Annotated in this window: 47 protein-coding genes (2 of these 47 cut by a window edge); 19 read left to right on the top strand and 28 right to left on the bottom strand. The window is 62.3% G+C overall.

Features of this window, described 5'->3' with window-relative positions:
* A protein-coding gene (locus tag J6525_RS05875; RefSeq protein WP_225642755.1) for an FAD-dependent oxidoreductase crosses the window boundary here: on the bottom strand, positions 1-985 show its 5' portion. It extends 452 nt beyond the left edge of the window; only the first 985 of its 1437 coding nucleotides appear in the window; the start codon lies at positions 983-985; the stop codon falls past the left edge of the window.
* A 385-nt stretch (positions 986-1370) separates the two neighbouring features.
* On the opposite strand from J6525_RS05875, the gene J6525_RS05870 reads away from it, so the two are divergent.
* The 3 genes from J6525_RS05870 (at position 1371) to J6525_RS05860 (ending at position 4456) form a co-directional block, all read left to right on the top strand.
* Positions 1371-2195 (top strand): class I SAM-dependent methyltransferase, encoded by an 825-nt coding sequence (locus J6525_RS05870; protein ID WP_225642753.1) that lies wholly within the window; start codon positions 1371-1373, stop codon positions 2193-2195.
* 27 nt (positions 2196-2222) lie between these two features.
* The gene (locus J6525_RS05865) at positions 2223-3563 is read left to right on the top strand and encodes an LLM class flavin-dependent oxidoreductase (protein WP_225642751.1); all 1341 of its coding nucleotides are present in this window, start codon (positions 2223-2225) and stop codon (positions 3561-3563) included.
* A 71-nt stretch (positions 3564-3634) separates the two neighbouring features.
* The gene (locus tag J6525_RS05860; RefSeq protein WP_225642749.1) at positions 3635-4456 is read left to right on the top strand and encodes a MetQ/NlpA family ABC transporter substrate-binding protein; all 822 of its coding nucleotides are present in this window, start codon (positions 3635-3637) and stop codon (positions 4454-4456) included.
* Here the strand turns inward: J6525_RS05860 and J6525_RS05855 are convergent.
* Both J6525_RS05855 and J6525_RS05850 read right to left on the bottom strand, forming a co-directional pair.
* On the bottom strand, positions 4453-5211 hold the full coding sequence (locus J6525_RS05855; RefSeq protein ID WP_225642746.1) for an SDR family NAD(P)-dependent oxidoreductase: 759 nt from the start codon (positions 5209-5211) through the stop codon (positions 4453-4455). The two genes, J6525_RS05860 and J6525_RS05855, sit on opposite strands and share 4 nt — an antisense overlap.
* An 81-nt stretch (positions 5212-5292) precedes the next feature.
* Positions 5293-6558: an ROK family protein gene (locus J6525_RS05850; RefSeq protein WP_225158723.1), complete on the bottom strand. Its 1266-nt coding sequence runs from the start codon at positions 6556-6558 to the stop codon at positions 5293-5295.
* Between the two features lie 241 nt (positions 6559-6799).
* Between J6525_RS05850 and J6525_RS05845 the strand changes: the two genes are divergently transcribed.
* From J6525_RS05845 to J6525_RS05815, 7 genes are all read left to right on the top strand, one after another.
* A complete protein-coding gene (locus J6525_RS05845; RefSeq protein ID WP_225158724.1) occupies positions 6800-7765 on the top strand; it encodes a sugar-binding protein in 966 nt (321 codons plus the stop codon).
* A gap of 64 nt (positions 7766-7829) precedes the next feature.
* Positions 7830-9356, top strand: a complete 1527-nt coding sequence (locus J6525_RS05840; protein ID WP_225642744.1) for a sugar ABC transporter ATP-binding protein — start codon at positions 7830-7832, stop codon at positions 9354-9356.
* Positions 9353-10414, top strand: a complete 1062-nt coding sequence (locus J6525_RS05835) for an ABC transporter permease (protein WP_225642743.1) — start codon at positions 9353-9355, stop codon at positions 10412-10414. The genes J6525_RS05840 and J6525_RS05835 overlap by 4 nt, the downstream gene beginning before the upstream one ends.
* A gap of 312 nt (positions 10415-10726) precedes the next feature.
* The gene (locus J6525_RS05830; RefSeq protein WP_225642741.1) at positions 10727-12079 is read left to right on the top strand and encodes a carbohydrate porin; all 1353 of its coding nucleotides are present in this window, start codon (positions 10727-10729) and stop codon (positions 12077-12079) included.
* 35 nt (positions 12080-12114) lie between these two features.
* Positions 12115-12879: an ATP-binding cassette domain-containing protein gene (locus J6525_RS05825; protein ID WP_225642739.1), complete on the top strand. Its 765-nt coding sequence runs from the start codon at positions 12115-12117 to the stop codon at positions 12877-12879.
* A complete protein-coding gene (locus J6525_RS05820) occupies positions 12879-13961 on the top strand; it encodes an ABC transporter permease (protein ID WP_225642737.1) in 1083 nt (360 codons plus the stop codon). Before J6525_RS05825 ends, J6525_RS05820 begins: the two co-directional genes overlap by 1 nt.
* Before the next feature lie 96 nt (positions 13962-14057).
* On the top strand, positions 14058-14990 hold the full coding sequence (locus tag J6525_RS05815) for a sugar-binding protein (protein WP_225642735.1): 933 nt from the start codon (positions 14058-14060) through the stop codon (positions 14988-14990).
* A gap of 127 nt (positions 14991-15117) precedes the next feature.
* Here the strand turns inward: J6525_RS05815 and arcC are convergent, their stop codons facing one another.
* From arcC to J6525_RS05775, 8 genes are read right to left on the bottom strand one after another with little or no spacing between them, the layout of a single operon-like run.
* Positions 15118-16077, bottom strand: coding sequence for a carbamate kinase (gene arcC, locus J6525_RS05810; protein ID WP_225642734.1), 960 nt, complete (start codon positions 16075-16077; stop codon positions 15118-15120).
* Positions 16061-17602, bottom strand: a complete 1542-nt coding sequence (gene fdrA / locus J6525_RS05805) for an acyl-CoA synthetase FdrA (protein ID WP_225642733.1) — start codon at positions 17600-17602, stop codon at positions 16061-16063. The genes arcC and fdrA overlap by 17 nt, the downstream gene beginning before the upstream one ends.
* Positions 17599-18849 carry a YlbE family protein gene (locus tag J6525_RS05800; protein WP_225642731.1) on the bottom strand — a complete coding sequence of 417 codons (1251 nt, stop codon included), beginning with the start codon at positions 18847-18849 and terminating at the stop codon, positions 17599-17601. The genes fdrA and J6525_RS05800 overlap by 4 nt, the downstream gene beginning before the upstream one ends.
* Positions 18850-18859: 10 nt before the next feature.
* Positions 18860-19048 carry a hypothetical protein gene (locus J6525_RS05795; protein ID WP_225642729.1) on the bottom strand — a complete coding sequence of 63 codons (189 nt, stop codon included), beginning with the start codon at positions 19046-19048 and terminating at the stop codon, positions 18860-18862.
* Between the two features lie 57 nt (positions 19049-19105).
* Positions 19106-20155, bottom strand: coding sequence for an oxamate carbamoyltransferase subunit AllH family protein (locus J6525_RS05790; protein WP_225642727.1), 1050 nt, complete (start codon positions 20153-20155; stop codon positions 19106-19108).
* A gap of 31 nt (positions 20156-20186) precedes the next feature.
* A complete protein-coding gene (locus J6525_RS05785) occupies positions 20187-22721 on the bottom strand; it encodes a branched-chain amino acid ABC transporter ATP-binding protein/permease (protein WP_225642725.1) in 2535 nt (844 codons plus the stop codon).
* Positions 22718-23593, bottom strand: coding sequence for a branched-chain amino acid ABC transporter permease (locus tag J6525_RS05780; protein ID WP_028338426.1), 876 nt, complete (start codon positions 23591-23593; stop codon positions 22718-22720). The genes J6525_RS05785 and J6525_RS05780 overlap by 4 nt, the downstream gene beginning before the upstream one ends.
* 40 nt (positions 23594-23633) lie before the next feature.
* A complete protein-coding gene (locus J6525_RS05775; RefSeq protein WP_225642931.1) occupies positions 23634-24758 on the bottom strand; it encodes an ABC transporter substrate-binding protein in 1125 nt (374 codons plus the stop codon).
* Between the two features lie 232 nt (positions 24759-24990).
* Between J6525_RS05775 and J6525_RS05770 the strand changes: the two genes are divergently transcribed.
* The 3 genes from J6525_RS05770 to J6525_RS05760 all read left to right on the top strand — a co-directional run bounded on the left by J6525_RS05770 (position 24991) and on the right by J6525_RS05760 (position 28152).
* The gene (locus J6525_RS05770; protein ID WP_225642723.1) at positions 24991-25989 is read left to right on the top strand and encodes a polysaccharide deacetylase family protein; all 999 of its coding nucleotides are present in this window, start codon (positions 24991-24993) and stop codon (positions 25987-25989) included.
* Positions 25990-25998: 9 nt separating this feature from the next.
* Positions 25999-27249 (top strand): amidohydrolase family protein, encoded by a 1251-nt coding sequence (locus J6525_RS05765; protein WP_376708441.1) that lies wholly within the window; start codon positions 25999-26001, stop codon positions 27247-27249.
* 126 nt (positions 27250-27375) lie between these two features.
* Entirely contained in the window at positions 27376-28152 is a 777-nt protein-coding gene (locus J6525_RS05760) for a TetR/AcrR family transcriptional regulator (protein ID WP_225642721.1), read from the top strand.
* Positions 28153-28204: 52 nt separating this feature from the next.
* Here J6525_RS05760 and J6525_RS05755 read toward each other — a convergent pair whose 3' ends face one another.
* Positions 28205-29797, bottom strand: a complete 1593-nt coding sequence (locus J6525_RS05755) for a gamma-glutamyltransferase family protein (protein WP_225642719.1) — start codon at positions 29795-29797, stop codon at positions 28205-28207.
* Between the two features lie 238 nt (positions 29798-30035).
* Here J6525_RS05755 and J6525_RS05750 point away from each other — a divergent pair, with 238 nt between their 5' ends.
* The gene (locus tag J6525_RS05750; protein WP_225642716.1) at positions 30036-31601 is read left to right on the top strand and encodes a winged helix-turn-helix domain-containing tetratricopeptide repeat protein; all 1566 of its coding nucleotides are present in this window, start codon (positions 30036-30038) and stop codon (positions 31599-31601) included.
* A gap of 230 nt (positions 31602-31831) precedes the next feature.
* Here the strand turns inward: J6525_RS05750 and J6525_RS05745 are convergent, their stop codons facing one another.
* From J6525_RS05745 to wecB, 5 genes are all read right to left on the bottom strand, one after another.
* Entirely contained in the window at positions 31832-32275 is a 444-nt protein-coding gene (locus tag J6525_RS05745; RefSeq protein ID WP_225642715.1) for a hypothetical protein, read from the bottom strand.
* Positions 32276-32359: 84 nt separating this feature from the next.
* Positions 32360-33340, bottom strand: coding sequence for a WecB/TagA/CpsF family glycosyltransferase (locus J6525_RS05740; protein WP_225642713.1), 981 nt, complete (start codon positions 33338-33340; stop codon positions 32360-32362).
* 4 nt (positions 33341-33344) lie between these two features.
* On the bottom strand, positions 33345-34334 hold the full coding sequence (locus tag J6525_RS05735; protein ID WP_225642711.1) for a glycosyltransferase family A protein: 990 nt from the start codon (positions 34332-34334) through the stop codon (positions 33345-33347).
* 4 nt (positions 34335-34338) lie between these two features.
* Positions 34339-36546, bottom strand: a complete 2208-nt coding sequence (locus tag J6525_RS05730; RefSeq protein ID WP_225642709.1) for a GumC family protein — start codon at positions 36544-36546, stop codon at positions 34339-34341.
* A 12-nt stretch (positions 36547-36558) separates the two neighbouring features.
* Positions 36559-37776: a non-hydrolyzing UDP-N-acetylglucosamine 2-epimerase gene (gene wecB / locus J6525_RS05725; protein ID WP_225642707.1), complete on the bottom strand. Its 1218-nt coding sequence runs from the start codon at positions 37774-37776 to the stop codon at positions 36559-36561.
* 592 nt (positions 37777-38368) lie between these two features.
* Here wecB and J6525_RS47225 point away from each other — a divergent pair.
* On the top strand, positions 38369-39502 hold the full coding sequence (locus J6525_RS47225; protein ID WP_225642705.1) for a glycosyltransferase family protein: 1134 nt from the start codon (positions 38369-38371) through the stop codon (positions 39500-39502).
* 140 nt (positions 39503-39642) lie between these two features.
* Positions 39643-41157: a potassium channel family protein gene (locus J6525_RS05715; protein ID WP_225642703.1), complete on the top strand. Its 1515-nt coding sequence runs from the start codon at positions 39643-39645 to the stop codon at positions 41155-41157.
* Positions 41158-41174: 17 nt separating this feature from the next.
* Here J6525_RS05715 and J6525_RS05710 read toward each other — a convergent pair whose 3' ends face one another.
* Genes J6525_RS05710 through J6525_RS05685 form a run of 6 tightly spaced genes read right to left on the bottom strand, consistent with a single transcriptional unit; the run spans position 41175 to position 47073 of the window.
* Positions 41175-41663 (bottom strand): hypothetical protein, encoded by a 489-nt coding sequence (locus tag J6525_RS05710; protein WP_225642701.1) that lies wholly within the window; start codon positions 41661-41663, stop codon positions 41175-41177.
* A 15-nt stretch (positions 41664-41678) separates the two neighbouring features.
* The gene (locus tag J6525_RS05705; RefSeq protein WP_225642699.1) at positions 41679-43250 is read right to left on the bottom strand and encodes a lipopolysaccharide biosynthesis protein; all 1572 of its coding nucleotides are present in this window, start codon (positions 43248-43250) and stop codon (positions 41679-41681) included.
* Positions 43213-44286 carry a hypothetical protein gene (locus J6525_RS05700; protein ID WP_225642697.1) on the bottom strand — a complete coding sequence of 358 codons (1074 nt, stop codon included), beginning with the start codon at positions 44284-44286 and terminating at the stop codon, positions 43213-43215. The genes J6525_RS05705 and J6525_RS05700 overlap by 38 nt, the downstream gene beginning before the upstream one ends.
* A gap of 47 nt (positions 44287-44333) precedes the next feature.
* Positions 44334-44987 (bottom strand): PIG-L deacetylase family protein, encoded by a 654-nt coding sequence (locus J6525_RS05695; protein ID WP_225642695.1) that lies wholly within the window; start codon positions 44985-44987, stop codon positions 44334-44336.
* Positions 44988-44992: 5 nt separating this feature from the next.
* Positions 44993-45787 (bottom strand): glucose-1-phosphate cytidylyltransferase, encoded by a 795-nt coding sequence (locus J6525_RS05690; protein WP_028338408.1) that lies wholly within the window; start codon positions 45785-45787, stop codon positions 44993-44995.
* A complete protein-coding gene (locus tag J6525_RS05685) occupies positions 45784-47073 on the bottom strand; it encodes a class I SAM-dependent methyltransferase (protein WP_225642693.1) in 1290 nt (429 codons plus the stop codon). Before J6525_RS05685 ends, J6525_RS05690 begins: the two co-directional genes overlap by 4 nt.
* A gap of 208 nt (positions 47074-47281) precedes the next feature.
* On the opposite strand from J6525_RS05685, the gene rfbC reads away from it, so the two are divergent.
* Entirely contained in the window at positions 47282-47812 is a 531-nt protein-coding gene (rfbC, locus tag J6525_RS05680) for a dTDP-4-dehydrorhamnose 3,5-epimerase (RefSeq protein WP_225642691.1), read from the top strand.
* Between the two features lie 4 nt (positions 47813-47816).
* Here the strand turns inward: rfbC and J6525_RS05675 are convergent, their stop codons facing one another.
* The 5 genes from J6525_RS05675 to J6525_RS05655 all read right to left on the bottom strand — a co-directional run bounded on the left by J6525_RS05675 (position 47817) and on the right by J6525_RS05655 (position 54959).
* Positions 47817-49136, bottom strand: coding sequence for a DUF4910 domain-containing protein (locus tag J6525_RS05675; RefSeq protein WP_225642689.1), 1320 nt, complete (start codon positions 49134-49136; stop codon positions 47817-47819).
* 18 nt (positions 49137-49154) lie between these two features.
* The gene (locus tag J6525_RS05670; protein WP_225642687.1) at positions 49155-50225 is read right to left on the bottom strand and encodes an NAD-dependent epimerase/dehydratase family protein; all 1071 of its coding nucleotides are present in this window, start codon (positions 50223-50225) and stop codon (positions 49155-49157) included.
* Between the two features lie 120 nt (positions 50226-50345).
* Positions 50346-51329: a GNAT family N-acetyltransferase gene (locus J6525_RS05665; RefSeq protein ID WP_225158756.1), complete on the bottom strand. Its 984-nt coding sequence runs from the start codon at positions 51327-51329 to the stop codon at positions 50346-50348.
* 247 nt (positions 51330-51576) lie between these two features.
* Positions 51577-53538 (bottom strand): pectate lyase family protein, encoded by a 1962-nt coding sequence (locus J6525_RS05660; RefSeq protein WP_225642685.1) that lies wholly within the window; start codon positions 53536-53538, stop codon positions 51577-51579.
* A 44-nt stretch (positions 53539-53582) separates the two neighbouring features.
* Positions 53583-54959, bottom strand: coding sequence for an O-antigen ligase family protein (locus J6525_RS05655; protein ID WP_225642683.1), 1377 nt, complete (start codon positions 54957-54959; stop codon positions 53583-53585).
* A gap of 549 nt (positions 54960-55508) precedes the next feature.
* Here J6525_RS05655 and J6525_RS05650 point away from each other — a divergent pair.
* Complete coding sequence (locus tag J6525_RS05650; protein WP_057017391.1) at positions 55509-56708, top strand: polysaccharide biosynthesis/export family protein; 1200 nt, start codon at positions 55509-55511, stop codon at positions 56706-56708.
* Positions 56705-57671: the 5' portion of an acyltransferase family protein gene (locus J6525_RS05645; RefSeq protein ID WP_225642681.1), read on the top strand. 311 nt of this gene lie beyond the right edge of the window; only the first 967 of its 1278 coding nucleotides appear in the window; its start codon is at positions 56705-56707; its stop codon lies beyond the right edge, outside the window. Before J6525_RS05650 ends, J6525_RS05645 begins: the two co-directional genes overlap by 4 nt.

Genomic DNA, 57671 nt, shown 5'->3' with positions numbered 1-57671 from the left:
CCTGCGGAGTGATGGCGACCGGCCGCACCCCCTTCAATTGCGCCGAGGTCCAAGGTGCGCCCAGGTGCAGATGAAAATTGGGGAAGGCTACCGCGCGCGAAATCGCATCCGGCGGCGGGGTCGACCCAGCCTGCCTGAACCGGATCGCCTGATGCCAGCGCACCCCGTCGGGCAGGCTGCCATAATTGTCATAGGCTCCCGGATAGCCGCGGATCCGAATGACCGGCAACGCGGCCAAGGTTTCCCGGCGCGCAAAAAGATGAACATCGCGCGCTCCGGCCTCAAGGGCTGCGGCCGCCGCATCGAAGGCCGACGCAGCACTCCCGACCACCGCAACGGAGAGACCACGCAGCATCCTGAAATCGATCTTCTCCGATGTATGCGCACGGAATCGTTTCGGCAGGACCCGCAGCGCGTCGGGGACATAAGCGCCCCCGCTACCCGCAAAGCCGGTTGCGAGCACCAGCTTGCGCGTGGTCTCGATGGTCGTGACCCCGCTCCGCTCCAGATGTAACCGCAAATGATCGGCTGCGGGCTCGATGCGGAGCAGCCGCGTACCGTAACGAATGCCGGCGCCGGTCACGTGGCGATACCAGTCGAGATAGGCCGCCCAGTCGAGCCGCGGAATCCGATCGAGCGCGTCGAAGGCCGCCGCGCCATGGCGCGTTTCATACCATGCTTGGAAACCGAGACCGGGCAGACCGAGCTCCGGACCTGGAAGCGTCTTCGGGGTGCGAAGCTTGTGCATTCGCGCGCTCGTCAGCCACACGCCGGCCTTGCTGGCGTCGGCGGCGGCATCGATCACCGAGACCTTGCCGATCCCGGCGCGCCGAAACGCAAACGCGAAGGCCGCGCCGGACTGACCACCGCCGACCACGACGACGTTGTGATCGATTCCGTCGCGATCAGGCACCCAGTTCTGCGGGTCGGCCCCGATCAGCCGGAGGGCCTCGCGGGCGACGCTGTCGGGATCGGATTGCGGCATGAATGACCACCTCGCTTTGACGTTGCAAATCGTAAAAGCGATCGACATTCAGTCAATGAAACGAAACCAGCTTTGTTTTTGATAGCAGGCAATGTTCGCGTCGTGGACAACGCGGGCATTGAAATATTTACGATGATCGCCGCCTGACCGATCTCATGTGCATTGCGACGTGCGGGATCGGCGCGAGCGATCGGGAAAACTTCCCAAATCATACGTCGCCGGTATCGGCGCGATCGCAGTCATCTCCGGTGAACGACGAACTCGTCACGTTCATGCTCGCTTGCCGTGCAACAACGCAAATTCATTTCACCGCCGCCGACATAGAGTCTGACGCAGCGCACGCGCCTGACGTCGACGCGCGGCGAGCAACGATGGATCTCTCGAAATGCCGCGAACTGCCGGCAACATCAGCCTTGAACACGATACCCCGGAGCTCGCCCGCTCCTATGATGAAGCGGGACTCGTTCAATTTCGCCACGGCAAGTTCCTGATCGGGCCGCTCGCCATCAAGACCGGCGAGCACGTGCTCGACATCGGGACGGGAACCGGCCGGCTTGCGGAATTCGTCGCCGGACTGGTCGGTCCGGACGGCCGCGTGATCGGTATCGACCCACTTGCCGGCCGCATCGAAATTGCGCGCCTTCGGCAGGGGGATAACCTCCAGTTCGCCACCGGGCGCGCCGAAGAACTGTCGCGCTTCGACGACGCGCAGTTCGACGCGGTCTATCTCAACAGCGTCTTCCATTGGATCTCCGACAAGGATCGCGCGCTGCGGGAGATCCGGCGCGTGCTCAAGCCCGGCGGCCGCCTCGGTTTGAATGCGCAGGATCCGTCCAGGCCGCACCAGTCGCGCCTGCTGCTTCGTCGCGCCATCATCGAGGCGGGTCTTGCCGGCGATCGCCAGGACTCGAACCCGGTGCTCGGATCGACCGACGAGGAGCTCAAATCGCTGTTCGCGGCACACGGCTTCGCCGGCTACCGCAGCGGGCTGCGCGCGCTGATCGATATCCACGACGATGCCGCATCGCTGCTGCAGTGGTCGGAAGCGAGCGCATTCGGAAATTTCCTCGAAGCGTTCACCTCTCACGAGCGCGAACTGGTGCGCCGCACCTTCGCGCGCCTTGTCGAAGAAAAGCGCACGCCCGAAGGTTTGAAGCTGGAGCGCTACCTGCGCTTCGCATTTGCGCACAAGGCGCCGTCCCACCAATAGCGATCAGCAGAATTTACGAGATTCGAGATGAGCAAACGACAGCTTTCCCTTAACCTCTTTATTTATCCCGGCGGCCATCACGAGGCGGCGTGGCGCTACAAGGGGTCTGCGGCGGATCGCATCCTTGACGTCAGCTATTACCAGGAGCTGGCGCAGCGTGCCGAGGCGCAGAAATTCGACGCGATCTTCTTCGCCGACGGCCCCGCGCTCGCCGACAATGTTCGCTACGCACAACGCTTCCGGTTCGAGCCGATCACCTGGCTGGCCGCGATCGCCGTCGCCACGAAACGGATCGGCCTGATCGCGACCGCGTCGACGACCTATACCGAGCCTTACAATCTGGCCCGCCTGTTCGCGTCACTCGATCACCTCAGCGGCGGCCGGGCCGGCTGGAACATCGTCACGACCAGCACGGCACAGGCGGCGCAGAACTTTGGCTTGCCCGAGCATCCACCTCACCACGAACGCTACGAGCGGGCGCGGGAATATATCGATGTCATCACGCGGCTGTGGGACAGTTGGGAAGACGACGCCGTGGTGAACGACCCCGCATCCGGCATTTTCGCCGATACGGGAAAGATCCATCCGATCGATCACGTCGGAAAGCACTTCCGGGTGCGCGGTCCGCTCAACATCTCGCGGACACCGCAGGGACGGCCGGTCTATGTCCAGGCGGGTTCGTCTGATGACGGACGCGCCTTTGCCGCGCGCTATGCCGAAGCGATCTTCACCGCGCATCAGACGCTGGCGAGCGCCCAGGAGTTTTATGCGGACATCAAGCGGCAGGCACGCGCGTTCGACCGCAGCCCCGATCAGGTCAGGATCCTGCCGGGCATCAGTCCGTTCATCGCCAGCACGCAGGCCGAAGCCGACCTGTTGCAGGACGAGTTCAACGAGCTGATCCAGCCGGAATACTCGTTGACCCAACTTCGCCAGATGATCGGGCTCGACCTCTCCGGCTTCGACCTCGACGGTCCCTTTCCGCGCCACCTGATCGACACCGGCAGCGCCCGCGGGGTCGCCAGCCGTTTCAAGCTCGTGGTCGACATCGTCGATCGCGAGCAGCCGACCATCCGCCAGCTCGTGCAGCGTCTCGCCGGGGCGCGCGGCCACTGGGTGATCGCGGGCCCGCCGGAGAAGATCGCCGACAACATCCAGACCTGGTTCGAGAATGGCGCGGCCGACGGCTTCAACGTGATGCCGCCCTGGCTACCCGGCGGGTTCGATATCTTCGCCGAGCAGGTCGTGCCGATCCTGCGCAAGCGCGGTCTGTTCCGCGACGAGTACAGCGGCACGACGCTGCGCGACCATTACGGACTGAGCCGGCCGCAAAGCCTATTTTCCGGATCGATCAAGGCGATCGCCTGACGTGATCGAAACCGCCGACCCCGCGTCGGCCGGATCGCTATTTGCCCACAGCCTAAGGATTTGAGAATTCAATGACCACTGCGCGCGTCCTGCTCGTTTCGACCCTGCTCATTCTCGGTGCTCTGACCGGCGCCGCCCTGCACGCGGAGACATCAGCCAAATCCGATCTGAAAGTCGGCTTCGTGCCGGGCCCCTACATCGACGAATTCAAGGTTGGCGTCGCGCCGGAACTCGAGAAGAAGGGCTACCGTATCCGCTATGTCGAGTTTTCGACCGGGCTGGAAGCCAATAATGCAGTGTTCAAGGGCGAGATCGACGCCAACGTCATGCAGCACACGATCTTCCTGAACTCGTACAACGAGCGGCAGCAAACCGACCTCGTCGGCATCGTCCACGTCCCGACGCCCCCGATGGGGCTTTACTCGAAGAAGCATCCGGTCGGCTCGCCGATCAAGCCCGGTTCGACCGTGGCCGTTCCCAACGATCCCGTCAATCTGCAGCGTGCGCTCTGGATCCTGCGCGATCTCGGCCTCGTCGAGATTCGCGACTCCAAGCCGGTCGATGTCAGCGAACTCGACGTGATCAAGAACCCCGGCGGCATCAAGATCGTGCCGCTGGAAGCGGCACAGGCGCCGCGCGCGCTCGACGACGTTGATTTCGCCGCCATCCAGGGCAACTTCGCGATCTACAGCGGCTTGAAGCTGACCAATGCATTCGCCCTGGAGAAGATGACGACGCCCTATATCAATGTGGTCGCGGTGAAGCAGGCCAATGCGAGCTCGCCGTGGGCGCAGGACATCGTCGCCGGCTACAAATCACAGACGTTCAAGACCGCGATCCTGTCCGACCGCTTCTATGACGGGTTTACCTTGCCGGATTACTTGAAGCGCTAGACCCAGCCACCATCCACGATATGGCTCTGGTTGGTGCAGGCACCGCTGTCATCGGCGGCAAAGAACAGCACGACGCGGGCGATATCATCAGGCACGAGTTTGCGCTTGAGGCATTGGCGCTGCATCAGCTCGGCCACGCCTTCAGACGTCAACCACAAATCCTGCTGCCGCTGGGTCATGATCCATCCGGGCAGGATGGAATTGACCCGTATGTTGTGCGGCCCGAGATCGCGGGCCAGCGCCCGGGTGAGGCCCTGAACGGCTGATTTGGCCGTTGTGTAGCAGGGCATGTTGCCCTGGCCGATCACCCAGCTCACCGAGCCGATGTTGACGATCGAGCCGCCCCCTGCCTGCTTCATGTCCGGCGCGACCGCCTGGGCGCTGAAGAACTGGTGCTTCAGGTTGACGGCGATCCGCTCGTCCCAGAATTCCGGTGTGACGTCCTCGATCGCGTGACGGTCGTCGCGGGCTGCGTTGTTGACCAGGATGGTGACCGGCCCGAGCGCCTCGCGGATGCCGGCGACTGCGCGCCGCAGCGCGCCGATGTCGCGCAGATCTGCATGTTCGAAGCGCACGCGGGCTTGTGCCCCGAGATCGGACAGCAGCTGCTCCGACGACGTCAGATCGATATCGATGAATCCGACCCGTGCGCCCTGGCCGATGAACCGGCGGACGATCGCCTCGCCGATGCCGGAACCGCCGCCGGTGACCAGTACGGTCCGGTCCTTGAGACTTGGATAGATGGCGCCCTGCATTGGCATCCTCTCGATATTGGCGCCTGAAGGGCGTCGGTTGCGTTGCTGCGGCTCAGGCAAAAGGGCCACAGATTCCGAGGTTCACTCGGTTGTCTCCATGAGGCTGCGGTCCACGACCCGCAGCGTCCGCCGCACCATGCCGTCGACGATGGTCGCCGACTCGCTTGGACGCACATATATTGCCGTGGACTTGAGCAGCCACGGCAGCACCGCCTGGTCGAGCCTCTCCTCATAGGCACTGCGCATCATGTCGAATGCCTGCAGGCCGGGACCTGCGAGGATGACATGATGCGGGCGCAGCACCGATATCGTCGTGGCGACCGCTTCGGCAAGCGCGTGACCCGCCTGCTGGAACAAGTGCTCGAGACGGGAATCGCCGCTCCGCGCCCGATCGCGCAACAGAGCCATCTGCGCCTCGGACGGTTGCTGCGACGCCGCCGGCGGCAGGTCGAGAAAGGTGCGGGCATCGCGGTAAAGCGCATAGTCGGCAAGATGGGCCTCGATGCAGCCGCGCTGACCGCAGCGGCATTGCGGGCCGTTCAGCGCCAATTTGACATGACCGATCTCACTGCCCGCGCCGGCACCCCAGCGCGCTTCACCGTCGACAATGATGCCCATGCCGACGCCGTGGCCCACCATGATCGTGGCCGTGAGGCCCTGCGCCAGTGCCGGTTCGGCGGCAGCGAGGGACAGCGCGACCGCGACCGCGTCGTTCGCCATCACGACTTCGACAGCGAACGCCTGGTGGATCGGCTGGGCAAGATCGACGTCGGTGATCGACAGCGCCGGGCTCCACAGATGCCGGCCGGTATCGCCGTCGACGATGCCCTGCAGCGCTATTCCGATTCCGAGCAAGCGATGTCGCGGCGTGGCGGTCGCCTCAAGCATGGCGTCGATCTGTGCGATCACGAGCTCGCATAGTGCGCTTGCATCGAGCGCGCGCGTCGCGAGTTCAAGTCGCGATTGCGCCAGGGCGGAGCCGCTGAAATCGGCGATCAGTGTCTCGACCAGATTCATGCGCAGCGAGACCGCGATGATGCGGCCAAATTCGGGATTCAGGGTCAGCAGGACTGCCGGCCGGCCGCGGCGACGGCCACCATCCGCGTCCTCTTCGTCGGCGTCGTCGGGCCACAGCGTCGCCGCATCTGTCTCGGCTTCGCACAGCAGGTCCTCCGCCATCAGCTTCGACGTGATGGCCGAAATGGCGGGGAAGCTCAGGCCCGTGCTGCGTGCGAGCTCGACCCGCGGCAACGGCCCCTGGCGTCGCAGTACCTCGACGAGACGGCCGGGGTTCGATCCGCGGGCCAGGCTCGAAGCACGTCTCAACGGCTCGGGCTGTTCGTTCATATTGCGCTTTTTAATTCGCTTGATGAAATTATTCAACGGAGGCTACTCGTTTGTCGGTCAAAAAGCGCGGATATCGACTGAAAAACATCACTCCCATACTATTATTGGCTGAAGGTGTGATCATGAACATCCTTGACTGGACATTTTGTCGCGCTAATTTATTAGTTACGTGAATAAAATAAGGCGTGAAAAGCGCCGGGCGTGAAATCCCCTCACCGGGGGTGTCGACAGGGAGGTGCATATGAATGTCTCAACCAGAAAATTGATCGTGCCGCTCATGGCGGGCGCTGCCGCGCTCGCCATGGCGACGGGGGTAGCACAGGCACAGCAGAAAAAGACCATCGCGCTGGTGACCAATGTCGCGGCCGACTTCTGGACCATCGCGGGCCGTGGGCTTGAGAAGGCGCAGAAGGAGCACCCGGACTACAATATCGAATTGATCGTCACCAATGAAGGGACGGCGGCCGGCCAGCGGCGCGAACTGGACGATCTGCTGGTGCGCGGCGTCGCCGGTATCTCGATCTCGGTCGACGATGCACCGCATGCAACCGAAGAACTCAACAAGGTTGCGGCCAAGACCGTGCTGATCACCACGGACAGCGACGCGCCGCAGAGCAATCGCCTCGCCTATATCGGCACCGACAACGTCGCGGCGGGGCGACAGGCCGGCGAGGAGATCAAGAAGGCGCTGCCGAACGGCGGCAAGATCGCACTGTTCGTCGGAACGATGGACGCCGACAACGCCCGCGAGCGAGTGCAGGGCATCAAGGAAGCGATCGCCGGCACCAAGGTCGAACTGGTCGACGTGTTCACCGACCAGGTGGACTTCGCCAAGGCCAAGGCGAACATGGAGAACGTGCTCGTCAAATATCCCGACATCGCGCTGCTGTCCGGCCTGTGGAGCTACGAAACGCCGCTGATCTATGACGCGGTGAAGGCCGCGGGCAAGGCCGGCAAGGTGAAGATCGTCGGCTTCGACGAGGATCAGCGGACGCTGCGCGGCATTTCCGACGGCACGATCGAATCCACGGTCGTGCAGCAGCCCTACGAGTTCGGCTATCTCTCCGCCACCAACATCATCAAGACGCTGAACGGTGACAAGTCCTGGATTCCGAAGGACAGCAAGCTGATCGTGCCGACCAAGGTGATCAGCAAGACCAACGTCGCGGAGTTCGCCGCACATCTGAAGGAACTGCTCAAGAAGTAACTTCAGTCGGCTTCAACGCCCGGCCGCCACAGGCCGCCGGGCGTTGTGCAGGAGGACATGCCGAATGGCGGAAACGCTGCTGGAACTCAGCGGAATCAGCAAGACCTATCCCGGCGTCAGGGCGCTCGACGACGTCAATTTGCGCGTCAATCGCGGCGAGGTGCTGGGCCTGATCGGCGAGAACGGCGCCGGCAAATCGACGCTGATGCGCGTGCTGGCCGGCGTGATCGCGCCGAGCACCGGCGCGATCCGCATCGGCGGCACCGAGCACGCCCGGATGACGGTGACCGAGGCGACGCGATGTGGCATCGCCTTCGTGCACCAGGAACTGAACCTGTTCGAGAATCTCGACGTCGCGGCCAATGTCTTCATCGGACGCGAGAAGCTGGCCGGCGGCCCGCTGAAGCTGGTGGACAATGCGCAGATGCACGCCCGCGTGATGCCCCTGCTGGAACGGCTGGGCGCCGATTTCACGCCGGGCACGCTGGTCGAGAATTTGTCGATCGCGGAGCGCCAGATGGTGGAGATAGCCAAGGCGCTCTCGATCGACGCCCGCGTCATCATCATGGACGAACCGACCTCCAGCCTGACGATTTCGGAGACGGAGCGGCTGCTCGAGGCGATCGCCGACCTGAAGACGCACGGCATCTCGGTGATCTACATCTCTCACCGGCTCGGCGAGATCATGAGCTGCGCCGATCGCGTCGTGGTGCTGCGCGACGGGCGCACGGTGGGGGAATTGGCGCGCGACGAACTCAGCCACGCCGCCATGATTAGGCTGATGATCGGCCGCGACCTGAAGGCGCTATATACACCGCCGTCCTGCACGCCGCAGCCGGGCGGCTGCGATATCGCCGGCGTCGTGACCACTGCCTTTCCCGACCGACAGATCAATCTGTCGGTGCGGCGCGGCGAGATCCTCGGCCTCGCCGGGCTCGTCGGCGCCGGCCGCACCTCGCTTGCCCGCGCGGTGTTCGGCGTTGACCCGCTGCTGGGCGGCGAGATCCGGATCGACAACGCCCCGGTCGGCGTCGCCTCGCCGCGTGACGCGATCAGGCAAGGGATCTACCTGGTGCCGGAGGATCGCAAGAAATCCGGCCTGGTGCTGGAACTGCCGATCCGGGAGAACGTGACGCTCGCGAGCCTGCTGGATCATGCGCGGATGTGGCTGGTCAACGGCGCGGCCGAGCGCAGAATCGCCAAAGACCAGGCCAGGCGGCTGTCCGTCAAGGCGCCGAGCATCGACATCGAAGCCGTGACGCTCTCCGGCGGCAACCAGCAGAAGGTGGTGCTGGGCAAGTGGCTCTCCATGCAGCCGCGCGTGATGTTCTTCGACGAGCCGACCCGCGGCATCGATGTCGGCGCCAAGAGCGAGATCTACGCGCTGATGCGCAGCCTCGCCGACCAGGGCGTCGCGATCGTGATGATCTCCTCGGACATGGAGGAAGTGATCGGCGTCTCCGACCGGGTGGCGGTAATGCATGAAGGCAGTGTCAGCGGCGTGATCGAGCGCGACCAGTTCAGCGAATACAACGTGTTGAGGCTGGCGGTCGGCCAACCGCTCGAGACCATGGAGGCCGCCGCGCCATGATGAAGAAGGAACTCGGCCTGTTCTTGCTGCTGGCGGTGATCTCCGCCATCACGGGCGCGATCAATCCGGCCTTCCTATCGTTCGTGAATCTGCTGAACATGGCCAATCTGATCGGCCTGTTCGGCGTGTTCGCGCTGGGTGAAGGCCTCGTCATCATCACCGGCGGAATCGATCTTTCGCTCGGCTCGATGTTCGCGCTGCTTGGCGTCATCTTCATCGACCTGCTGACGACCTATCAGGTGCCCTGGCCGTTCGCGCTGGTGCTGGTCCTGATGGGCGGGCTTGCGCTGGGCGGCATCCAGGGCTTCCTGATTACACGGCTGAAAATGCAGCCCTTCATCGTAACGCTGTGCGGCCTGCTGATCTATCGCGGCGCCGCGCGCTATTACACCAGCGATTCGACACGCGGCTTCGGCTACGGTGACGAGGCGAGCACGCTGAGCAACATCGCCTCCGGCAATATTGCGGGCATCCCGAACACCTTCATCTTCCTGATCATCCTTGCGCTGATCCTCGGCGTGCTGTTGCACCGCTCAGTCTACGGGCGCTGGCTTTATGCCGTGGGCAAGAACGAGGAAGCGGCGCGCTTCTCCGGCATCAACACCGACCTCGTGATCGCCACCGCCTATGTCATCAGCGGCGGGCTCGCCGGCGTCTCGACCGTGATGTTCGTCTTCTACACCAACTCGGTTTCTCCGAGTTCCTTCGGCAACTTCTACGAACTCTATGCGATCGCGGCGGCCGTCCTCGGCGGCTGCAGCCTGCGCGGCGGCGAGGGCTCCATTCTGGGCATCGTGCTCGGGACGGCGTTGCTGCAGGTGCTGCAGAACCTCGTGAACATCCTCGGCATTCCCAATTCGCTGAACTTCGCGGTGATGGGGACCGTGATCCTGATCGGTGTGCTGGCGGATCAGCAATTGCAGGCCCGTCGACGGCGCAAGGCCGCGCTCGCAGGCCTCGCCCGCACTGCACCAAGATCGAAGGAAAGCACAATTCTGCAAGGCGCAGCTTCGCATAGCGCGGCTGCGTTGCCGACGACGACGGGCGATCAGGCATGACAACTCGAAAAGGAAGAACCCGGACCGGGAATATGGTCGCAGCGGCTTGAGTAGAGGAACGAGGGGGAAGGAGTTCTAGGCGCAAGATCAATCAAGCTCGCGGCGCTCGTATCCAAATTGGCGCAGCAGGCCTGGCCCAGCTGAGCCGCAGGCAGACCCCTCGCCGCCGTCTTGAAGGGCGTTGCGCGCGCACGAATTCTATCTCTGGTTGATGGATCGATGCACTGAAACGACCGCGTTCCCCGCTGAAGGGCTTTGGGCGAGAACGTGGCACAAAAATAGACAAAGCCGGGGACGCTGGGAGTGCAGAAAATGTCAGTTAGGTCTGTAAACACCGCGCGGGCGTGCGGCGTAGGGATGGCGTTGTTATCTCTGTTCAGCGGCGGCGGCGCGCATGCGGCCGATCTCATGACGAAGGCTCCGCCGGTGCCTTACACCGAGACCGATGATTTCTGGACAAGACCATATCTGTTCGGCGATCTCGGCAGGACGCAACTAAAGGAGCGAGGGATCTCGCTGGCCCTGACGCTGGGCGACGAAGCCGTCGGCAATTTGTCGGGCGGCAACAGGAACACCGCGACCCAAGCCGGACAGCTTTTCTTTCAGGCCAAGTTCGACATGGCAAAACTCGCCGGCATCCAGGGCGGCACGGTTGGCCTCACGCTGGTCGACCGCTTCGGCCGCAACCTGAATGACGAGGCGGGAATTCCGGCGCTGCAGCTGACCAACGAAGTGTTCGGCCGCGGCAGCATTCTTCGCCTGACCGAACTCTACTACTCGCAGAAGCTGTTCGATGATCGCCTTGAGCTCAAGGGCGGCCGTCTTCCGGTCGGCTCCGACTTCTTCTTTGGTCTCTGCGAGTTCATCAACCTGACCTTCTGCGGCGGCCAGCCCGGCAACATCCAGGGTGGCTACATCTACAATTGGCCGGTGAGCCAATGGGCCGGTGTGGTGCACTACAACTTCGCCAAGGAATGGCAGCTCTCGGTCGGCGTCTACGACGCCAACCCGAACTACCTGACGACGTCGGACTCCGCGACTTACTTCCTGCCGGGTGTCCCCGGCTCTAGCCCCGCCTCGGGCGTTCTGGTGCCGGTCGAGGTGGTCTGGGCGCCGAGCGGTCCGTTGAACGGGACCTGGAGATTTGGCGGCTGGTATGACAGCGCATCGACAATTGATGGCGGCCTGCCGGGGATCATTGCGATCTCTCCGGGCACCGGCGGCGTCTCGGACCAGAATCTCGGAGATTCGCGCGGTCGTTATGGCGTCTATGAATCGATCCTGCAGCGGCTGACGGTTGAAGGTCCCAAGGCACAGGGCTGGTACACCTTCCTCAATACGACCGTCGCCGACCACCGCACGTCGTACCAGGATTACCAGATCGCATTCGGCTTCAGGCACACCGGAACGTTCGCCTCGCGCCCGGAGGACGAAGTCGGCTTTGCGGTCGGTACGACCCATGTGAATACGGCTGCGCTCACGCCCAACGCCGGAGGAAACGAAGTTCCGATCGAAGCCTGGTACGGGTGGCAGGCGACGGGCTGGATGAACCTGAAGTTCGACGCCCAGTATGTGATGCATCCTGGCGGGCGCGGGTACAATGCCGCCGGCGTGAAGACCGACAACGCCTGGATTCTCGGTCTGCGCACGCTGGTGCACTTCTGAGCGGAGGTGGCCAGCATGCTTGAGCAAAGCCAGCCATGGTAACCCCTCACGACGCCGGGCTAGCAGTCCTGGAGTTGAAGGGCATCGGCAAGGAGTTCGGCGCCATTCGCGCGTTGCATGGCGTCGACCTCCGCGTGTCGCCCGGCGAGGTGGTCGGCCTGATGGGCGACAACGGCGCCGGCAAGTCGACGCTCGTCAAGATCATTGCCGGCAACTTTCCGCCAAGTCGCGGCGAGATCCGCTTTGACGGCAAGGCGGTTCATTTCGCCCGTCCGATCGATGCCCGTGCGGTCGGCATAGAAGTGGTCTACCAGGACCTCGCACTCGTCGACAATCTCACTGCGGCGGCCAATGTCTTCCTCGGCCGCGAGCTCAAGCGCAAGCTTGGTCCATTCGCCTTGCTCGACCACAAGGCGATGGCAGCGCGCGCGCTGCAGCTGTTCGGTGAGCTGCGCTCGGAGACCCGCCCGCACGATCTCGTCAAGCAGATGTCGGGCGGCCAGCGCCAGGCGGTCGCGATCGCGCGGACGCGGCTCTCCAACGCCAGGCTGGTGATGATGGACGAGCCGACCGCCGCGATTTCGGTTCGCCAGGTCGAGCAGGTCCTCGGCCTGATCCATCGCCTGAAGGAACAGGGCGTCGCGGTCATGCTGATCTCGCACCGCATGCCCGACGTGTTCGCTGTCTGCGACCGCGTCGTCGTCATGCGGCGCGGCGAGAAGCGCGCCGACAAGGCGATCGGCGACACCAGCCCCGAGGAAGTCACCTCCCTCATCACGGGAGCGAAGGAGGCTGCGTGATGGCCACGCCCTTGGAATCTCCCCTCACCTTCACCAATGTCGGCAAGGCCAGATGGTGGCGCAGCGGCCTGTTCGCCTCGCAGACCGGCTACGTCCTGCTGGCGCTGGCGGCGCTGTTCGTGCTGATGAACTTCGCCAGCCCCTATTTCCTGACCGCAGGCAACATACAGAATGTGGCGAAGAACTTTTCCTTCATCGCCATCGCCACGCTCGGCATGACCTTCGTCATCATCACGGGCGGCATCGATCTCTCGGTCGGCTCCGTGATGTGCTTTTCAGCGATGACCACCTCAATGGTGATGACGCACGTCTCGACACCGGGCATGCCCGGCGCGGAGTGGTTCGTGCATTTAGCCCCTGACGGCAAGACCGTGATTGCCAATATGCCCGGCTTGATTCTGCTCGTCTCGGTTCTGGCGGGGCTCGGCGTCGCGCTGATTGTCGGCCTCGTCAATGGCTTCTGCATCGCGGTGCTTGGACTGTCGCCGTTCGTCACGACGCTCGGCATGCTCTCGATCGTGCGCGGCCTCGGCTACGTCGTCTCCAACGGCCGCGGCAGTTTTCCCGGCGGCCCCGACGCCGAATATTTCTACACGCTGACATCCGGCGTTGTGTTCGGCATGCCGGCGCCGTTCATCTATCTCGTGGTTCTCGCGCTGGCGATGGCGGTCGTGCTGCATCACACTGGTTTCGGCCGCCACGTCTTTGCCGTCGGCGGCAACGAGAAGGCGGCCGCGCTGACCGGCATCTCGGTCGTCCGGGTGAAGATCGAGATCTACGTGATCTGTGCGCTCGCGGCGGGTCTGCAGGGCATCATCGTCTCGGGCTGGCTGGGATCGGCGCCGGCGAACATGGCCACATCCTATGAGCTCAACGTGATTGCGGCCGCTGTCATCGGTGGCGCCAATCTCGCGGGCGGCGCCGGCGGCCCGCTCGGGGCCATTGTCGGCTGCGTGCTGCTCGAGGTGATCCGCAACGGCCTCGTGCTCGCGCAGGTCAACTCGTACTGGCAGCAGACCCTGGTGGGCGTGATCATCATCGCCGCGGTGCTGGTCGATCGTCTCCGCTCGCGCATGGCCTGAAGAGTTCGTCCTGGAGGATCATGGATGTCCGCCTATCCGCCTCCCGGAACCGCAGATTTGAACGGATAGGCACGATAAGAAATGTGGAGGGAAACAATGAGAAAGGCACTTCTGGCCGCTGCGGTCCTCGCCATGATGGCAACGCCTGGCCTGGCCCAGAGCTACAGATTCGTGATCGTGCCCAAGGCCATGAACAACCCGTTCTTCGATTTCGCGCGCGACGGCTGCCAGAAACGCGCCAAGGAGCTCGGCAACATCGAATGCATCTACAAGGGTCCTGTCGAGCACGAGCCGGCGACGCAAGCGCAGATCATCCAGGATTTCGTCACTCAAAAGGTGGATGGCCTGGCCATCTCGGTTGCCGACGTTGCCGCGATGACCAAGTCGATCGAGGCGGCAAGTGCAGCCGGCATTCCCGTCATCACCTTCGACTCGGACGCGCCGGGCTCGAAGCGGATTGCCTATATCGGCACCGACAACAAGGAGTTCGGCCTCGCGCTCGGCAAGCAATTGCTAAAGCTGCGGCCTGATGGCGGCAGATACGCGATGATCTCCGGCGGGCCGGGTGCGGAGAACCTGGCCGAGCGGGTCGACGGCGTGCGTGAGGCACTCAAGGGCTCGAAGTGGACCGAGGTCGGGGGCTCGCCCACCTTCTGCAACGACGATCCCGCGCTCGGCGTTCAGCAGATGACCGATCTGCGCACCGCTGCTCCCGACCTTGCAGCCATCATCCCGGTCGGTGGCTGGCCGATGTTCGCGCCCGAAGGCTTCAAGGCGTTCGCCAGCAAGAGCAAGAAGGACATGGACGCCGGCAAGTTCACGCTCGTCGTGGCCGACACCCTCAAGATGCAGCTTGAGCTTTTGAATGAGGGTTACGCCAATGCGCTGATCGGCCAGCGCCCGTTCGAAATGGGCGAGAAAGCGATGGACACGCTGCTTGCCATCAAGAAAGGCCAGAAGGCGCCGCCGATCATCCACACCGGTCTCGACGTTGTGACAAAGGACAACGTCGCGGCGATGCTGAAATAGGCGCGCAGGCAGCCCGAGCGGAACGGCATGGTTCCGGGCCTGTGCTCGCGGCCGACCGACATCGGTATCCCGCCGGGCAGATCCCGGCGGCCATCATCAATGGTGCCGCCATCGCATTTGACGAACGCTAGGGAACTATGTGGGTCCCGGTCTCGCCGTTCAGCGCGCCCATTGCGCAATTAAGATGGCTGATGATCGCGCGCTTGCCACCACCTTCGAGAAAGCGGATGGCGGCATCGACCTTGGGCCCCATGCTTCCCGGCGGAAAATGGCCCTCGCGATGATAGGCCTTGATCTCCGCCAGGCTGACCTGATCCAGCTCCCTCTTGTTGGGCTTGCCGAAATTGATCGCGACGCGGGGCACCGCGGTCAGGATCAGCAGTTCCTCGATGCCAAGCACGTTGGCGATATGGGCCGAGGTCAGGTCCTTGTCGATCACTGCCGGCACGCCGGTGCGCACGCCCCGCTCGTCGCGGATCACGGGCATACCGCCGCCGCCGCCTGCGATGACGATCGTGCCGCGCTTGACCAGCGCGTCGACCAGCGAAATGTCGCAGACATGTTTCGGTTTCGGAGACGGCACGACATGGCGCCAGCCACGCCCGGAGTCCTCGCGCATTTTCCAGTTCAACTCGGCGCTGATGCGCTGGGCTTCCTGCTCGGTGAAAAACGGTCCGACGAACTTGGTCGGATTGGCGAAGGCGGGATCGTTGGCGTCGACCTCGACCTGGGTCAGCAGGCTGGCGACGTGCCGGCCGTTGCCATGCGCGCGCAAGACGTTCTCAATCGCCTGCATCAGAAGATAGCCGATGCCACCTTGGCTGTGCGCGACGCAGATGTCCATCGACATCGGCGGGATCCGGCTCATCGTCAGCATCTGGCGCATCATGATCTTGCCCACCACCGGCCCGTTGCCGTGGGTGATCACCAGTTCGTTGTCGAGTTCGGCGAGCGGCAGCAGCGCCTCGGCCGTATGCTGGGCGACGGCCTTCTGCTCGTCCGAGGTGCCGCTGATGTCTTCGGGGTGGACGGCATTGCCGCCGATCGCGATCACGAGACGGCGCGGGACCTCATTGAGTGTTCGCATAGCGCGGCATCCTGACGTCGTTGACGGAAAAAGCGAGAGCAAGGTCGCAGGCCTGGGCATTCGACGGCGCCACCACGATGCCGGCGTCCTCGAGCAGCCTGATCTGCGCCGAACGCACCTGGCGATCGAGCTCGGTCCCCGTCACCGACGCAACCAGGACCGGCGCGTCATCCGCGTGGCCCGCCACGACAGCCGCAAGATGCGCTGCCGGATTGTCATGTGCGCCGTATCCGATCACGAGATCGAGCAGGATGACGGCGACTGCGGGATCGACCAGCGCCGCCCGCAAGGCATCGTCGCGCACCGAGGGATCGATCATCGGATGCGGCCGGCCCTGGGTATATTCGTCAGCCCCGAGGTCGACGATGCGGTCCCTCCCCTGCGCCTCCGGGTCGCTGAAATGCGGGACGCCGGGAATGGCGGCATTCGATGCCACCTTGCGACCGCCCGCGGCAAGGATCACCTGAGCCTCGGCACAGAGGGTGCCGCCGGCGAACAGCCCTTCGATGCGCTGCGCCGCCTTGCGTCGCTGCGGCAAACGCGCAGCCACGGCGGCGGCGTCGAACTTGCCGCCAATGCTCCGGCCGTTGCCGAGGGTTTTCTCGGCCGCTTCCCTCAACGTACCGGCAAAGCGTGCATTTGACGGCAGATCCGCCGAGGCGGCGCCGATGAAGCACACCGTGTAGGGCTTCGAGCTGTTTCCGATCCGGCCGAGCACGGCCCGGGCGACGTCCGGATGCGGCGGCTTGGAGATGAGCACGACGCGATCGGTCTCGGGATCGGCATCAAGGGCGTCGATCGCCATCAATGTCGTGATGCCGCCGATCTCCTTCTTCAAATCCCGTCCGCCGACGCCGATAGCGTGGGAAATGCCTTCGCCCGCCTCGGACAGCAGGCACGACACCTCCTGCGTCCCGGTCCCGGATGCGCCGATGATCCCAATCCTGCCGCGCTTCAGTCGGTTGGCGAAGGCGAGCGGCGCGCCGCCGATGACCGCCGTGCCGCAGTCCGGCCCCATCATCAAGAGGCCCGCTTCGCGCGCCTGCTGCTTCAGCGACAATTCATCCGCAATCGAGACATTGTCGCTGAACATCAGGACATGAAGTCCGCGGTTCAGCGCCTTGCGCGCTTCCGCCGCGGCGAACTCGCCGGGAACGGAGATCAGGGCGAGGTTGGCGGCGGGTGCGGCCTTGACGGCCGCGGCAATGCTGCGCGGCCGCCACGCTGCTTCGCCGGTGCTGCTCGTCTTGGGGCGATCGAGCGCCTTTTGCGCTTCGGCAAGCGCGGCGCTCGCCGCCGCTTCGCTCTCGGCCTTGATCGCGAGAATCAGATCATTGCCCTGGGCGATCACCGCGCCGTCGAGCAATCCGGCGTTGCGCAGGATCGCCTGGTTGGACGGCGTGCCCATCATCAGCGCGGCTTCGACGACGCCCGCTGCCGACGCGATCTCGCGCGACAACCGCATCAACGCCACCGAGTCGAGATAGAAGCCCTTGCGAATTTCGTTCAGGACAAACGCGCTCATGACACCCCCAGATCTTCCGCAATGGCGAGGACGGCCTGCCGGAAGCAGGCCATCGGCGCCCGCACCACGCCGGCGCCGACCTGGCCGATGCCGGGCTCGCGATGCGCGATGCCGGTGTTGATGACCGGTGCGAGGCCGGTCTCCACCACCAAACGGACGTCGATGCCGGTCGGCACGCCGGCAAAGTCGAGCGCGGGGATCGTCCATTCCGGATTCTGCCCGACAGTGATTTCACTCATTGCTCGCGTGAAATTGCCCGCCGACGACGGCGCCCCGGCGCCGATGAAACCGGCAACCGCCGGAGCTGCCGCCATCGCGAAGCCACCAAGCCCGACCGTCTCGACAATCGCGGAGTCGCCCATGTCGGGATTGGCATCCTTGCGCGAATAGCCCGGGAAGTAGAGCCCTTCCGGCATCTCCACCGGCGCCGTGAACCAGCGATCGCCCAATCCGCTGACGCGGACCCCGAAGTCGGTTCCATTGCGGCCCATCGCGGTTACCACCGTCGAACCGCGAATGCCGTTGGCGGGATCGGTCAGCGCCTTGCCCATCGCCATCGCGATGTTGAGAAAGAACTGATCGTTCTGTGCGATGAAGCCAATGCAGCTTGCGAGAACCTCGTTGTCGTTAGAGGTGCGCGCCAGCGCGGACCCGATCTCGCGCAGGAACACGCTGGAGCAGGCCAGGTTGCGCTGGTGCATTTCATCGCCCATTGAGAGCCCGCGCGCGATGATCGCCTTCAGATCGATCCCGCCATGCGCGCGGATCGCCCTGGCCAGCACCGGCCCGAATACGTCACGCAGCCAGCCGAGGCGGGCCAGCACGCTATCGTCATTGCCGCCGAAGCGCATAACCTTGCCAAGGCCCTCGTTGATGGCGCAGTAGGCGCGGTTGCCATATTTGACGTTCTCGACGACGAACACCGGCATGGAGACCGTGGTCATGCCGGTCATCGGACCGACCGCGCCGAAATGATGGTTGGGGTGGAAGGCGACGCCGCCGCCGGCCGCGAGTTCGAAGGCGGCTTCAAGATCCGGAGCCCAGCCTTCGAACACGATGGCGCCTGCCACCGCGCCACGCATCGGACCGCACATTCGGTCCCAGGTGATCGGCGGCCCGGCATGAAGGATCATGCGTTCCTTCAACCCTTCCAGCACGTCGCGTGCCGGAACGATATCGATCAGCCTGGGCTCACCCTCGAGGATGCGGGCCAGCGCCTGCTTGTTGGCGTCTTCGATCAGCTTCATGGCCGCGCTCTCACGTACCGAGCTTGGCGAGCAGTGCCGCCATTTTGGGATCGCCGTCGGCAGGAGGCGTCCAGTCGACCTGCACGACCTCGATATCGCAGTCCCGCAAGTCCTTCACAAAGCCCGCCAGCCCGACGTTCACCACGCTCGGCTTGCTCATCAACAAACGCCCGCTCGGCGTCCCTTCCTGCTTGGTCACCACTTGCGGCCTCCCGATATCCGATGCATCGATCTTAGTAAGAAAATTTTTACTTTGTCAAACACGCGCGACCTGTCGTCCAATTCCCGTCGCGGCGCATGATCGTCTAGGCCCTGCGATTGATCGCGTCGGCGGGCCGTTGCCGGTGAGGCCGGCATGATGCAGCGCGCTGTCGTTGAGCAGCCGGCACTCGATCGCGCGCAGCACCATCAACGCACCTGCAAACGCATCCAGTCCGGAGCTTTGCCCGATGCTCGACAGCACCGCGACCGCGGACTTGATACGATCGACCCGCCCGCCAATCGTCGCGTCGATGGCTTCGTGCAGCGCCGCCGCCGCGAAGCCGAGCACGGCACTTTGCAGGTGGGCGGCACTGATCTCATTGGTGCGGCCGAGATGCGCGCGACAGGTCTTCCACAGCGCGTCGCGCGTCGCGAGACGGCCGAGGCCGGCGAGCGCGACCAGCGCGCCGCCGATCAGGTCGTCGCCGGATGGCGTGAGCCCGGGACCAAGTCCGATCAATTCGACGATCTCCGGGTAGTCACGCGGTACGCATCGCTCTCCGCGAAGCCCGGCCTCGATCAATCGCTTGAGCGCGGCGAGCCCCGGCGCCGCGGCAGCGAGCACCCGCGACGGCCTTGTGGGCGGCTCCGCGCCACCCGAGGCGGCCAGCCCCTGCTCGACCGGCAAGTGACGCCAGACCTGATCGACCATCGCAAGCCCTGCCCGCAAACTATCGAGCGTCCATTCCGGCGAAGGCGGCGGCGCCCATACGGAGGCCGTCTCGAAGCCGGCAAACCGCATACCGTCGACGAGCAGCATCGTGTCGACGATCGCAACCTCTTGTCCGGGAATGAGCAGCCGCGGCTCGATCCCGGTGCACAGAAGATGCAGCGGGCCGGAGCCGAGGTCTTTGACACCGATGCAGATCCAGCAATCGTCGAGCACCGCATAAAGGCTGCGCTCGAACACCGCCGCAATACGGCCGCGCCGTCCGCTGCGCAGCGCGCGGCGCGCAAGCACGCCGACCTCGATTACGGCACCGCCATCGAATCGTTCAGACACGGGCGCGCCGGGCAGGTCGCGAAACGTATTGCCTGGCCGCATCACACCGATCTCCCGCTGCGCAACCATGGCGTCAGGACGCGAGCACTGCGGTTCGCGGCACGCTACTCCCGTGGGCCTCTCCGCCGAGATAGGCGGCTTCAAGCGAGGGATCCTCCGCGATGATTTCGGCTGCGCCGCTCTTCAGGATGGCGCCGGTCTCGAGCAGATAGGCCCTGTCGGCAAGCGCAAGGGCTTGCCCGGCCATCTGGTCAACCACGATCAGGGTCATCCCCTCGACGCGAAGCTGCTCGAACGAGGCGAACAGCTCGTCGACGACAAGGGGCGCCAGCCCAAGCGACGGCTCGTCAAGCATGAAGACCTTGGGCGCGGTCAGAAGCCCGCGCGCGACTGCGAGCATCTGCTGCTCGCCGCCCGACAAGAGGCCCGCGCGATGGTTGATGCGCTCCTTCAGGCGCGGAAAGCGGGCAAACATCGCGTCGATCTCCGCGTCGAGATCGAGACCCTTGCGTGCGAAAGCGCCGAGCTGCAAGTTCTGCCGCACCGTCAGCTCGGGAAACACCTGCCGTCCTTCGGGTACCAGCACGATGCCGGCCCTGGCGCGGATATGCGCCGGCATCTTGTCGACGCGGGCGCCGGACAGCCGGATCTCGCCGACCGACCGCGGTGGTTCGAGACCGGCAATCGAGCGCATCAGGGTGGTTTTGCCCGCTCCATTGGCACCGAGTACGGCGATGGCCTCGCCGGGGGCGACGGCAAGGTCGACCCCACCGAGCGCCCGCGACAGGCCATAGAAGGCATCGAGCGTGCGGACTTCGAGCGCCGTGCCTTGTTTCGCCGGGCGCGGCGCGCGGCGCCGCTCACCCGACGGCGCGTCGCCGAGATAGGCCTTGCGGACCAGCGGATCGTTGCGGATCGCCGCCGCATCGCCGATCGCGATGCGCTTGCCGCCATCGAGAACGACGATGAGGTCGCTCAGCGACATGATCATCGGCATGTCGTGCTCGACGATGATGACCGCGATCCCGGTCTCCGCGATGCGACGGAGCAGAACCGTCAGCCGCTGCTTGTCGCCCTTCGAAAGACCCGCGGCCGGCTCGTCGAGCAGCAGAACCTTCGGACGCAAGGCGAGCGCCCTCGCGATCTCGACCAGTCGCTTCTCGCCATGGGGCAGCGCGTCCGCGCGTCTGCTCAAATCGCCGTCGACACCCGCAAAGCGCAACAGCGACCGCGCAAGGCGCTCCTGCGCGTCATTGTGCAGCGCCGACACGATGTTACCGAGCTTGCCGGCCGTCGCCGCCAGCAGGACGTTCTCGATGATCGAGAGCGAACCGAAGAGCTGCGTCGTCTGGAACGTTCGCGCCACTCCGACACGCGCAAGCTGGTGCGACGGCAAACCGGTGACGTCGCGGTCGCCAAGCTTCACGGTGCCGGATTTCGGACGGTAGAAGCCGCAAAGCAGATTCAGCGCGCTGGTTTTGCCCGCACCATTGGGGCCGATGACGCTGGTCACCGTGCCGGGTTCGGCGGTGAACGAGACGTCCTGCACGGCGCGGACACCGCCGAACGAGATCGAGAGGTTTGCGACGTCAAGACGCGACGCGCTGCTGGTCCCGATGCCGAGGTCGGCGACCGGCTCGGCGCCCATTGCGCCCGTATCGGCCTTCGATCCCGTCGGCAGGAACCTTGCCGCGAATTGCTCGAGCAGCCCCATGATGCCTGAGGGCGCGAGCCGCAGCACGGCGAAAAGCAGCACGCCAAAGGCAAGCAGACGATACTCCGCGAGATCGGACAGCATTTCTGGCAGCAGCACGACGAGCGCCGCCCCGATCACCGGCCCCAGCGCCGAGCCGGCGCCGCCGACCATGACGCCGAACAGCAGCAGGATCGACTGCAGAAAGGGGAACGAACTCGGGCTGATATAGCCCTGCAGGGGCGCAAACAGCGCCCCCGCCAAAGCCATCGCTGCGGCCGAGATGATGAACGCCACGGTGCGGACCCGCACGAGATCAATGCCGATCGAGCGCGTCGCAACCTCGGTGTCGCGGGCGGCACGCATGGCGTAGCCCCAGCCGCTCCGCTTCAGGCGCTCGAACAGGATGAGGCCGGCGAACACCAGCACGATGCCCGCGATCGCCAAATGCCGCTCCGACAGCGGAAAGCCGAACACTTCCGGCGGCGCGGTCAGGATCAGGCCGTTGCCGCCGCCCGTGAGGTCGCGCCACTCGATCGTGCCGTGCTCGACGATGAAGCCGAAGGCGATCGTCACCATCGCGAGATATGGACCTCGCACGCGCAAGGCCGGCATGGCGAGCAGACCACCGACGACGCTGACAAGAGCAATCGCGGCAACCGTCGCCGCCAGATAAGGCCACCCCGCCTTCTCCATCAGGAGCACGGTCGTATAGGCCCCGATCGCCATGAAGCCGATGTGGCCGAGCGAGATCTGCCCCGCCAGACCGAGCAGCACGTTGAGGCCGATACAGGCGATCGCCGTCAGCGAGATGGTCGCGGCCAGGAACACGCCGTAGCTGTCGGCGACGGCAGCATAGAGGATAGCGGCCGCGAGTGCCGCGACGGCGGCGAGAATAGAGACGCGAGAGGTCATACCTTTTTCACTCCGGCTCGGCCGAGCAGCCCATGGGGGAGGACGACAAGGATCGCGATCACCGAGGCGAATGTGATGATCTGGGTGTAGACTGATCCCAGGTAATTGGTCGCGAACACCTCGATCAGGCCGAGACAGAGCCCGGCCAGCATCACGCCCCAGGCGCTGCCGAGGCCGCCGATGATCGCCGCCGCGAAGGCCTTGATGCCGAACAGCGTGCCCATTTCGGAGGACACGTTGAACAGGGGAGCGATCAGCAGCGCCGCAACCCCGGCCAGCATCGCCGAGACCGCGTAGCTTGCCGCGATGGCGCCGCTGACGTTGATGCCCATCAGCCGGGCGGCGTTCGGGTTCTGGACCACCGCGAGCATGGCGACGCCGTGGCGCGTCCGGCGACTGAGCAGATGAAGTGCCAGCGCGAGCAGCAATCCGACCACGGGGATCAGGAGCTGCAACGGATAGACCCCCGCGCCCTCGACGATCTGGATCGGCTTGGCCGCCAGGACGGAAGGAAAGCTGCGCGGCTCCTTGCCGAAGACGAACATCATCAGGTTGTCGACGATGATGCCAACCGCAACGGTTGCCATCAGCCAGTTGTCGGAGCCGCGCTGCACGAACGGCCGGACGGCAAAGCGCTCAATCAGCAGGCCATAGACCGCGCAGACGAGCAGAACGGCGGGAATGCCGGCCGCGGCCGGCCATCCCCACAGCACGAGGAAGAAGTATCCGGCAACGGCTCCCAGGGTCATCGAGCTGCCCTGGGAGAAATTGACCGTGCCGGAGACGGCGTAGGTGACGTGGAAGCCAAGCGCAAGCAGCCCGTACATGCTCCCGAGCGCCAGTCCTGTTATCACCGCGGGAAGAAATGACATCGATGACTACCCTGCTTGTTTGTCGGACGATCTCGCGCGGTCAGTTCCGCGCGAACGGCATGATGTGGTTGTCCTCGAACCGCGCCCAGATGTAGTCCCCCGCCGTCAGCGCATCGTGCTTGTCCTGCGCGAACGGCTTCTCGTAGGTCTTGATCAAGCCGTCCACGCGGTCGATGGCGTAGAAACCGTCACGGACGGCGGTCGGTTCGGTGCCACCGGCCTTTTCGATTGCTCGGGCAATGACCAGGATGGAATCGTAGGCGTTGGCGACGCCAACCGCCGGCGTCACGTCCGCAGGACCCTTGATGTCCGAATACTTCGCCTGCAAGGCCGACATCACCCGCTTGCCGACCGGCGACAGGTTCCCGAAGAAGCTGTAGGTCTGGACGAAAATCACGTTCTCCGCACTCGGCCCGGCGAGCTCGGTGAAGCGGCCGCCGGCCGGCCCCCAATGCGAAACGATCGGCGGCGCCCAGCCCATGCGGTCGAGCGATTTCACCACCTGGGAGGACGGTCCGACATTGCCGACCAGGTAGAGCGTATCGGCGCCCGCCTGCTTCAGCCGCGACAGCTGGGAAACGACATCGACGTCGTTGCCTTCGAACTTCTCGACGCCGGCAGGCTCAATTCCTGCGGCCTTCAATGCCGCCTTCAGGCCATGCTCGTTCGACTCGCCCCAGGGATTGTTGACCAGGATGAGCCCGGGCTTTTTCGCACTGTAGGTCTTGCGCGAGAACTGGACGATCGCCTTGTCGACCTCATCGTCCATGGCCGAGACGCGGAACACGTAGTTGGACGGCGCGCCGTTCCGCGTGATGTTGGTCCCGGCGGCCCACGGCACGACGAACGGCACCTTGACGTTGTTGACGAACGGCACGATGGCAAGCTCGACCGGCGTGTCGAGGCCGCCGACCAGGACCGCGACCTTCTCGCGCTGAATCAGCTCGCGCGCGGCCATCAGCCCTTTGGCCGGATTGCTCTCGTCGTCGCGGCGGACGAGCTCGAGCGGACGTCCAAGCACGCCGCCCTTCGCATTGATTTCCTCGATGGCGATCGTCGCTCCGCGGGTCAGCGCCTCGCCGGCGCGCGCCGACTGTCCCGACAGGGCGGTCACCAGCCCGATCTTGATCGGTTCGGCCGCGCGCACGCCAGACGCGAACGGCAACGCGGCCAGCAGGATCGTCGCTGCGGCGTGCCAAGCCGGCCAACGACGCGCAGGTCCGGACGAAACTATGCTCCTGAAGTTCATCTTCGGTGTTCCTCCGCTGATGGCAGCCTCGGCATCGAAGCCGCCAGTTCCTCCGCTGCCGCTTATGCGCGACTTGACGGAAGTAAAAACTTTCTTCAAAAATATTCCGATGTCAAGCGAGCGATCAACTGCGCGGGGAAAATTTCCGATGGACCCAAGGATTGTCGAGGCCCGCGACGTGTTGATCTCGATCGCGGAAGATGGCGACCGCCTGTCGCGCGGGGAAGCCGTGCTGCGCTCGGATTCTGTCGGACCGGTCCTCGCCGCTCACGGCCGCTATCGCTACAGCGCGATCGGGCAACGTCCGGATTTCAATTGGCCGGAAGGACGGCGGCTTGCCGTCTATGTCGGTCTCAACCTCGAGCATTTCGCATTCGGCGACGGGCTCGGTGCCGACCTCTGCCCCGGCGGTCCGCATCCGGACGTCCTCAACTACGCTTGGCGCGACTATGGCAACCGCGTCGGCGTGTGGCGCCTGATCGAGCTGTTCGATGAGTTGGAACTGCCGCTGTCGGTGCTCGCGAACAGCAGCATCTATCACTACTGCCCTGACGTCATGAAGGCATTTCGCGCCCGCGGCGACGAAATTGTCGGTCACGGCCGCACCAATTCCGAGCGCCAGGGTGTGCTTGCGCCCGACCAGGAGCGGCAATTGATCGCGGAAGCGACCGATGTCATCGCGCGCGCCGAAGGGTGCCAGCCGCGCGGCTGGCTGGGGCCCTGGATTTCGCAATCACGGGTCACGCCCGATCTGCTGGCCGAAGCAGGCTACGAGTACCTGCTCGACTGGTGCATGGACGATCAGCCGGTGTGGTTCTCGACGCGGAACGGCGGCCGCATCCTTTCAGTGCCATATCCGCAGGAGTTGAACGATATCCCCTCGATCGTCGGTCGCAAGGACTCCGGCGAGCAGTTCGCCGCCATGATCACCGACACGTTCGAGGAGATGCTGGCACAATCGAGAAGGCAGTCGCTCGTCATGGGAATTGCGTTGCACCCCTATCTGGTCGGCCAGCCGCACCGCCTGCGTCCGTTGCGCCGCGCCCTGCAGACGATCCTGGCGCGGCGTGACGAGATCTGGATCACTACCGCGGGAGGCATAGCCGCGTTCTCTCGCGCGCTGCCCGATGGCATCGTCCCAACATGATGAAAACAAATCGGACCCCGATCGCCTCGCCGTTGCAACGAACCGGAGACGACCAGTGAGCACTCCGACACGCTGTTTCGAAACGCCCGATTGGTCGATGGGCGCACCGTCGATATCGCCGTGCGCGATGGCCGCATCACCTCGATCGCGTCGCAATCGCCGGTCGCGGCCGGCGAAACCCTTGATCTGGCCGGACGCCTGGTGTTGCCGGGGCTGGTCGATGGTCATATCCATCTCGACAAGGGCTTCGTCGGCGACGATTGGAAGTCCCACCGCCCCTGCACCGCCGGTTTCAGCGTGCGCGAGCGCGTCAAGTTCGAAAAGGAGGCGTTTGCCGGCGCCAGGCCGATTGCGGTGCGGGCGGCGGCGCTGATCGACCTCTGCGTCGCGCACGGCACGACCCGGATGCGGAGCCACGTCGATATCGACCTTCAGGTCGGGTTGCGCAATCTCGAACAGGTCATGGCGGCGCGCGACGCGCACCGCGACAAGGTGTCGGTCCAGATCGTCGCCTTTCCGCAAAGCGGCATCGTGACGTCGCCGGGCGTGGCCGGACTGCTCGACGAGGCGGTTCGCGCCGGCGCGGACCTGGTCGGCGGTCTCGATCCGGCGGGTTACGATGCCGACATCGACGGGCATCTCGACGTCGTCTTCGGCATTGCCGACCGACACGGGGTCGGCATCGACATTCACCTGCATGACGGCGGCTTGCTCGGTATCTTCGAGATCGAGAACATTGCACGCCGGACGAAGACTCTCGGGCTCGGCGGCAAGGTCACGATCAGCCATGCCTATGCGCTCGGCGAGGTGCCGCGAGACGTGGTTCAGCGCACCGCGCAGTTGCTCGCCGAGGCCGGAGTCGCGATTTTGACCAACGCGCCCGGAGCGCATGCGTTTCCGCCGGTGTTGCTGCTGCGCGATGCCGGTGTCAATGTGTTCGCTGGCAATGACAACATCCGCGATTCCTGGTGGCCCTACGGCGACGGCGACCTCCTGGAGCGCGCCATGATCGTCGGCTACCGCTCCGGCTTCAGCACCGATGCCGACCTGGCGGCGGCCTTCAACATGGTGACCACCAACGCCGCGCAAGCACTCGGCCTCCCGGACTATGGGGTGGCCGAGGGCGCGGCGGCGGACTTCGTCGTGATCGACGCGCAGCACGTGCAAGAGGCCGTGGTGGCCCGGCCCAGGCCGCGCGACGTCTACAAGAATGGGCGCCTCGTCGCGCATGGCGGCACGGTCGTGACGTCGGCGCGTTGATGTGGATGTGGAGACCGGAACATCGGGAAGGTTACCCCTTGACGAGCCACCGCAATAGCGATCTCAATCCCGCGAGCCTGCACGGCAGGGCCCCGCATCCCGTTGAACATGATGGGCGGGGGCATATTGTCCGCGCTGGGCTCGTACAACCTGAGAAAAGCTTGTCCCGTGACTGAAACGACAGCATCGACCAACCCGGCCCGCAGCGCCACACGCGGCAGACGGGCACGCGATTCCGCGTTGACCAAGGAAGCGATCCTGCAGGCGGCGACGTTCGAGTTCTGCCGCAACGGCATTGGCGGAGCTCGGGTTGAAGCCATCGCGAAGCGCGCCAAAGCCAACATGCGGTTGCTGTACGCCTATTTCGGCGACAAGAACGGCCTTTATCTCGCCGTGCTCGAACACGTCTACACCGAGATCCGCGCGGCCGAACAGCAACTCAAGCTCGACGACCTCGATCCGGTCGCGGCCATGCGCGAGCTGATCAACTTCACGTTCACCTTTTTCGGAGCGCACCAGAACTATATTGCCCTGATCAACAATGAGAACCTGCAGCGTGGGCGTAACCTGCGCAAATCGCGCAAGATCGCCGACCTCACGCTGCCCTTGGTCGCGAGCATCGAAAATATCCTTCGCCGGGGCCTTGCGGTCGGGCTGTTCCGCAGCGACGTCGATCCGGTTCAGCTCTACGTCACGATCACGGCCATGAGCTATTTTCATGTCTCCAACCGCTACACGCTGTCGGCGATGTTCGACAAGGATCTGGGAGAGCCCGACTGGCTGGAGAAGCGTCGCCATCACGCGCTTGACGTGATCATGACCTGGTTGACGGCGACGGCGGACGCAAGCGAGGGAAAACGGAAACCGTCCGCAGCCAGAACACCGGCGGGCGCCGCACGCTAGCTCACGCGCGGCAAATTCCGAACAGCCTGCGGGTGAGCGCTAGGTGCTCGCTTCACCGGGCGGCGACAACGCCGTCGCTGCGGGGATCGCTGGCGCCCTCGAGCAGTCCGTCCGGGTGCCAGACGATTGCGCCGGCGTGGCCCATGAATTCCTCGAACGCACCGACCACCTGGATGTCGTGGCCGAGCGCCCGCAGCGCGTCGACGACGGCAGGATCGAAACGCGATTCGATCTTGAGATTGTTGTTCTCCTCGCCCCATGTGCGACCGAGCAGCCAGCGCGGCGCGGTCACTGTCGACTGAAGGTCCTGACCGTGCAACGCGTAGCGGGTGAAGATCGCCGCCTGGGTTTGCGGCTGCCCTTCGCCGCCCATCGTGCCGTAGGACAACAGCCGGCCGTCGCTGAGTTCAGCCATTGCGGGCTGAATGGTGTGGAACGGCAGCCGCCCAGGTTCCAGGCGGTTGATATCGGTCTCGGCGAGACCGAAGCTCGTCCCACGGTTCTGCCAGGTGACCCCGCTTTGGGGCAGGATGACGCCCGAGCCGAACTCCCAATAGATGCTCTGAATGAAGCTGACGCTAAGGCCGTTCCGGTCGGTCGCAGCGAGCCAGACCGTATCGCCCTGGGCCGGCGGGTCAGGCCAGCGCGCTGCATGATCGACGGCGACGGTCTTTTCGAGCGCCGCAATGGACTCGTCGGTGAGAAACTCGGCCGCCGACCGCGCCATGTAGTCGGGATCGGTCACGTAGCGATTGCGGATGCGGAACGACGCCTTCGTGCTCTCGACCAGCCGGTGCAGATGATCGACCCCGTCCGCCTCCTTCGCCATGCGCCGGGCATAGAGCGCAGGAATCAACAGCGAGGCCAGGCCCTGCGTCGGCGGCGGCATATTGAATACCTTGTGCCCGGCCACATCGACCGACAGCGGTGTCACCAGCGCGGCTTGATGCTGCTCCAGATCGGATAGGTGGAGCGGGCTGCCGAGCCGTTCGAGATCAGCGGCCATCGAACGCGCCAGGTCGCCGCGATAGAAATCGGAAAGGCCGGCTTGCGCCAGCTGCCGCAACGTGGCCGCGACGCGCGGCTGCCGCAACCGTGCGCCGACTGCAAGCGGATTGCCCTGCGGCAGATAGACCTCGGCAAAGCCAGGCACATCCTGCAGTTCAGCGCGCTTCTTCGTGGTGTTGTCGTGCAGGGTCTGGGTCACGGCGACGCCATCGGCGGCATAGCCGATCGCAGGTTCGAGCAGCCGCGCCAGCGGCATGCGCCCCCCATGGCGATCGCGGCTGAGCTCATAGGCCTTCTGCCAGCCATCGACGGTCCCGGCGGCGGTGAGTGCCGCGAGCGGTCCGCGGCTTGGGATGGTGCTGCAGCCATGCTCGCGATACCAGGCGCGGCTGGCGGCCTTCGCCGACCGTCCGCACGCCTGGATTCCGACAGGTGCAGAGCCCGCCCGGCCGACCAGCCAGAAGCTGTCGCCGCCGAGGCCGTTCATATGGGGATAGACCACCGCGATCGTGGCGGCGGACGCAATCATCGCCTCGACCGCATTGCCGCCTTCGGAGAGGACGGCGAGCCCGGCCTGAGCGGCAAGGTGATGCGGCGCGGTCACCATTCCGCTATAGCTTCGCTTGGTCTGCAGCATGAACGCGTTCTCCGAAAACTGCAGTTTGTAATAATATTCTTACTTACATTGTCAAGCGGCTGTCGCCTGGCCGCGGCGGCGCGAACGGCTGGCGGAGGTGCCGTGCGAGGTGGATCGAGGCGAAAGCGGAAATCGGCCGCGCAAAGCTGCGCGTCAGCGGCACCGGGGCGGGTCGCCGGATTCCCTGAGGTCCTGAATCTGTTCCGAAAAAGATGCAAAAAATGTAGTCTCCCGAACCATGGCGACGATCCACGAATTCGGCCCCTACCGCCTCGACGCGGAAGCCGTGATGTTGTTTCGAGAGTCCGAACCGGTCGTGCTCGGGCGGCGCGCGGTGACGCTGCTTCGCCTGCTTGTCGAGCAGGCCGGAACGCCGGTTTCCAAGGACGCATTGATGCAGGCGGCGTGGCCGGGGCTTGCGATCGAGGAGAGCAACCTGACGGTGCAGATCGCCGCTCTGCGGCGGGTATTTGCCGACGTCGAGGGCGGCGCGACCTGGATCGAGACCCTGCCGCGCCGCGGCTACCGCTATGTCGGGCCACTGGTCGCCGCCGAATCCGGCGCCAGCCTGCCCACCTCGCCGGCACCGACGGTGCCGGATGGGCCGTCGCTTGCGGTGCTGCCGTTCTCGAATCTCAGCTGCGATCCCGCGCAGGAATATTTTTCCGACGGAATCACGGCAGACATCATCGCCGAACTGTCGCGCTTCCGCTCGCTGTTCGTTGTCGCCCGCCACTCCAGCTTCGCCTACAAGGGCAAGACGCCCGAGATCAAGCAGGTCGGCCGCGAACTCGGCGTCAGGTACGTGGCCGAAGGAAGCGTGCGCAAGATCGGCAGCCGGATGCGGGTGACCGTCCAGCTTCTCGATGGCGCCAGCGGTTACAATCTCTGGACCGAGCGCTACGACCGCGAACTCGAGGACGTCTTCGCCCTGCAGGACGAGATCGTCCGCGCAATCGTCGCAGCCCTTCCGGGCCGGCTCGAGGACGCCGGCCGCGAGATCGCCAGACGCAAGCCGACCCCGAGCATCACCGCCTATGACCTAGTTCTGCTGGGCAACGAGCGGTGGCGTCAATTGACGGTGAAGGGCATGGCGGAAGCCAGGCAGTTTTTCCGGGACGCCGTCGCGCTCGATCCGCAATATGCCCGCGCTCACGTCAACATTGCCTGGACGATCGTCTGCGACGTGTTTCTCGAATCGCCCGGTACGGCGAAGCTCGACGACGCGCTGAGCGAGATCGAGACCGCGCTCGACATCGACGGCGGCGACGCCTGGGCCCATGGCGTCTTTGCGCAATTGCTGTTCCTCCGTCGCGAGGACGCCAAGGCCGAAATCCATTTCAGCCGAGCTCTCGCGCTCAATCCAAACGACGCCGACGTCGCCGCCGTTTTCGCGAACATTCTGGTCTACTGGGGACGGTGGCGAGAGGCCCTCACTTGGATCGGTGCGGCCAAACGACTGAATCCCTTCCCGCCCAATCTGTACCACTGGTACCACGCGCTCGCGCTCTATTCGGGGCGCCAGTACGATGAAGCAGTCAAGACGCTGATGGAGGCGCGATCCCCCGACCGCTGGTCGCACAGTCTGCTTGCTGCCTGCTATGCGCAGATGGGTCGGCACAGCGAAGCGCGATCCGAAGCCGAAGCGTTCGTCACGGAACGTTGTCGAGAAATGAGCGCGAACGGCGCAACGCCGCCAGCGAACACCCTCGATCTCGTTCGAGCACGGGCAGAAAGGTACAGAATTTCTGCCGAACGCGAGCACTTCCTCGACGGCTTGCGCAAGGCCGGCCTATCCGGCTGAGCCGTAGCGAGGGTCACAACAGGCTGTTCGAAATTGACCGACAGCGGTGCTCCGCCTCGGCTTGCTTCAACCTCAAATTTCTGAGCCGCCGCTGCTGTCCGGATTGTACAACGGTGGAGGATTGACGCTTGGCGTGGCGAAATTCGTAGCCCGTGGTGGCGGGGGAGCGCTGCCGCCATTCCCAACACTCAGAAAAATGCTTCCAATGCGCGCTGTGCGGAAGCAGCGCTTTATAGAGGTCGAGGACGAAGGGGAGCGTCCCCGCGGAAAACCGCAGCCTCCGATCTTTGAATCTTTTGGATCTGGCCTGGGATCAGCTCAATCTGAGGAGATCGAGCATTGGAGAACTCCATGAAGGCGCCTGCGGTTTCGAATATTTGATTCACGAGCCCGCGATGCTCTGGTTCAATGATGGAGTAAATGTCGGGTTTGTCGCACCTCCACCATCCTGACCATAGTTCCGTTTTCTTCTCATTGGGATCAAAAATAAGGATGAGCGCCCCTCCGTCCTCATAGATGAGCTCAGCGGGCACGCAGCCGTGTTTGATCAGCGTTTGCAGAACGTGGCAGAACTCATACCCAAATACGTACACATCAGGCTTTAGCTTAACGACGATGGGTTGGTCTGCGTTATCGTACCCGAAGGAATCGGTGCTGCTTGGCGGTTTAATCACTTTGATGCTTCCCGCGCTTGCGCCATGAAGCTAATCGCTGAGCTGCCTGCGTGGATCAATGATCCAGGTTGGTCAGCCGATACATCAGGCGCTCACCTCGATACCCTTGAGGGCATTAGCCGACCGTGCCCGACGCTCTGAGATACGCCGCTCTATGCCGCGCCGGCGATCGGGTATCGGAAGCTGCGAATCCCGCACGCTGCTCCTTCGCCGGACAAGAATTCGCCGATCAGCTACCCTGCGTTCCGTACCCACTTTTCGGTCGTCTCTCCGCACCACGCTTGCCGATCCGGCGATCGCTTCCTCCGGACGGGCGGCGTAAGCCCTGCGCGCCACTACTTCGCGGAGCGCCAGCCAGATGAACTCGCTGTTGGTGGAAAGATATCGCCGCCATAATTTGCGCGGCTCCATCATCAGGCGCCAGAACCACTCGAGACCGAGCGATTGGAATAGCCGAGGAGCGCGCCTGATAAAGCCGGCCAAGACGTCGAAGCTGCCGCCGACCCCCAGAATGACGGGAACTTGCAGCCGATCCCGATAGCGTTCGCTCCATACCTCCTTGAACGGGGACGGCAAGCCGATAAAGAGAATGTGAGCGCCGCTGGCTCGTATCTCATCGACGATAATTTCGTGCTCGTCCGGACCGAAGTAGCCGTTCCGAAAACCAGCGATCTTCAGCTGCGGAAAGCGCGCCTCGCAGACGCGCACGAGCTTTTCGACGACTTGCTGGTGCGCCCCTAGAAAATAGACACAAAGTCCGTTGGACGCGGCCCCCCTTAAAAGTCCTTCCATCAGATCGATGCCGGCCACGCGTTCAGGCATGCGTTGACCTGACGCTCGTATTGCCCAAACCACCGGCATACCGTCCGCCACCGTCATATCGGCCGCGGAACATGCGTGCGCCAACGCCACGTCTCGCCGTATCATGCAGAGGTGCGACGCATTGATCGTCATCACGACGTGAGAATTGTTCGAGCGGAGACAGATATCGACACAGCGCTGCGCCGCCTGATCGAGCGTAACCGCATCAAATTCCACGCCCAATAGGCTCGCGTGTTGCTTCATCTGCTCAACTCCCCTGCGGCGATTGCCGGCTGGCTTGCCACCGAGCCACTTGCTCGGCGTCCAGGCGAGCCGTGGCAGCTCGTTTACCCAGTCTCAGGCACGCGTGCTGATACGTACGAAGAAAACGTCTGAACTCGGGGTCGTTATAGCGCGGCAACCCCTTTGCCCAGCTGCTGAAATAACCCCAAAGCATCGCGATGCTTCCGATGAACATTGGGTGCGCGCGAAGACGGGAAGCCGCCACCGCCAGATAGTAAAACGGCGAAGTGCCCATGAAATACTGACCGAAGCCAGCACGAATTCTGCCTGCCCAGATGCTCTTCTGGCTGGCCCCTTGCGGACGAAGGTGGACGAATCGAATTGGCTCTGAATCGACGCTCTCGGCGATCCAGCCCAGCATTCTGGCGCGATGGCAATCGATGCCATCCCACATGACCTGTCGCACGAATCCCCCGATCTGCCCGAAGCACTCAACCCGATAGAACTTCGTCATTCCAACCGACATTTCGTCGCCGCAGACCTCGGGCACGAGATCACCGGTTTGGGGATGGACGAACCAGGGTTTGCCTGAGGTCGTCCCGATACGTGGATTATCCTCCATTCGCTGCATCAGCAGTTCGAAGTAGCGAGGCGGCAGGTCGAGATCCATATCAAGCTTGCACAAATAGCCGAAGTCGCCGAGCGACACTTGATCGAGACCATCATAAAACGCCTCAATCACGCCGGGCCCTACCCGCCGATGGCCGCGGTCCTGGCGGCGCACGACGCACAGATAAGGCAACCGCGCCGCATACTCTTCCAGAATCCGTGGCGTCTCGTCGGTGGATCCATCGTCAACGACGATCCACAGCGCTGGCGGCACCGACTGTGCAGCCACGCTGTCCAGCGTGCGGCGGAGATAGGCTCCCTCATCGCGGCAGGGCGAAATCAACACATACCTGCGCGGCGTGGCGCTGTGCGGAACACTTGAAGCGCGACTGTCAAGCTCGTCCACAGGTCTACTCCCGGTAATATCCTTCGGACCTGACGCCATTTCTTGCCTCGATGGTTCTAAGCTCGACGGGATCGATCTGGTTGAGCACAATGGTCGACACGCGCTCACGGATGAGCTGCGTTACCGACAAGGCTTCGAGCACGCTCGTACGCTTGGTCTGACCGCATTCCACAACGAAGACGAACTCGTCGATGAAGCGCTCGATCAGCCTTGCATCGACGACCGACATGATCGGCGCCACCTCCACCACAATGTAGTCATAGGACTTCCGTGCGACGGCGAGCAGGTTTTCCATTTCCCGCGAGCCCAGGAGTTCAGCAGCGTTGGGAATCCGAAGCGCGCAGGCATTCGGCAGGACATCCAGCCCCGAATGCGGCCGCTTGCAAACAAACTCGCCAAGACGGGACGGATCTTCCAGCGCTTCGAAAAGCCCGACCTTCGCATCCGGGGACAGTGCAGTCGTGAGATTCCGGAGATGAAGGTCGGCATCGATCAACAGCGTGCGCGATCCAGAGGACGACAATATGAGCGCGGCAAGATTGGCGGCAACGACAGTCTTTCCCTCTTTCGAAACTGCCGACACGACGCCGATGACTTTGCCCCCGGTCGAGGCGGACGAACGGTCGAGCATCGCCTTCACATTGCGAAGACCTTCCGCGAAGCGCGAGAAGGGGGCAGCAAGGACATGCTCCTCGATTGGCAATTGACCAGCATAGACGAAGGGCAGTCCGATGCACCGCGTCTCGGTCACCTGTTCGACGGCCTTGGGCGTACGGAACACATCCGCCATCCATTCGCGTCCGAAGGCAGAGCCTATGCCGAGAAACAGACCGAGAAAAATGCTGCCTGCCGCCACGACGAGGGTTTTCTTGGAACTCTTGGTCAGCGGCGGCACTGCTCTCGTGATGATCTGCGCACTTTGGGCCGGAAGCGTCTCCGCCTGCGCCGCCTCGATCTCCTTATGCTTTTGCAGGAATCCGCTATAGAGATTGCGCAGCGCCTCGGCAGCGCTCTCGAGTTCGCGCAGCTGGCTTCCGGTTTCCGCGGAAAGCTTCGCGGCGGTGTCTTCGAGTTCAGTCTGTCGTGCCCTGGCGACTTCGTATTCGCTGGCGTAGGAATCGGTAATGCGCCCCTCGTCGGACCGAATGGCGGCGTCAACGCTGTTGAGCTGCGCACGAAGCTTGACGACAGCCGCGTGCTTGCGACCGACGCGAGCTTCCATCTCCGCAAGCCGAGACGCAAGATCGCGCTTTTGCGTGCGGAGACGTGCAAGTTCGCTGTTGTTGAGCGCGAAGTTGATGACCGCCGCTCGCTTGTCGTTGAATAGCGCGTCCGTCGACACGGCCGACGGAATCCCGTTTGCCTCTGTCCGCTTGATCCGGTCGAGACGCTCCTTTGCTTCGACTGCCGCGAACTTGGCATTCATCAGCTGGGTATTCAGACTTGCCAGGAGCTCGGTATCCTGAGCGCCAGTGCTGCTGAGATTGTTTGCCGTCTTGAAGTCCTGCAGCGCCTTGTCAGCATCGGCCACCTGCTTCTTCAGCTCGATCAGCCGCTCCTGCAGCCACTTGCTCACCTTCTGCGTTGATTTCAGCTTTGCGTCCTGCAGGGACGCGAGATAGCTATCCACGATTCCGTTGGCGATCTTCGCGGCCTTCTCCGCGCTCTGCGACTCGACCGTTACGTTGATAACGTTCGCGACATCCTCACGTGCAACAGTCACCCGCTTCAGCAGAGATTCGAGCGCCGCTCGTTCAGCGGCTGCAGTGGCTTCCGCCGTGCTGGAGTTCCCGTCTGTGGCGCTGCCAAGTGCAGATCGCCCGGCAAACTCGCCATCACTGGCCAGACCCAGCGAGCGAATAACCGGAAGCAGGACCCTGTCTGATGACAGTACGTAGAGCTGACTGCCGACCTCCACTTCATCCATCGTCGGCTGATCTACGATCTTGTTCGTCTGCAGATAACGATTCAGACTTCGATCGATGAGGATGCGCGCACTGCTCTTGTAGGGCGCCTTCATGACCACAACGGAAGCCACGGCAACCGCCAGCCCAATCAACAGTCCGATAACGGGCAACCGCCATTCGCGGCGCAGAACGTCGATGATGTCCCACAAGCCGAAAGCGGGACGGCCCGCCGCAGGCGGACCGTAGTCTTCCGCAAGCGGCTGGCCATATTCCTGAATAGCCAATTGATTGGTTCTGGTGTCCATGGCTTCGTTTGATCAGTGCGCCGGTTGGGAGAGCGGTGGCGTCGGCCGCGAATGCATCTCGGCATTCGGAAAACCATTGACGCTCGTGATGTGATCAGTTGGACGTTGCGGCCGACGGACGTTCAGAAGATCCCGCACGATGAGTTTGCTGGCTCGCCCGTCACCGAATGGATTTGCACCGAGAGCCATGGCTTCGTGCTCCGCTGGTACATCAAGCAGGCGCTCGACGCCTGCAACAATGCGAGCCGGGTCGGTGGTGACCAGGCGAGCTACGCCGGCGTCAACGGCCTCCATCCGCTCGCTGGTATCTCGCATGACGAGCACGGGCTTCCGAAGCGCCGGTGCCTCCTCCTGAATTCCACCGGAATCGGTGAGGATGAGATACGAGCGCGTCATGAGGTAGACGAACTCGGGATAGTTCAGGGGTTCGATCAGGAAGATGTTCGACGCATCGCGCAGATGGTCGAACACCGGCCCGCGCACGTTCGGATTCAAATGGACGGGATACACGATCTGAATATCGTCCCGCCGACTGATCGTCTTCAATGCCTCGCAGATTTGCCGGAACCCGGATCCAAAGCTCTCGCGCCGATGTCCGGTCACGAGGATGAGCCGCTTCGAGGTATCGAGCCATGAGTATTTCGCTTCAAGCGACCGGCGAAGCTCGCCTGGTTGAGAGATATTTGAAGCCATACGGAGCAGCCCGTCGATCACGGTATTGCCGGTGACAATGACGGCGTCTGGCGGATACCCCTCCTTCAGCAGGGCAGAACGCGCACGCAACGTCGGTGCATAATGCCTCGTCGTAACGACGGCAGTGACCCGCCGATTGGCCTCCTCCGGCCATGGACTCATGAGATTGCCGGTTCGCAATCCCGCCTCGACATGCCCGACACTGACCGACCGGAAGAACGCGGCAAGTGCAGCCGCCGTACTGGTTGCAGTGTCGCCCTGTACAAGAACGTAGTCCGGATTGTAGTCGGCGATGACCGGATCGATTCCGGTCATGACCGCGCTGAACACTTCAATCAACGACTGGTTCGGTCGCATGATGTTCAGGTCGTAGTCAGCCTTCAACGAGAAGGCCGACATCACATCATCGAGCATCTGACGATGCTGGCCCGTCACGCAGACGCGCGCATCAATTCCTTCTGCTTCGCCCAGCGCAAGCACAAGCGGTGCCATTTTGATCGCCTCTGGACGAGTACCAAATACGCTAAGAATACGCATGAACCCCGACGCCGCCTGTGTTCAATGATTTGCCGTGTTGAATATTTTGTCGTTTCGAAATGATGCGGCACGCTACCGGATTTTCCCGACGCGTTCATCGCCAACGTTGGCTCGGCACATGTTAAATGAAATTTATAGCTAATTCTCGGAGTTGCCGCGGAGCGCGTTGCGCATCATCGAAGCCGGCTGTTGTCAGGCGGTTCCAGATTTAACCTTTTCGGGTTAACGCGCACTCAGTCATTGTCCGCTGACGTTCTTCGCTACTGCCAGCGAGTTCCAGATTTAACTTCTCCAGGTTAACGCGGATTCGCTGTACCGTTCGCAAATCTTCGCCGATGCATCCTCGTGCTTGCATTCGCAACGGCACGGCGGGAATGCCAATGCGCGTGCAATGAACTCCACAGGCTCGCATTATCCAATTTCGGGAAAACTTGTACAAAACAAGATTAAATAGCGTATCTGGACTAGCGTTGATTGGCGCCATTGCGCGCATCGTGACGACGATCAACGCGCAGCTCGCTCCTGGTCGAGAGATTTCGGAAGTCGTGTGGCCGGCACTTTCCGGCATTTGATAGGTCGGAGGCAGCGCCTCGTGGAAGGCAAGGTCTTACTCCTCTCGCAGCGTCGGATTTCCGATCTTGTTGCATTTTGCCTCAGCTATGAGTTCGAGGACAATTTGGCGGCGATGGCGCGCGCCGATCGGTTCGATGTTCAAAATCGCGCTGCGCTGGAGTTCTCGCGACGGGTCTACAAGTGGACGCGCCTTGCATCAGGATCGACCAAACTGGCAGGTGTGCTGGCACCCTCCCCGCCGCAACTGCGGCTGCAACGTGATTACGAACTGTTCTTCCCGATCTTCAGCAATGCGTATCAACTTCACTCGCTCGCCGCGATTCCCGACTGGCGCAAACGGTGTCGCAAGGCCGCATGCTTCATCACTGAAGTCTGGGCAGACGACATCCCGGAGTATCTGGTCGAGCTCCTATCCGGATTTGATCATATATTCGTCGGCCTGCATCACTGCGCACCGCAGATTGCGCGAATAGCAGGTCGACCGTGCAGCTATCTGCCGCTGGCGGTCGACGTGGAGCGGTTCGCGCCGAGGCCCGAGCAGCAGCGATCGATCGCCGTGTGCAACATCGGACGTCGTTCGGCGACGACCCACGCCGCGTTGCTGGCCGGCGCCGAGAGAGAGCGCTTCTTCTACTATTACGACACTGTGGCGGCGAGCGGTTCGAACCGAAAGGAAAGGACGTTCCGGGTCGACAACCCGGAAGAACACCGCAACATGATTGCGAATATCCTCCAGCGCAGCCGCTATTTCATTGCCAATCGCAGTCACGTCAACAACCCGGAATTCACAGCCGGACGTGACGAGATTTCCGCGCGCTATTATGAAGGCGCTGCAGCCGGGGCAGTGATGGTTGGCGAGGCGCCACGCACCGAAGAGTTTGCACGGCAGTTCGACTGGCCCGATGCGGTCATTCACGTGCCCTTCGATTCGCCGGACATTTGCCAGATCCTCGAAGCGCTGGACGCAGACCCGGCGCGACTGCGAGCGGTTCAGAACGCAAACGTCCGGGAGGCCGCGCTGAGGCACGATTGGCTCTACCGCATACAGGCGGTATTCGACATCCTCGGTATTGCTCATACCGATCAGATGCGCGCACGAGCCAACCGTCTGCGCCAGATCGCCGGATCCTTTGAGCTGCCAGCGGCCGCCTGAAATTGTCGCCCTCGCGTGGTGCGGAGCAATGCGGCGTTTCCGCCGGTTTATGGTTAACGGCCTGTTAAGCGGCGGCTGCTACATCCCGGCAGGTAGGCGATCCTTTTCATATGATCGCCAGGGTGTCGCGAACGTCCGCAATGGCGGACAAACGTCAAGCTGCGTATCCAGGCATGAAACGCTCCAGTCAGCTCCCCTCGGCTCAGGCGGCCATCCTCAATGCGCCGCCCTTGCCACGTCAGGCAGACAGGCTCGCTGCACCTCTGCGACGGCGTGGCGCCTGGACGCAATTCGTCGAAGCCCGCCTGCGCGAGCCCGCAAATCCGGAACGAAATCCCGCCGAGCCGCCGCCAGACAGTCCGACCGACAAGCAACCGACGATCCTCGGCGACAATCCTAGCTTGCCAGGCGGTGGGCCGACGAATGAAGCCCACCCGGTCCCCGACTTGGAACACCTGCAGCCGATCGTGCTCCCGCAGGATGAGGTCAGTCTGCGCCTGAATGAGGCCGCGGAGAACATCGGCCGCTGGACAAATGTGGCTCCGCCTGATGCCGGACCAGACGACGGGTCCGTCTCCTTTGCGGCCGATCCAAACGATGCTTCAGCGGAGGAATCCGACAACGACACGCAGCCAGCGCCACCGGACTCGCATGCCGGCTCAGCCGTTGCCTCGTACACGCCTGAAGCAGATGAAGGAGAGGGATTCAGTCCGGCCGCGGACCCAGGTCCGAACTCGGTGCCGCCGGCGTCAATCCGTCCAGCAGTGCAACCGCCCGTGCACACCAGCACTGCCGAGGCGAGCGTCGCGGTGCAGGAACAGCAGATCATACTGATCGACAAGCTGATCGCGGAAGAACTTCAGAGCTCGCCGCGAGACCAACGTTCCATCACCAGCGAATGGAAAGTGCGCAACTTTGTGTGGTTCCTTGCTCCGACAGCGGTTCTGCTGGCGATTGGCACCGGAATGCTCATGCGGGGCAATGTTGCATCCGTGCTCAATACAACACCCCAGGTTGTCGGCCATTCGAACGCGACGCCCGTTCAGTCGCCACCGCAAAGCAGACGCAAGCTGAAGCCGGCAATTGCCACGTTCGTACATCGTGCTCCGATCGAAGCAGCCGCGCCCGCACCACCCGCACGTTCGCTGCCGACGACATATGGGATTTTTGCGTCAAGCAACGGGCGGATGATCCGGCTCGAGCCGATGAACATCCGCCTTCCTGACAGCCGGATCGCCGTGTCGGTATTGACCACGAAGCCGGGCACCGTTGTGGTGCCGCACGGCCCGCTTTCGTTTGTCGCGTATCAGCGCGAGCTTATGACAAGCGCGCCCGACAACGCACAATTGCGCATTCTCGCCCAGGTCGCACGAACACCGTCGTCACCGGCAGTCGCTACGGCCAACGATGCCTGGGCGATCCGGTCCGTTTCCGTCGACCTGACCGTAGCGCCGGTCCCTGAAAGCCGCGAGATGGTCGAGCTGCAGCCAGTGAACCCCGATCTCGTCCTCTCACCTGGCCGTTACGTGCTGGTCTTCAAAAACCAGGCCTACGACTTTGTCGTAGCCGGCAAGGCTACCGATAAGGCTCATTGCCTCGAGAGGGCGGAAACGCCGGACGGCGACAGGTTTACCGAGTGCCGCAGGCTCCCGTAATGTAGGGCGGCCCGGTCCTAGGGCGGCGTCGACGCGACCGCGGCCGGCGGTAACTTCGTCGCTTTCGCAGTGGCGGCACCGACGCTGAGCTGACCGGTCCTACGCCAAAGCAGCAGCCCTGCTCCGCCGCCGATCGTACAGATCACAAGCAGCACGATTTCCCCGCGCCCCAATCCACCAGAGATCAGTGCGTAGGGCAGCATGCCCAGCCCCATCCAGAAGAGCTTTTGCCACTGGTAGGAGTCGTACCTCTTGCCAAGATTGCGACGCTTGAACCACAGATCTTTCGCTTCGCGCGAAAACGGAAGAACACGTCGGCACACGGCCGGCACAAGGCGAAGCGCGAGCAGCAGGGCGAGAAACATCGTCAACGCGACGACGATACGATCGTCGCCGCCGGACAGCAGTCGGAACACCGGCAGAATGCAAAGGCCGAGGCCGATCCTCAGGAATGCCCCGGCGGGCCACGTGTCCAAGTTAATCAGGAAGCGCTCAACGGAGGTCATGGGCGTAATCCAGGATCAGGAGTTGACTTGCAGTCGTACAATGCCGAAATCGCGTAGCAAGGACCACGCGAGTTGCAGTGGCCGCGTGATCCTGAAGACACCAACCACGACGGCCAGGTAGGCCGTCACACAGATCACACTCGCGACCGGGATTCGCAGCAACCGCGGCAATTCCTGCAGGAATGCCTCCTGTATCGAGAAGGCGACCGCTACGGCGACCAGCGCAGCAATGGTCTGCGGCGCTGTCGCGCGCAGGACGTCCCCGATTGTGATCCCGACCGGCCTGCCGGCGTAGACCAGCGCTGGAACGAACAGCACGAACATGGTGACCGTGTAGGCGATCGTCACTCCGATCACGCCGAACGGCAGTCCAGCTGCAAGCGCAACCAATTGGCAGATTGCACTGAAGATGCCCCATCGCATCCACCGATCTGGACGCCCGACCGCGACATGGACCCAACCGAGAGTTCGCTCGATGCAGTCTGCAATGCCGCGAATGGCGAGGATACAGAGCAGGGGGCCCGCGGGAGACCATTTCTCTCCGAGAAGCACGATCACGATGTCATGAGCGCTCACGGCCAGGGCGGCGAAGGCGGGCCCCGAAAAGTAGCAAAGCAGTGACAACGCGCCTTCCCAGGAGCGTTTCAGTTCAGCCGCACTGTGCTGGAGCTTGCTCAGTCCCGACACCGCGATGTTGTGCAGCGGCTCACTGAGAATCGACAGCAGGTTGTTGTAGATCGTGAAGGCGTTCTGAAAATAGCCAAGCGGCCCTGCACCGAGGAAATAGCCCATCGCGATTCTGTCCGCCGAACGAGCGAAGTAATCCGTCATGGTGAAGCCGGTCACTCCCAGCCCGAACCGCAGCAGTTCCTTGACCATTGGCGTGAGTCTGGGCCTGCCCGGTATCCATCGACAGGCGGTCCAGGCTCCAACGACGGTCAAAGCCGACGTTATGATCGGCTTGGCGATCAGCGCCCAGTAGCCCCAGCCCGAAAGCGCCAGTCCGACGCTTGCAGCGCTTCCGATGATGTTCGCCGATATGTCGATCATCGCGATGCGGCGAAACTGCATTGCCCGACGCATCAACGCATAGTGCTGCGTCGACAAAGCCATCATCAGGAAGGTCACCGACAATGCCACCGCCATGCCCGCGAGCGATGGCTCGCCGAAGGCACGCGCTATCCACCGACCGGACGCAGCCAGCACGACAGCCAGCACGACGCCGATCAGAACATTCAGCCAGAACAACGTGCTGACCTCGGCGCGCGAGATGCTGCTCCGCTGGGCGGAGGCCTCGCTCATCCCGAGATCGACGAAAAGGGGCGCGAAGCCGATCAGGGCCAGCATCATGGCCACCAACCCGAAATCATGCGGTCCGAGCAGTCGCGCCAGTACGATCGTCGAGGCCAACTGAACGAAGATATTCAGTCCACGCGCAGCAATGAACGCCACGCCGCTGTGCAGCGACCTACGGCCAAGGCCAGAATATGGCTTGTTGTCCGCAAAATACTGATCGGTTCGTTCGTTCCGATGCACGCGTCGTTCCCGTTCAATTCGCCGGATTCTGGCTTTGAGGTACCCGCTCAAGCCAGATTTCCCGCCAATAGGGATAGATGGCGCGCGGGCAGAAGCGGCGGCAGATCGCATAGCGCGCCTCACACACGACATCCTTCAGGATGATCGCGTCCGTCTTGAAACGGACCATCTTGCACGAACCTTCGTCGATGATCTGCTTTTGACGCCTTTCGACCTCGTACTCGCGTTCCGTGAACGGTACCATCTCCGGATCAAAATACAGGCCGCGGTTGCGGTAATTGCAGTCCAGCGTCTCGAGGATGTCCTTGTACGGCTTGACGCGCACGACGTCGCCCACCTGCAGATCAAGCCGGGACTGCGGGGCCTTGCTACCCTCTGGCACACCGAAGGGCCTGATCGGATAAGGCACGCCACCTCTCATGCGCTGGAACGTGTCGTAGATCCAGCGCATCGCGGTGCCGATGCCGAGCCCTGCTTCGGTGACCGTACGCCAGACCGAGAACGTCAATCCGGCGACGAGATCCTGCAGCCGAACGTTACCCGAAGTGTAGTCCTCGACATACTGACGCGGATCCCACCACTTCAGGGGTTGCGTGGCGAATTTTACCTGTGTGTTCTGGCAAACGTAGGTCGGCTCGGTTTCGCCCACCTTCGGCGGATGCTTGATCGTGCTCCACAGCGTTTCCTCGCTGCAGCCGCCAGACCTGAACGGCTTGCCCGCGCCATCTGGCGACGGCCTTTTCTCACCCGCCGGCTTCAACCAGGCGTCCTTCCAGAATATCAGACAGGCCGCCTCGCAGCCGTCATGGGCCGCGCCGTTGCAGCGGATGTTCTCGAGATGGACCGTGTTCAGCATCTTGCGCCCGCCGATACCGAGCGCGGGATCGCAGGTCTTGTGAGCTCGCTTGCCAACGCGAAGCGTCTTGCCGCAATGCTTCAGCATCTCGGGCATGAAGGGCATTTCCTCCAGGCGGCCGTTGGCATCCAGCGTCGCGAGGATCTCCTCCTTGCTTCTGACCTCCACCAGGTCGCCAGCGCGAAAGATACTTGAAAATAGCGTGCTCATATCGTGCGCCTTGAGATACACCCTGAAATCAAAACTTCACCGGCTGCGTGATGTCCGCGCAACCATCGTCAGATCAGTGTCAACTTTCGCCCGAAAAATGCCTCGGCGAAGCGTTCCGTAGCCCTGCACTCCATGCCCCGAATCCGTGCGAGGCCGCGAAAGGTGTCTGCATCGAACCACTGCTTGGATCGCTGCGTGCCGAAATGCTTGAGCAGGATTTCAATCTTACGATCGAGGGCCGCCGCCGATACCGGCATGTAAACGTTGGGTTGACCGAAGTCGCCATCCCACTTCGGGATCTCATATTCCAGAATCTGATGATCACGAAACGTGTTCCAGGTCAGGCGGCAGACCTGACGATGGTCCTGATGAGCATCATCCCTGCGATGCGTCAGAATGACGTCGGGCTCGACCCGCCGCTTCAGCGATTCAAACCATTCCTTGATGGCCTCTCCCCTTTCCGGGAAGAATCCATCGGGAAACGACAGCACCTCGACATTCGCGGATGCAGCCTCGCACAAGAAGTCGGCCGCCGATGCTCTGGCCTCAGCCTCCCGTACGGCGCCACCGCTTAGAACGCACCAGTGCACGTCCAGTTTGATACCGCGCTCGATCAGACCCAGCAGCGTCGCTCCCGCGCCGATTTCGATATCATCCGAATGGGCGCCAAGGCACAGGATCGACAGATGGTCTCCGGGCCTGGCAAGCTGCAATGCTCTCATTCCGGTTATGCCGCGCTGGCTACCGACGAGTGATTCAGCCGCCACGGCGTGTCGCCGCGCTCCACCATGTCCTCCAACACTTGTCTATCGCGCAGGGTATCCATGGCGCGCCAAAAACCCTCATAGCGATAGGCCATGAGATGACCGCCCTCGATCAAACGGTTGAACGGTTCCTGGACGAGTTCTTCTCCCTCCTTGATGTAGTCGAAGATTTCGTTGCGGAAGATGAAGTAGCCGCCGTTGATCCAGATCTCGGACTCCTGGCTCGAGCGAATCCGCTGCACCGACCCCTCGGCGTCAAACTCGGCAAGGTGGAAGCTGATCGGTGGATGGATCGCCACGAAGCAGCCGATCTTTCCGCTTTCCTTGAACTTCTGGATCATGTCCGGCAGCGGCGCGTCGGTCAGCCCGTCGCTGTAGTTCGCAAGGAACATCTCCTCGTCCTGGACGAGATGGCGGACGGCCAGCAAGCGCTGCCCGATGTTGCGCCATGTCCCCGTATCCACCAGCGAAACCCGCCAGTCCGGTTGATGTTCGCCGATCAACTCGACCTTTTTGCCGTACTCCGAAATCACGCAGTCGCTGTTCGCAGTCGCGCGATAATTGAGGAAGTAATCCTTGATGACGTTCGCCTTGTAGCCAAGGCACAATATGAAATCATTGTGATTGTACTGGCTGTAGTACTGCATCACATGCCAGAGGATCGGCTGATGGCCGATCGGGACCATCGGCTTCGGTATGCTCTCCGAATACTCGCGGATCCGCGTACCGAGACCGCCGCAAAAAAGGACAACCTTCATGGCGCAACCTCACGCGGATCAATGATTTCGACGTTAGGAATCGGAACGATAAACTTGCAGCCCCAGTCCGCGACATGCCGCATTTGCGCGACGATTTCCCTCTTCAAATTCCAGGGCAGGATGAACAGGTAGTCGGGACGGGCCTCGTCGATGGCTTCGACCGGGAGGATCGGAATGTGCATTCCCGGCGTATAGCGGCCGTGCTTGTAGGGGTTGCGGTCCACGGTGAAGTCGAGGAAGTCGGTACCGATGCTGCAGTAGTTGAGCAGCGTGTTGCCCTTGCCGGGAGCGCCATAGCCGCAGATCCGCGCCCCCTTGTTCTTGCTCGCGATCAAGAACGACAGCAGTTCGCGCTTGGTGCGATGAACCCGCGATGTAAACTGCTCGTACTGACCTATGTCTTCCAGGCCGATCCGACGCTCATGGGCCAGCAGTGCGGTCACCGCGGCGGAGACGGCGTGAGTCGCATCGGCGCGGCAGAGATAGACGCGAAGCGAGCCGCCATGCGTTGGGATCTGCTCGACGTCGAAAACCTTCAGATCATGCCGCCGCGCCAGACGATCGATCGTGACCAGCGAGAAATAAGAGAAATGCTCGTGATAAATGGTATCGAACTGATTTTCGTCGATGAGCCGCTCAAGATGCGGGAATTCGAGCGTAATCACGCCTTGCGGCGTGAGCAGGCACGCCATTCCGGCGGTGAAATCGTTTAGATCCGGAACCTGTGCCAGCACGTTGTTGCCGATAATCAGATCGGCGCGCTTGCCATCTGACACCAGCTTCCGCGCCAGCTCCAGGCCGAAGAACTCGACCATTGTCGGGACGTTCTTCTGCCTAGCAACTTCGGCCACGTTGGCCGCCGGCTCGATTCCCGTGACCGGCACCCCGAGCGGCAGGAAGTGCTGCAACAGGTAGCCGTCGTTGCTCGCGATCTCGTAGACGCGGCTCTCGGCACCAAGGCTCAGCCTGGCCTTGATCATCTCACAGTAGCGCCGCGCATGTTCCACCCACGACGTCGAATAAGACGAGAAGTAGGCATACTCGGTGAAGATATGCTCCGGTTTGACGTATTCCTGGAGTTGCACCAGGAAGCAGGACCCGCAAACCACGGTGTGCAACGGGTAGTACGGCTCCATGGCGTCGGTCTGGTCGGCTGTGAGAAAACTTTCGCAGAGAGGCGACATCCCCAGGTCGACAAACGTCGATTTCAACGTCGCGCCGCACAGACGGCAGTTACCGTGAGAGGATTTCGACCGAATCGATTTGAATCTCGAGTGAGCGTTCATTGGGCCGTACCATGAATATAGGATTGCCGAATATGAGATTGCCGGCGCTTAAATCGGGCTCGTTAGATTGAATTTTATCGTATGAAAGCGAACAATATGAAGCGATATCGAACAACAAGGTAAACCACGCAGTTGCTGAAAATTTTAGTAAAATTGTATAGAATTGGTCGTCGACAATTGGCCTCTCGGCCGGGAGTGGATGCATCCCATGCGCTTTGAAGCAACAGGACTTGACGGAGCGTGGCTCGTCAAACTCGAGCCTGCACACGATGAGCGCGGCTTTTTCGCGCGCACGTTCTGCGAAGACGAGTTTCGTGCACATGGGCTCGTGACCAAATTTCCCCAGCACAGCATCTCGAGCTCCTCGCGCAAGGCAACATTGCGCGGAATGCACCTTCAGAATGAGCCGCACGGCGAAGTTAAGCTCGTGCGCTGCTTGAACGGATCGATTTGGGACGTCATCATCGATCTGCGTGCGAGCTCGCCGACCTTTCGTCAATGGCGCGGCTTCGAGCTTTCAGCGGAGAACGGTTCACAGCTCTACATCCCCAAGGGGTTCGCACACGGCTTTCAAACCTTGAGCGACAACGTTCAGGTCAATTACCTGATTTCGGAGTTCTACGAGCCTTCGGCTGCTAACGGCGTCCGATACGACGACCCGATGTTCGGCATCAGCTGGCCTCTGGCCGTCAGCACGATCTCCGATAAAGACTTGAACTGGCCGCTTCAGGGTACCTGAGCGCTTACCGCACAGGCGCGAGAAGTCCGTGACGCTCGAGCACTTTTGCTGTCTTCAGAGTGACCGGGAACGGCAGGTCGGCACGCCTGGCGATATCAAGCAGAGAATGATGTCCGTCGGACAGATTTAGAATCCACAGCATCGCCATGTTGGCTGCAGCGGCGTCCTTGTCGCCGCCGATCGCACCATAGAGTCCGCGTCTGCCCAGTTGCGGTTCGCCTTTCGGCGACGTGTTATAGTAGCTGCGGTTGCCTTCGAGCAGGTCGATGACTTCGGAAATGATGCGGAAGGAACCCCCGAGGTGCTCCGGCCGAATGAAGCTCAGGTCGTCGGCCGAGGTGTGATACTGCGGGATGGCGCCGAAGCGGCTGCGCTGAAACAATCCCACCGGCAGGTTGAACCCGGGCGAGCAGTATTGCCGCTCATCATAGCCGTAGGGCGAAAACTCCAATATCGTCGGCGCCAGTTTGGAATGCTGCAGCGTGTGTATCATTGCACGGTCGATTTCGGCATCGCCCTGCCTGCTCTTCTTGTATGTCGGACCGGCGCCGTCTCCGACCATTGATACCACGAGGCCATGCTTGATACGAGACACACGATGCTCATTGCGGGCGAGCCAGGTGATCGCGCCAATCGTTCCTGGCGCAAAGAGAAACCGATAGCTGTATCGCGTTCGCATCTGGGAGATGCGGCTCGCGAGCTCCGCAAGCAGGGCCAGGCCGGAACAATTGTCATTGGCAAGCGAGGGATGACAAACATGCGCCGACAGAAGCACCTCGTCGTCTGACTCTCCCCGGTGAAAATACTCACCATAGGTCAAATGCCCGTCGGCGAGGGTCGAGTCGATCACGACCTCGTAGCTATCGTCCCGCAGTTGCTCCAGCTGTCGGTGGGCCATGCAGAAAGCCCAGTTTTCCTGGTAGTAAGACGTTCGGTAGGGGACCAGGTCCGGCTGATCGGGCAATGTGAAGATGTGGGACTTAAGCTCGTCCAGCGACATGGTGCGGCGCACCGGCACGCTGTAGCTCATGACGTGCAGGTTCGATTGGTTGAAATCCACGACCTTCCGGCCCCGCGGGTCCTTGATGTACGCGTCCCGGATGTTCCACTCACGCGGCACGACCCAGTCGAGAACAGGTGTACCGGTCGGCACCTCGTGGACATCAAGGGAGACGTGCGCACCGATCTCCCGCAGGGTCTGCCGCACACCGTTACCGGTAATGCTGCGGCAGATCGGGTAGATCTTTTGGGCAAGCGCAAAGATCTTTGCGCCTGAACTCGTGCCATCGTCTGCCGCCGACACGCCGTCCTCCTGGTGTGTCAAAATCGATCGGCGCGTGTATTAGTTCGCAACGAGAGCCGATTGCCCGACACTCTGCCTCGACTCTACATGGCGAAGATCCACATCGAGCACGCCGTCCGCCAGCAACTTGTTGACGTGGCTGATGCGCTGATACCGGGGACCCTCGAACTCTTCGAGCGTGATGCCCGAGGCCCGGTAGGCCTTATAGAGTTGCTCCGCGCCCATCTTCGCATCCCATTGCGGCTTGAACTCCGGCAACCGGGTTCGGATCTTTTCGAAGCTCACGCGATAGGACCGCGTGTCGGGACCGGCGCCATCGGCAAATTCGATCTGACAGCCAGGGACAACATCGGCGACGATCTTCGCGAGATCGCGGATCTGGTAGTTGTGCGCCGTCTGGCCGACGTTGAAAGCTTCATTGAACACCGCCGCCTCGGGAGCTTCCATCGCAGCGATAAAGGCGCGGGAGATGTCCTCGATGTGAACGATGGGCCGCCAGGGCGTGCCGTCCGACTTCAAGAGGATCTTTCGCGTTGTCACCGCCCAGGCAACGAGATTGTTCAGCACGACATCGAATCGGAGCCGGGGAGATACGCCGTAAGCCGTTGCGGGTCGCAGGTAGACCGGGCAAAATCCGTCACCGGCGAGGCCGGCGATATCGCGCTCCGACTGCACCTTGGATTCGCCATAAGCAGTCACCGGGTTGAGGGCTCCGGTTTCGTCGATCATCCCGTCGCCAGCCTTGCCGTAGTTGCTGCAGGAGGACGCAAACACGAACCGTCGCACACCGGCTTGCTTGGCCAGCTGCGCGAGGCGCACGCTGGCTACATGATTGATCTGGTCGGTAAGGCCAGGTCTCAGATTGCCGAGCGGATCGTTCGACAGCGCGGCAAGATGCAGGACCGCGTCAAAAGCCTTCAGGTCCGCAAGTTCGATGTCTCGCGTGTCCTTGCAAAGGGCCGGCACATCCACGATCGACCCGCCCTCTGCAAATGTGCAGCGAGAGTACAGATCGCTGTCGAGGCCCACGACTTCGTGCCCGGCACGCCGTAGCATCGGGGTGAGCACTGTTCCGATGTAGCCGAGATGTCCGCTCACGAGAACACGCATCTAAACGCCTCCAAATTTATTCTGTTTCTATCTCGCCTACTTATTTCAAAATCGCCCGCTGATGCACGTATTTGTAAAACCTTAGTTAATGGCGCGCCTGAAATTGCGGGAACGATCCGCTCAGGACGACGGAAAATGGTTGAGCCGTACCCCATGATCGTTGACGTCGCCGGTAGCGGCGCCAGGCGAGAGACGCCGCAGCAGCGCTTGGGGAACTCTGCGTAGTTGCCGGTGAAGCCGGTAACGTGTGGTGGAGCGGCTGACGTCGAAGCGATTGGCCAGTTCTCCGCCGAACGCCACAACGAATTTGTATCGCGCCTCGTTTTCGATTCCGCCATCGAAATCGAAATGAAGGCCCCGCTCGTGCGCCAGCTCGATGCCACTCCAGAGGAGCAGACTTACTGCGCCTGGATGCGCAATGCTCCTGTCCCGCGATGACAGGAAATAGTGCACGAACTTGTGGTCCCAGACGAAGAAGACCTGGGCGTGGACGTTGTTGTTCGAGTCCACCGCCGCGAGGATCTTGCATTGCTGTCGCTCGCTCGCGGCGGCATAGACAGCTTCCAATCGAGAGAGGTCGAAATACGATTTCGCGCCCTCCAGGTTGGCCTGGTAATACTTCACGAAGTATTTTGGGGACGTGACTTCGCGAATGGCGAGCCGTTCCCGCGCGCGTCGTATCACGTTCTTTGTCTTGTCGCGCAATCCCGACCAGAGCTCGTCTCGGGGGATCGTGCATTTCAGCATGAAAGTCGGATGCGCGCGCACCTCGTAGCCGCACGCGAGGAACGCGGCCACATCGCTAAACCCGGTATCGAGCGTCATCTCGACGTGATCGAAATCCGCGACCTGTTTGAGCAGGTCAGTGATGACCGCATGCGCCAACCGCATGCGCGCTTCCGTCTTGCCGGACTGCAGCGTGACCGTCGGTCCGAGAAAGCGCGTGATCTGAGGCATCTCACATATGTTCATCCCGCCTTCAGTACGCGTGACGAACCGGAGAGAACCCACGACGCGCCCGCCACGCGAACAAGTGACTTCGCGCCAGCCACCGGGAGCCAGCGCATCCAGCCACCAATCCTCGTGAAAGACCGATTTGCGCATCAAATTCCTCTTCCGGAGACTAACCGGATAGCGAATCGGCAATCTGATTAAACCAAAACGTGCAGAAATGCCCAAGGTCCGCGCGGATCAGAAGGCCTTAGCTTCTATTGTAGTTAACGACGTCTGCAGCATTTAAATCGGGGCGCTCGCCTAGTTAGCCTCTGAGCTCGGCGTCGGTCAGGTGACGCATTGACGCAATACCGCGCCTGTTCAAAACATATTTAATCATTGCCCGCGAGGCGTGTGCTCACTGCGAACTTTTGCGTGCCGATCCATCCAAGCTCGGCTGCAAGAACGGCGTGCCGGCGTCATAGCGCGCTTTGGCCGGAAGCACATGAAGCTTCGTCTCTCCGACCGGGTCCACCCAAGGCCACTCGTATCCGCGCCCGGCGTCGAAGAACGGGGGGCGGCTTGTGAGGTACATGGAAGCAGGCAAGGCGCGACCCTCGCTTCCGGAATCCCAGTGCGTTTTGTTGGTGAGGTAATCAAAATTGCCATATCGAATCGTGGACGTCGCAACCTTTGCGTCCGTCGGATACGGCTTCACGGCGTCCCAACCGAGCATCCAGACGCCGGGCTTTGCGTCGGTAAAGCGGGTTTCATACGACCAGCCGTCCATCTGACCGGGAACCCCGAGCACGTTTCCTATGAAAGACATCCAGTAGGAATACGCCATCAGACCGGCAGCGCGACGCGGCCCATTGCGGGGCTGCGACACATCATCGATCGTCCCGCCAGCCTGATTGTCGAACGCTGCCCGGACGCCGCGCAGATAGTTGCGGAAAAACGTGTGATAGATGCTGTTGCCGTGAGTGTCGTCGCTGTCGGCGTTCTGAGCGTAGTTGCCCTCGAACAAAACGTGATGGGCGCCCACCATGTGGCTGGCGTTGAGCCCGGTCTCGATCCAGGCTCCGTTCGTATTGATGTAGCCCATGTCCATGTAGTTATAGCCGACCACGGAGCCCGCCCCGGCGGAACGCGCCACCACCAGCTTGTTGGCCCTCACGGCAATTCCATTCTCGATCAGAACTTCCGACGATCCGGCGGAAAGACTAATGGCATATCCGCCTCCGCCGGGTTGAGCCCAGGCCGCGTCGTGCACGTAGAACTCGCGCAGTTCGACGCGGAAGGAACTGTGAATTGCAAAGCCTTCGCCGTGCCAAACCGAATTGTCGACGTTCTTCGCCCACGAAGAAGCAGCCCAATTGAAGCGAAGATTGCCCGCGTCGCCCCCCTTGAGCGCCAGATCTTCGACGCCCGCGTGCTTCACATGCGGCTGCGCGAACCGTGACAGTTGAGCTGCGTTTGCTTTCCGATAGCTGATGTGAATTGGGGTCGTGAAGGTGATCCTGGAACCGGAGACGGTGCTGATCTCCTTGATCTCGGCGACGGGCCGATCAGGTCTCCCGAACCACGATCCAGCGCTCTGTGGCGTCGACGGAAACCCATCGGGTGCAAAGTCGTCGACAAACTGAATTGCAGGCTTGTGCTTTTGCCAGACAACCCTGAAATCTTCCGACGCCCAGATCTGCCCTCGCCCCTGCGGGTCGACACGCCAATCAGCGCCCGACGCCTCGTCGAGCAGCACGATCTGTCCAGGTACAAAGCCCGCAGCGTCGTCGACCTCGACGGTTTTTTTGCCCTTTATTGCATCATTCCGAAGGTTCGCTGATCGCACGGCATTGACCGTATCGCTCGTGCTGGAGAAAAGCGACGGTCCCACCACGACCAGCGGAGACGGCTTGGCACCGACTGCGTCGTTAAAAGGTTTCGCGCCATCTTGCTTTTCGAGCATCGTCCGGCCCGGACCGGAGCCGCGCAGCGTGATTGCCTTGTTGAGCAGCAGGAAATTGCCGCCATTGATCAGAAACCGCCCCGCGGACAGTTGCACGACCTGCCCTACCGGACACGCGTTGATTGCGCCCTGGATTGCCGCAGCGTCATCGAGTGTGCCACCACGAGGCGACAGCGTCGCGCAGATGGTTTTTCGAATGGGTATCCCACCCTCGGCCATCAGGCCGGGTTGCCAGGTCGTCGCGCGATCTGAGGGCAGTATTTCCATCGAGTCGAGAGCAAAAGCAGACGAATGGCTTGAGCATGCAACGAAGATCATCGTTGCAACCAAACACCGCCAAGGCCGCCGCAGGGCCGCTCGCAGCGTCTCGTGACCAGGGTTGCGCCGCATCGCGATGACCTTCCGGTTGAACATGCATCCTCTGACTTGCAGCGCCGAACCGACTGGCTTCGCGCCTGCTAGCGTGACCTCACGACGTTGATGGGAGTCGACGGCGGCCTGAGCCGCGGTCCGTGGATGCGCCGCATTGCTGGACGCCTGGCTATTGCCGAGTTGGCCGCGGGACGCGCCTGCCCCCAATATCTGGCAGCTTCAACCGCGGCTATGACGAACACGACCCACAGCATTTCGAAGCCGCGCATCCATGTGCTCTCGAGACCGTTCGTAATGGCAACGTAGAGAACGATCGACAGCAGGATCCATGCCCGCGAAAGATCAAACCGCGCCAGGCGACCGATGCCGTGTATCGTCGCAAGGATGAACGCGACAAGCAGAAAAAATCCCGCATAGCCTAGTTCAAGCAATGTGTCTTCGTACCCATTGTGGGCGTTGGGCATCTCCTTGACCCAGCCCGGCGCTTCCACGATGCTCGGCGCGTCGGGTCCAACCAGCCAGAACGACTGATAACCCCAGCCCAGCAGCGGCTTCTTTGCGATTTGCATGTTTGCAAAATCCCAAATGATGGTACGGCCCGTGAAAGTCGAATCGCCGTACAGCATGTACGACACGCGATTCATGCTGAAGCCGGTGACGAACGAAAAAGCCATCCAGCAAATCGGTATCGATACGACAATCACCCACACCGGAACGCGGATAGCCCTGGAAAGCTTGAGCAAGGCCCAGGCGAACGCAGGGACAAGCACCGCAAGAGCAAGCGCCGTCTTTGAATTGCTCAGCAGCAGCAGGGCAACAGACATGAGCGCGGTAACGATACCGAGAATCCGTCGCCGTCCGGGATGAAGCAGTTCATGGAGCGCAAGCAGGAATGCAACGGCAGCGCATTCGCCTAGATAGTTCTTGCCCGAGAAGTAGCCGGGGTAGCCCCATGTGGCGAACTTCACGTCGATCGGCGGCCTGCCCATGACGAACAGCATGTTGAGCACGGCAGCGATGAAGAAGCACCAGAACAAGCCGCGTAGCAGGTCGGTCGATCGAGTGGCAACGATCGCCGGGAGCGCGATCGAGGCAATGATCATGGCCTGCTGCGCAAATCTGATCCCCGAAGCCTCCGGCTTGAATGCCCAGGCAACGCTCGCCCCCGCCAGCGCAAGATAGGCAAACAGTATGATCAGGATCGGTGGAAAGCGGAGTCGCGACCGATTGCGCAGCGCAACGACGAGCGCGACTGCGGACAGGATCGGCCAAAAGATTTTGCTCTCTGGTCGAGCTTCCAAAAGACAAGCCGAGTCCGTCGGACTACAGGTCACGAGGATCAGGGGAAACGCAATCGTGGCGTAAACACAAGCCAGCAGCGGGATGATTGCGTATCTATCGATTACCCGACCGGACGGAGGCGCCAAGCCTGGTCGCTGAGAACGCAATACGGCTTCGTGCATGCTCGGTGCCTGTCAACTCCAGTCGCCAAGGCAGCACGCTGATCGTTAATCGCCTGCCTTGCCCGATCGTGGGGCCGCGCAGCGATACGATCAGCCTCTCAATGGCACTGGCGCCAACACGTACTCAGGCACAGCTCCGAACACCAACGATAAGTCAATCTTTCCTGAATTTTTATAGTGAACGCTTCGTTAACGCTTGTCCCCTAGCGTGGCGCACAGGGCGGGCTGTTTCGCTTGGTCGATTGATATTCCGGGAAATTGTGGATGCCGCGTAAGCACATGTTTACTCGCGAAAATTTCTTCCGAGCCTCTGTCCGGCAGTGCGACAGTCGATGCCGGACGGCGACGACCGTAAGCGGCGCGCAAACAAGCGCGAAGAAGAGACCGGCGTTTACCAAGACTCCGTTCGTTAATCTTCGTTAACCAGGGTCCAATGTCGTGCCGAGAAGTGCAGGCAAGAGTAGTCAACGAACGCCGCGCCTGACCACTCGCGAAGTGGCGCCGGCGCATTCGGCTGGCAATTCCTCACGTCTCGGTGGTGGCCGCCTATTGGGCGCCCTGGCCATCACAGCGACAATCGCGCTCGCTGGCTGCTCGACCATGCCGACCTCGGGACCGGCAAGCTCCTATGTCCGCGCGGGGCAGACCGACCCTGAAAGCGTGCACTATGCTCTGGTGCGCCTGACGGCTGACACCGAGAGGGTCCTGGTGCGCAACTCCAGGCGGATCGACCGCGTTTTCACGGATCGCCGCGGCCCGCCCGAGATTCGCTTTGGCATCGGCGACACAGTCAGCGTGACGCTGTTCGAATCGATGGCCGGTGGCCTGTTTACTCCAACCGAAGCCGGCACGCGCCAGGGCAATTATGTCACGTTGCCCAATCAGGCCGTGAATTACAAAGGCAACATCACGGTTCCGTATGGAGGCTCGATCCGCGCTGCGGGCCGGACGCCGGAGGAAGTCCAGAATGCGATCGTGAAGTCCCTGCAGGACCGTGCGATCGAACCACAGGCAGTGGTTGCGCTGGTGGATCAGAAGGCAACGTCCATCAGCGTATTGGGCGAGGTCGGAACGCCTGCACGCTTGCCCGCAAGCGCCAGCGGCGAGCGGCTGCTCGACATCATCACACGCGCGGGCGGCCCCAAGAATCCCGGCTTCGATACCTGGGTGACCCTCGAACGCGACGGCCGGCAGGGTACCGCACCGTTCGGATCGCTGCTCAGCCAACCGGCAAACAACATCTTCGTTCGCCCCCAAGATACGGTCTACGTATTCACGCAGCCGCAAACCTTCCTCGCGATGGGCGCTTCCGGGCAACAGGGGCAGTTCTCGTTTGGAGCCTGGCGCCTGACACTGGCCGAGGCCATGGCGAAGGCGGGCGGCCTCAAGGATGATCACGCCGACCCTGGATCCGTGTTTATCTACCGAGGAGAGCCACGCGAAGTAGCCAAGCAGCTCGGCGTCGACTGCACTCGCTATAGCGGACCCCTTGTCCCCGTTATCTATATTCTCGATTTGAGAGATCCCGGCGGCTACTTCATCGCGACAGAATTCGAGATGCGGAATAAAGATGTCATCTTCGCGTCCAACGCAAATTCTGTCGAAGCGACAAAGTTCATGACTTACCTTCGGATGATCATCGGCACAGTGAGCGATCCAATCGTCGCCGGGATCGATGCCTACACGCTGAAGGGACTCGCCAACGGCAGCATCTCTGGCGCGACAACCATCGTTACGTCGTCCCGATGACGACAATTGGCCTGGCGGAATCGGCTCGCGCGGCAGGTATGCTGCCGGCAACCGAATCCGCCGAGGCAACAGTCCGCGACCGGTGGCCCCGCCTTCACGGACACATTCCTGCGCTCGACGGCGTGCGGGGACTTGCCATCGCAATGGTGATGCTACTGCACTTCGTCGGCAATACGTTGCCGACCAACGCTGTCGAGAAGATCGTCGTCGGAATCACCAACTACGGCTCCTATGGCGTCGAGTTGTTCTTCGTCCTGTCCGGCTTTCTCATCACCGGAATCCTCTATGATTCACGGGAGGAGCCGAACTTCTTCCGCAATTTCTATATACGGCGAGTGCTGCGCATTTTTCCGCTCTATTATGGCGTGCTCGCGCTTGTCTTCTTCGTCGCTCCGCTTTTGAGCCCGCTGCGCGGTCCGACCCTCGACTATCTGATAGATCGTCAGGCCTGGGCCTGGCTGTACGGAGTCAACGTCTACATCGCATGGAACGGTGACTGGTCATTCTCATATCTGGAGCATCTCTGGTCGCTTTGCATCGAAGAACATTTCTATTTCTTCTGGCCGCTCGTCGTATATCTGGTCGCGAAGCAACCGAGAAAGTTGATTGCGGTCAGCCTTGGCCTATCGGTTGCTGCGATGCTCGCTCGCCTGGGCGGCTCCTTGGCCGGACTTAGCTGGTGGACAACCTATGTGTTGACACCGTTTCGCCTGGACGGTCTGGCCCTTGGCGCCTTTCTCGCCGTGGTCGTCCGACAACCGGGCGGACTTCGGCGACTTGTGGGTGCCCTTCCATACGTTGCGACCACTGCATTTGCCTTGCTTTCCCTGACTTTCATCTGGACGCGCCTGGTGACCGACCAAGGTAACGCTTTCGTCCTTCCGGTTCGGTCTTCCATCATCACCGTGCTGTTGGCTTGTCTCCTCATCTGGGTGCTTGTTGCGCCAAAGCGTTCCTTGGTAT

It is taken from the genome of Bradyrhizobium australafricanum (assembly GCF_020329495.1).
Classification (GTDB): Bacteria; Pseudomonadota; Alphaproteobacteria; order Rhizobiales; family Xanthobacteraceae; genus Bradyrhizobium; species Bradyrhizobium australafricanum.
Note: the sequence above shows the minus strand (reverse complement) of the source record. Positions and strands in the feature narration are given on the sequence as shown.

Excerpts from the sequence above, each read along its gene's own strand:
- J6525_RS05870 (WP_225642753.1), top strand. The coding sequence starts at position 1,371 with ATGCCGCGAACTGCCGGCAACATCAGCCTTGAACACGATACCCCGGAG.
- J6525_RS05865 (WP_225642751.1), top strand. The coding sequence starts at position 2,223 with ATGAGCAAACGACAGCTTTCCCTTAACCTCTTTATTTATCCCGGCGGC.
- J6525_RS05860 (WP_225642749.1), top strand. The coding sequence starts at position 3,635 with ATGACCACTGCGCGCGTCCTGCTCGTTTCGACCCTGCTCATTCTCGGT.
- J6525_RS05855 (WP_225642746.1), bottom strand. The coding sequence starts at position 5,211 with ATGCAGGGCGCCATCTATCCAAGTCTCAAGGACCGGACCGTACTGGTC.
- J6525_RS05850 (WP_225158723.1), bottom strand. The coding sequence starts at position 6,558 with ATGAACGAACAGCCCGAGCCGTTGAGACGTGCTTCGAGCCTGGCCCGC.
- J6525_RS05845 (WP_225158724.1), top strand. The coding sequence starts at position 6,800 with ATGAATGTCTCAACCAGAAAATTGATCGTGCCGCTCATGGCGGGCGCT.
- J6525_RS05840 (WP_225642744.1), top strand. The coding sequence starts at position 7,830 with ATGGCGGAAACGCTGCTGGAACTCAGCGGAATCAGCAAGACCTATCCC.
- J6525_RS05835 (WP_225642743.1), top strand. The coding sequence starts at position 9,353 with ATGATGAAGAAGGAACTCGGCCTGTTCTTGCTGCTGGCGGTGATCTCC.
- J6525_RS05830 (WP_225642741.1), top strand. The coding sequence starts at position 10,727 with ATGTCAGTTAGGTCTGTAAACACCGCGCGGGCGTGCGGCGTAGGGATG.
- J6525_RS05825 (WP_225642739.1), top strand. The coding sequence starts at position 12,115 with ATGGTAACCCCTCACGACGCCGGGCTAGCAGTCCTGGAGTTGAAGGGC.
- J6525_RS05820 (WP_225642737.1), top strand. The coding sequence starts at position 12,879 with ATGGCCACGCCCTTGGAATCTCCCCTCACCTTCACCAATGTCGGCAAG.
- J6525_RS05815 (WP_225642735.1), top strand. The coding sequence starts at position 14,058 with ATGAGAAAGGCACTTCTGGCCGCTGCGGTCCTCGCCATGATGGCAACG.
- arcC (WP_225642734.1), bottom strand. The coding sequence starts at position 16,077 with ATGCGAACACTCAATGAGGTCCCGCGCCGTCTCGTGATCGCGATCGGC.
- fdrA (WP_225642733.1), bottom strand. The coding sequence starts at position 17,602 with ATGAGCGCGTTTGTCCTGAACGAAATTCGCAAGGGCTTCTATCTCGAC.
- J6525_RS05800 (WP_225642731.1), bottom strand. The coding sequence starts at position 18,849 with ATGAAGCTGATCGAAGACGCCAACAAGCAGGCGCTGGCCCGCATCCTC.
- J6525_RS05790 (WP_225642727.1), bottom strand. The coding sequence starts at position 20,155 with ATGCGGCCAGGCAATACGTTTCGCGACCTGCCCGGCGCGCCCGTGTCT.
- J6525_RS05785 (WP_225642725.1), bottom strand. The coding sequence starts at position 22,721 with ATGACCTCTCGCGTCTCTATTCTCGCCGCCGTCGCGGCACTCGCGGCC.
- J6525_RS05780 (WP_028338426.1), bottom strand. The coding sequence starts at position 23,593 with ATGTCATTTCTTCCCGCGGTGATAACAGGACTGGCGCTCGGGAGCATG.
- J6525_RS05770 (WP_225642723.1), top strand. The coding sequence starts at position 24,991 with ATGGACCCAAGGATTGTCGAGGCCCGCGACGTGTTGATCTCGATCGCG.
- J6525_RS05755 (WP_225642719.1), bottom strand. The coding sequence starts at position 29,797 with ATGCTGCAGACCAAGCGAAGCTATAGCGGAATGGTGACCGCGCCGCAT.
- J6525_RS05750 (WP_225642716.1), top strand. The coding sequence starts at position 30,036 with ATGGCGACGATCCACGAATTCGGCCCCTACCGCCTCGACGCGGAAGCC.
- J6525_RS05740 (WP_225642713.1), bottom strand. The coding sequence starts at position 33,340 with ATGAAGCAACACGCGAGCCTATTGGGCGTGGAATTTGATGCGGTTACG.
- J6525_RS05730 (WP_225642709.1), bottom strand. The coding sequence starts at position 36,546 with ATGGACACCAGAACCAATCAATTGGCTATTCAGGAATATGGCCAGCCG.
- wecB (WP_225642707.1), bottom strand. The coding sequence starts at position 37,776 with ATGCGTATTCTTAGCGTATTTGGTACTCGTCCAGAGGCGATCAAAATG.
- J6525_RS05715 (WP_225642703.1), top strand. The coding sequence starts at position 39,643 with ATGGCGGACAAACGTCAAGCTGCGTATCCAGGCATGAAACGCTCCAGT.
- J6525_RS05710 (WP_225642701.1), bottom strand. The coding sequence starts at position 41,663 with ATGACCTCCGTTGAGCGCTTCCTGATTAACTTGGACACGTGGCCCGCC.
- J6525_RS05695 (WP_225642695.1), bottom strand. The coding sequence starts at position 44,987 with ATGAGAGCATTGCAGCTTGCCAGGCCCGGAGACCATCTGTCGATCCTG.
- J6525_RS05690 (WP_028338408.1), bottom strand. The coding sequence starts at position 45,787 with ATGAAGGTTGTCCTTTTTTGCGGCGGTCTCGGTACGCGGATCCGCGAG.
- J6525_RS05685 (WP_225642693.1), bottom strand. The coding sequence starts at position 47,073 with ATGAACGCTCACTCGAGATTCAAATCGATTCGGTCGAAATCCTCTCAC.
- rfbC (WP_225642691.1), top strand. The coding sequence starts at position 47,282 with ATGCGCTTTGAAGCAACAGGACTTGACGGAGCGTGGCTCGTCAAACTC.
- J6525_RS05670 (WP_225642687.1), bottom strand. The coding sequence starts at position 50,225 with ATGCGTGTTCTCGTGAGCGGACATCTCGGCTACATCGGAACAGTGCTC.
- J6525_RS05665 (WP_225158756.1), bottom strand. The coding sequence starts at position 51,329 with ATGCGCAAATCGGTCTTTCACGAGGATTGGTGGCTGGATGCGCTGGCT.
- J6525_RS05660 (WP_225642685.1), bottom strand. The coding sequence starts at position 53,538 with ATGTTCAACCGGAAGGTCATCGCGATGCGGCGCAACCCTGGTCACGAG.
- J6525_RS05655 (WP_225642683.1), bottom strand. The coding sequence starts at position 54,959 with ATGCACGAAGCCGTATTGCGTTCTCAGCGACCAGGCTTGGCGCCTCCG.